The organism is Corallococcus sicarius, from assembly GCF_003611735.1.
In the GTDB taxonomy this organism is placed as follows: domain Bacteria; phylum Myxococcota; class Myxococcia; order Myxococcales; family Myxococcaceae; genus Corallococcus; species Corallococcus sicarius.
In genome coordinates, this window is the sequence record NZ_RAWG01000009.1 from 1 (window position 1) to 57,671 (window position 57,671).

Annotated in this window: 14 protein-coding genes (1 of these 14 running past the window's edge); 12 read left to right on the forward strand and 2 right to left on the reverse strand. The window is 71.0% G+C overall.

Features of this window, described 5'->3' with window-relative positions:
* The first annotated feature begins 322 nt into the window (after window positions 1–322).
* The 12 genes from D7X12_RS02595 to D7X12_RS02650 all read left to right on the forward strand — a co-directional run bounded on the left by D7X12_RS02595 (window position 323) and on the right by D7X12_RS02650 (window position 12,149).
* The gene (locus D7X12_RS02595) at window positions 323–2,029 is read left to right on the forward strand and encodes a 30S ribosomal protein S1 (protein WP_120609105.1); all 1,707 of its coding nucleotides are present in this window, start codon (window positions 323–325) and stop codon (window positions 2,027–2,029) included.
* 136 nt (window positions 2,030–2,165) lie between these two features.
* On the forward strand, window positions 2,166–3,347 hold the full coding sequence (locus D7X12_RS02600; RefSeq protein WP_120623678.1) for a thiolase family protein: 1,182 nt from the start codon (window positions 2,166–2,168) through the stop codon (window positions 3,345–3,347).
* A gap of 13 nt (window positions 3,348–3,360) precedes the next feature.
* A complete protein-coding gene (locus D7X12_RS02605) occupies window positions 3,361–4,062 on the forward strand; it encodes a CoA transferase subunit A (protein WP_120623679.1) in 702 nt (233 codons plus the stop codon).
* A 3-nt stretch (window positions 4,063–4,065) separates the two neighbouring features.
* Window positions 4,066–4,722, forward strand: coding sequence for a CoA transferase subunit B (locus D7X12_RS02610; protein ID WP_120623680.1), 657 nt, complete (start codon window positions 4,066–4,068; stop codon window positions 4,720–4,722).
* A gap of 78 nt (window positions 4,723–4,800) precedes the next feature.
* Complete coding sequence (locus D7X12_RS02615) at window positions 4,801–5,205, forward strand: TIGR02266 family protein (protein WP_120623681.1); 405 nt, start codon at window positions 4,801–4,803, stop codon at window positions 5,203–5,205.
* A 36-nt stretch (window positions 5,206–5,241) separates the two neighbouring features.
* On the forward strand, window positions 5,242–6,531 hold the full coding sequence (locus tag D7X12_RS02620; RefSeq protein WP_120623682.1) for a class I SAM-dependent RNA methyltransferase: 1,290 nt from the start codon (window positions 5,242–5,244) through the stop codon (window positions 6,529–6,531).
* A 30-nt stretch (window positions 6,532–6,561) separates the two neighbouring features.
* Window positions 6,562–7,959 (forward strand): VWA domain-containing protein, encoded by a 1,398-nt coding sequence (locus tag D7X12_RS02625; RefSeq protein WP_120623683.1) that lies wholly within the window; start codon window positions 6,562–6,564, stop codon window positions 7,957–7,959.
* Window positions 7,960–7,985: 26 nt separating this feature from the next.
* Window positions 7,986–8,501, forward strand: a complete 516-nt coding sequence (locus D7X12_RS02630) for a hypothetical protein (protein WP_120623684.1) — start codon at window positions 7,986–7,988, stop codon at window positions 8,499–8,501.
* Between the two features lie 73 nt (window positions 8,502–8,574).
* Window positions 8,575–9,960 (forward strand): tRNA (N6-isopentenyl adenosine(37)-C2)-methylthiotransferase MiaB, encoded by a 1,386-nt coding sequence (gene miaB / locus D7X12_RS02635; RefSeq protein WP_120623685.1) that lies wholly within the window; start codon window positions 8,575–8,577, stop codon window positions 9,958–9,960.
* A gap of 42 nt (window positions 9,961–10,002) precedes the next feature.
* Window positions 10,003–10,518, forward strand: a complete 516-nt coding sequence (locus D7X12_RS02640) for a gamma carbonic anhydrase family protein (RefSeq protein ID WP_120623686.1) — start codon at window positions 10,003–10,005, stop codon at window positions 10,516–10,518.
* Window positions 10,519–10,551: 33 nt separating this feature from the next.
* Window positions 10,552–11,022, forward strand: coding sequence for a cyclic nucleotide-binding domain-containing protein (locus D7X12_RS02645; protein ID WP_120609115.1), 471 nt, complete (start codon window positions 10,552–10,554; stop codon window positions 11,020–11,022).
* Window positions 11,023–11,357: 335 nt separating this feature from the next.
* Complete coding sequence (locus D7X12_RS02650) at window positions 11,358–12,149, forward strand: DedA family protein (protein WP_120623687.1); 792 nt, start codon at window positions 11,358–11,360, stop codon at window positions 12,147–12,149.
* 82 nt (window positions 12,150–12,231) lie between these two features.
* Here D7X12_RS02650 and D7X12_RS02655 read toward each other — a convergent pair whose 3' ends face one another.
* Window positions 12,232–44,376 (reverse strand): non-ribosomal peptide synthase/polyketide synthase, encoded by a 32,145-nt coding sequence (locus tag D7X12_RS02655; RefSeq protein WP_120623688.1) that lies wholly within the window; start codon window positions 44,374–44,376, stop codon window positions 12,232–12,234.
* Between the two features lie 222 nt (window positions 44,377–44,598).
* Window positions 44,599–57,671, reverse strand: part of the annotated coding region (locus tag D7X12_RS02660) for a non-ribosomal peptide synthetase (RefSeq protein ID WP_147443495.1) (this coding region is incomplete at its 5' end). The annotated region continues 17,713 nt past the right edge of the window; 13,073 of its 30,786 annotated nt are in view.

A 57,671-nucleotide genomic window follows, 5' to 3' on the forward strand; every position in this document is an offset into this window, starting at 1 on the left:
GGTGGGAGGGGTGCGGAGGGCGGCGGGCGTTCATAAAAGTAGAGCCCCTCCGGCTGCCGGGAAGCGTGTTCGGTGGTAGGAAGGGCGTCCAGGCAGGCACGGCGTACCGGGTTGACAGATCCGGTCCGCACCTTCCACGGATCATCACATGAGGCGGGGCACGGCTTGACTCCCGGAATATCCGGTGTCTAGGGTGCGCGGCCTCAACAAAGCCTCAGGTCCCTATTGGAGGGACACCCGCAGCTTCCGGTTGCTCCCCGCAGGCGGCTGCGAACACCTCTCAACAGGGGGCAGTTGTACCGTTTCCAAGGACTTCCACTTCATGCAGCAGAACGTGAACCAGCAGATCGACGGCGGTGACGAAGACTTCGCGGCGATGTTCGAGGCCTCGCTCAAGGAGCGTGGCGGCGACGGAATCCTGAAGGAAGGCGAAATCGTCAAGGGCACGGTCGTGCAGGTGACGAAGGATTTCGCGATCGTCGACATCGGCTACAAGTCCGAGGGTCAGGTCCCGATCTCCGAGTTCACCAATCCCCGCGGTGAGGTCACGGTCAAGGCCGGCGACCCCGTCGAGGTCCTCCTGGAGAGCCGCGAGAACGACACCGGCATGGTCGTCCTCTCCAAGGAGAAGGCCGACAAGATGCGCATCTGGGACGAAATCTCCGCCGCCTGCGAGCGCGACGAGATCGTCAAGGGCACCATCGTCGGACGCGTGAAGGGCGGCCTCTCCGTCGACATCGGCGTGAAGGCGTTCCTCCCCGGCAGCCAGGTGGACATCCGCCCGGTGCGCAACCTTGATCAGTACATCTCGAAGGAGTTCGAGTTCAAGGTCATCAAGTTCAACAAGAAGCGCGGCAACATCGTGCTGTCTCGTCGCGTCCTGCTCGAGAAGCAGCGCGAGGAGATGAAGAAGGAGACCCTCAAGAACCTCAAGGAGGGTGCGGTCCTCAAGGGCGTGGTCAAGAACCTCACCGACTACGGCGCCTTCATCGACCTCGGCGGCATCGACGGCCTGCTGCACATCACCGACATGTCCTGGGGCCGCATCGGTCACCCCAGCGAGATGTTCAACGTCGGTGACGAAGTGCGCGTGGTCGTCCTCAAGTTCGACCCGACGCAGGAGCGCGTCAGCCTGGGCCTCAAGCAGATCCAGGAGGACCCGTGGCACCGCGCCGACGAGAAGTACCCGGTCGGCACCCGCGTGGGCGGCAAGGTCGTGTCCATCACGGACTACGGCGCGTTCATCGAGATCGAGCAGGGCGTGGAAGGCCTCGTCCACGTCAGCGAGATGTCCTGGACCAAGCGGCTCAAGCACCCGTCCAAGATCCTGGAGGTCGGCCAGGTCGTTGAGGCCGTCGTCCTCGACATCGATCCCAAGGCCAAGCGCATCGCGCTGGGCATGAAGCAGATCGAGCAGAACCCCTGGACGCTGCTCGAGGACAAGTACCCGATCGGCTCCGTCATCAAGGGCCAGATCCGCAACGTCACCGACTTCGGCGTGTTCGTCGGCGTCGAGGAGGGCGTGGACGGCCTGGTGCACGTGTCCGACATCTCCTGGACCCAGCGCATCAAGCACCCGGGCGAGATGTTCAAGAAGGGCGACGAGGTCGAGGCGGTGGTGCTCAACATCGACGTCGAGAACGAGCGCTTCAGCCTGGGCATCAAGCAGCTCCAGCCGGACCCCTGGGAGACCCTGTCCGAGCGCCTGCCCGTGGGCAGCCGCGTGAAGGGCAAGGTCACGAAGGTCACCGACTTCGGCGCGTTCGTGGAGATCGAGCCGGGCATCGAGGGCCTCGTCCACGTCTCCGAGCTGAAGGAAGAGCGCGTGGAGAACCCCCGCGACGTGGTGACGGAAGGCCAGGATGTCGAAGTGAAGATCATCGACATCAACACCCCGGACCGGAAGGTCGCGCTGTCCATCAAGGCGCTCATCGGCGAGGGCGAGGACTACCGCGAGTACCTGCGCAAGCAGGCCGAAGGCTCCAAGGCCCGCCTGGGCGACGTGATGGCGTCCAAGCTGAAGAAGTAATCAGCCCAACGTCTTGACGTGAATAGCGGCCGGGTTCCCCAGCGGGAGCCCGGCCGTTTCCATTTGATTCGGCCGAAACGCCCCGTGATAAGGGCGTCCGGCGCTGTTAGCGAAGTCCCTTCCAGGAGGCAGTTCCATGGCTCGTGAAGTCGTCATCGTGGGCGCGGCCCGTACCCCCATCGGCTCCTTCCAGGGCGCCCTCTCCAAGCTCACCGCCCCCCAGCTGGGCGCCATCGCCATCAAGGCGGCGCTGGAGCGCGCGGGCGTGAAGCCGGAGGCCGTGCAGGAGGTCATCATGGGCAACGTCCTCCAGGCCGGCGTGGGCCAGGCCCCGGCGCGTCAGGCGGCCATCTTCGCGGGCATCCCGCACAGCGTCCCCGCCGTCACGCTCAACAAGGTCTGTGGCTCCGGTCTCAAGGCCGTCATCGCCGCGGCGCAGTCCATCGCCCTGGGTGACGCGGACGTCATCGTCGCGGGCGGCATGGAGTCCATGAGCAACGCGCCCTACATCAGCCACACGATGCGCGGTGGGGCTCGCATGGGGAACGTGGAGTTCAAGGACGCGATGATCCACGACGGCCTCTGGGACGTGTACGACAACGTCCACATGGGCATCTGTGCCGAGGCCTGTTCCACCTCCCACGACATCAGCCGCTCGCAGCAGGACGAGTTCGCGCTGGAGTCCACGCGCCGCGCCATCCAGTCCCAGAAGGACGGCCACTTCGCCGCGGAGATCGTCCCGGTCCAGATTCCGGGCAAGAAGCCGGACGAGTTCGTCACGGTCTCCGAGGACGAGGGCCCCAAGAACGCCAAGCCGGAGAAGATCCCCACCCTGAAGCCCGTCTTCAAGAAGGACGGCACGGTGACGGCCGCCAACGCGTCCTCCATCAACGACGGCGCCGCGGCGCTGGTGCTGATGAGCGAGGAGCGGGCGAAGGCGGAGGGCCGCACCATCCTGGGCCGCATCAAGGGCTACGCGCAGGCGGCCCGCAAGCCGGTGGAGTTCACCATCGCGCCGGCGGACGCCATCAACACGCTGCTCCAGAAGCAGAACATCACCGCCAAGGACGTGGACCTCTGGGAGATCAACGAGGCCTTCTCCGTGGTGGCCATCGCGAACAACCGCATCCTCGGGCTGGATCCCGCCAAGGTGAACGTACGCGGCGGCGCGGTGGTGCTCGGCCACCCCATTGGCGCCTCCGGTGCGCGCGTGCTCGTCACGCTGCTGCACACGCTGAAGGACCAGGACAAGAAGCGGGGCGTGGCGTCGCTGTGCATCGGCGGCGGCGAAGGCATCGCGCTGATGGTCGAGCGCTGAAAGGCGTGACGGAATGAACAAGGTCTACGCGAGCGCGGATGAGGCGGTCGCCGACATCCCGGACAACATCACGTTGATGAGTGGTGGGTTCGGGCTGTGCGGCAACCCCGAGAACCTCATTGAAGCCCTTCACAAGAAGAACGTGAAGGGCCTCACCATCATCTCCAACAACTGTGGCACCACGGAGCTGGGCCTGGGCGTCCTGCTGCAGAACAAGCAGGTCAAGAAGATGGTGGCCAGCTACGTGGGGGAGAACAAGGAGTTCGAGCGGCAGTTCCTCTCCGGTGAGCTGGAGGTGGAGCTGAACCCGCAGGGCACGCTCGCGGAGCGCATCCGCGCCGGGGGCTGCGGCATTGGCGGGTTCTTCACGCCGACGGGCGCGGGCACCCAGGTGGCGGAGGGCAAGGAGTCGCGCATGATCGACGGGCGACTGCATGTCCTGGAGACGCCGCTCAAGGCGGACTTCGCCATCATCCACGCGTACAAGGCGGACACCTGGGGCAACCTGGTGTTCCACAAGACGGCGCGGAACTTCTCCCCGATGATGTGCATGGCGGCGAAGGTCACCATCGTGGAGGCGGAGCACATCGTGCAGCCGGGGGAGCTGGATCCGGACCTCGTGCACATCCCGAGCATCTTCGTGCACCGCATCGTGCAGGCGAAGAACCTCCACAAGTGGATCGAGCGGCGGACCGTCCGCAAGAAGGCGTCCTGAGCCATGCCCCTGTCACGTGAACAGATCGCGCAGCGCATCGCCCAGGAACTGAAGGACGGCTTCTACGTCAACCTGGGCATCGGCATCCCCACGCTCGTGCCCAACTACATCCCGCCCGGGGTGGAGGTGGTGCTCCAGTCGGAGAACGGCCTGCTCGGCATCGGGCCGTACCCGGAGGAGGGGAGCGAGGACCCGGACCTCATCAACGCGGGCAAGGAGACGGTGACGGTGGTGAAGGGCTCCGCCTTCTTCGACTCCGCGCTCTCGTTCGGGATGATCCGCGGAGGCCACATCGACCTGGCCGTGCTGGGCGCCATGGAGGTCAGCGAAGAGGGTGACCTGGCCAACTGGATGATCCCCGGCAAGATGGTCAAGGGAATGGGCGGCGCCATGGACCTGGCGGTGGGTGCGAAGCGCATCTACGTGGCCATGGAGCACGCCAACAAGGACGGGCAGCCCAAGATCTTGAAGAAGTGCTCGCTGCCGCTGACGGGCCTCAAGTGCGTGCACCACATCGTCACCGACCATGCCTTCATCGACGTCACGCCGGCGGGGCTGGTCCTCCGGGAGCTGGCGCCCGGGCTGACGGTGGAGCGGGTGCAGCAGCTCACGGGGCCGAAGCTGATGGTCGCGCCCGACCTTCGTGAGATGAAGTTCTGAGCCTCCCGGGCTAGGGTGCCTTCCGTTCCCCAGGGACGGAAGGCACCTTGCCCCCTTCGGGAAAGCGGAGCGCATCTCATGGCCGACCCCCAGGAAAAGCACGTCCCCGCGGCGAGAGCCCATCGCATCGACCATGAGCTGCCCGTGGCGTACCGCACGGTGGCGGGCTTCGTGACGGACTGGGCGGTGAACCTGTCGCGCGGCGGGCTGTACATCAACACCCAGCAGCCCCTGCCGGTGGGCACCGTGGTGCGCCTGCTGGTGTCGCTGCCGGGGGCCAGCTTCCCCGTGGACCTGGTGGGGAAGGTGACCCGCACCAACGCGCAGGGAACGCCGGGCCCCGGGGCTCCTGGAGAGGTTCCGGGGATGGCGGTGGAGTTCGTGGACGTTGATGACGACAAGCGGTCGCGCATCGAAGCGTTCGTGGAGCGCCTGCGGGAAGCCCTGCCGGCGGACGAGCGTGGCAGCGCGACCCGGAAGTAGGGCGGCCGTCCCAGGCGTCCCCTTGAGAGCGCCTGCATGCTGACGCTGCCAGAGACCCCCATCGACCTGACGATTGAACGGCTGGGCCAGCTCGGCGAGGGCGTGGCCTCGTGGGAGGGCCGTACCGTCTTCGTGCCCGGCGCCTTCCCCGGCGACACCGTGCGCGTCCTCCTGGAGTCCCACGGGCGGGTGCTGCGCGGACAGCTGCGGCAGGTGCTCGCCGACGGAGCGGAGCGCGTCACCTCGCGCTGCGTCTACTCCGAGGCCTGTGGCGGCTGTGACTGGCTGGAGCTGGGCGTGTCCGCGCAGCGCTCCGCGAAGCAGGAGATCGTCCTCTCCACGCTGGAGCACCTGGGCCACCTGCCGCGCGCGGGCTTCACGGTGCGGCCGCTGATGGTGGCGCCCCGGGACTGGGGCTACCGGCGCCGCGCGGTGCTGCACGGGGCAGGCAAGGGGGCGCTCGGCTACTTCGGCCGGCGCACGCATGAGCGCGTCCCGGTGGACGTCTGCCCCGCACTCACGCCCGTGCTGACGGCGCTGCCGGGGAAGCTGGCCCCGCTGCTCAAGCCGCTGGCGAAGGACACCGAGGAGGTCATGCTCCTCGCCGAAGGGGACAAGGCCGCGTTCGCGGTGAACCTCTCCGGCCCGGTGACGGCGCGGCACCTGGAGGCCGCGGAGGCCGCCGTGCGGGCGCTGCGGCTGGAGGGCGCGGTGCTGGTGCCGAAGGAGGGCTCGGCGCGGCTCGTGGGCAAACCGGTGCTGCGCTCGCTGTCGCCGCTGCGGCCGGAGGTGCCGGTGTACCTGCGGCCGGATGCCTTCGCCCAGGCGCACGCGGAGGCCAACGTGGGGCTCGTGTCCTCCGCCATCCAGGAGCTGGGCGCGCGGGAGACGGACTCGGTGCTGGAGCTGTACTCGGGCAACGGCAACTTCACCTTCCCGCTGGCGGGGACGGCCGCGTCGGTGCTGGGGGTGGAGTCCTCGCCGGTGGGCGTGGAGTTGGCCCAGCGCAGCGCCCGCGAGGGTGGGGTGGGCAACGTGCGCTTCATCCAGGGTGATGCGCGCAAGGTGTGCGACGGCCTGGTGGCGGAGGGGCGGACGTTTGATTTGTGCCTCGCGGATCCGCCGCGCGCGGGGGCTCCGGGGCTGGCGAAGTGGATGCGCGCGTTGAACGTGCGCCGCGTAGTGTACGTGGCGTGTGATCCGGCCTCGCTGGCGCGGGACGGGGCGGCGCTGGTGGAGGCCGGTTACAAGCCCGTGGCGCTCCAGGTGGTGGACATGTTCCCGCAGACGCACCACGTGGAAGCCGTCATGTCGTTCGAACGGTAGCGCACGGAAAGGACACAAGCGGCCTTCACCATGGACGCCCGCATCGTCGAGTTCGCCGAGGTCCTCCGCCAGAACGGCGTGCGCGTCAGCACGTCCGAGGTCCAGGACGCGCTGCGCGCCACCGCCGAGGTGGGGCTCGAGGACCGCAACCTGTTCCGCGCCGTGCTGCGCACCACGCTCATCAAGCGCGAGCTGGACGTGGACACCTTCCGCCGCGCGTTCGACTTCTACTTCTCCGGCGCGGCGCGCACGTTCGAGGCGCTCGACGAATCACTGGCGAAGCAGCTGGAGGACGAGGGCTATCTGGAGGGCGACCTGCTGAAGATGGTCATCTACCAGATGAACCTGCTCGCCCCGGAGATGTCCCCGCTGGCCCAGGCCATCCTCGCGGGCGACCGCGCGCGGCTGGCGCAGATCTTCCGGCAGGCGTCGCTGCAACTGGACCTGGGACAGCTGGAGAGCCCGCTGCAGACGGGGTTCTTCACGCGGCGGCTGCTCGCGGGCGCGGGCATGGAGCGGGCGCGCTCGGACCTCAAGTCCATGGAGGACGAGCTGCGCGCGCGGGGCCTGAGCGCGGAGGGCATCGAGATCGTCTCGCGCCACGTGGCCGCGGCGATGCGCAAGATTGAGGACGCCGCGCGCCAGGAGGTGCGGCGCCAGTCCGAGGCCCGCATCCGCCGCCGCACGGACTCCGTCACGGACAAGCCGCTCCACCTGCTGAGCCAGGCGGAGGTGGACCAGATGGAGGCCGCCGTGCGCACGCTGGCGGAGAAGCTCAAGAGCCGGCTCATCCGCAAGCAGCGCTCGCACCGCCGGGGTTCGCTCAACGTGCGCCGCACGCTGCGCCGGAACATGCCCTGGGACGGCATCCCCATGGTGCCGCAGTTCCGCCGCCGCAGGCCCGAGCGCCCGGAGCTCGTCGTGCTCTGCGACGTCTCCGACTCCGTGCGCAACGCTTCGCGGATGATGCTGCTGTTCATGCACACGCTGCAGTCGCTGTTCGTGCGCGTGCGCTCGTTCGTCTTCGTGTCCGACATCGGGGAGGTGACGCACTTCTTCAAGGACCTGGACGTGAGCGAGGCCATCGACGCGGCGACCGCCGGACGCACCGTGTCCATGAGCGCGAACTCCAACTACGGCCGCGCGCTGGCGGACTTCACCCGGGACCATCTGGGCAGCATCACCCGCCGCACCACCGTGATGATCATTGGCGACGGTCGCAACAACTACAACGCGAGCAACGCATGGGCCCTCAAGGACCTGCGCCGCAAGGCGAAGCGCGTGTTGTGGATCTGCCCCGAGGACCGCGGCAACTGGGGCATCGGCGACAGCGAGATGCTCACCTACGAGAAGCACTGTCACCAGGCCGTGGTCGTCACGTCCGTGTCGGACCTGAGCCGCATCGCGGATCAGCTCGTCCCCGCCTGAACCCCCTTTCCCCCGAGGCTTCCCCCATGGCTCCGTCCCTCTTCGACGACTACCTGGACGTCCGCAACGTGGAGACCGGTACGGACTTCGACGCCGCCGACGACCGCACGCTGCGCATGGCCTCCCGGCCGGTGGACAAGGCGATGCTCGACGCCCTGGTCCGCTACCAGGAGACCTTCCTCACCCACGTGGAGGCGGACGTCCGCCCGGAGGCCATGGCCCGCGCCCAGACGGAGGCGCTCGCCGCCAGCGGGCTGGATTTGAAGGCGGTGGAGTGGGGGCTGTCCGTGCTCCGGGCCTTCGGTGGCCGGCGGTGGACGCTCCAGCGGCTCCAGACGAAGCTCACGGAGCTGGAGGGCTCCACGGCGCCGGAGGTGGACGCGCTGCGCAAGCGCGTCCAGGATGAGCTGCTGAAGCAGGAGCGTCACACGGAGGCGCTCAGCCGGCGGTACGGCGCGGAGACGGTGGCACTGCTCCGTGAGCACGAAGCGAAGCTGGTCGCCCTGCACACCCGGCTCACCAAGGTGCTCAGCCGGGGATGAACCAGCCCGTCCGCCCGGTTGCATTCCGCAGCCCGGCATCGCATAAGGGCCCGTTTTCCCTCAAGGCCAACCCATGAAGCGCTACTTCATCCACACCTTCGGTTGTCAGATGAACGTCAACGACTCGCTCCGCATGAGCGAAGCGTTGTCGACGATGTCCTACGTCCCGACGCCGGAGCCGGAGAACGCGGACCTCATCATCCTCAACACCTGCTCCATCCGGGAGAAGGCCGAGGACAAGATGCTGTCCGCGCTGGGGCGCTACCGCGCGGTGAAGGCCAGTCGCGGCGCCATCCTGGGCGTGGGCGGGTGCGTGGCCCAGCAGGAGAAGGACAAGCTGCTGAAGAAGGTGCCCTACCTGGACTTCGTCTTCGGCCCGGACAACATCGCGAAGCTGCCGGAGGTCATCCGCCGCGTGCAGGAAGAGCGCGAGCGGGTGGTGGAGACCGCCTTCGTGGACTCCGAGGAGTACGTCTTCCCGCGCGCCGACGCGGAGACGTCCCGGGGCAAGGTGACGGAGTTCGTCACCGTGATGAAGGGCTGCGACAACGTCTGCTCCTTCTGCGTCGTGCCGCACACCCGCGGCCGCGAGGTGAGCCGCGCCTTCCCGGAGGTGCTGCTGGAGGTGGCGGACCTGGCGCGCGTGGGCCTGCGCGAAGTGACGCTCATCGGGCAGAACGTCAACTCGTACCAGGGCGGCATCAGCTTCGCGCAGCTCTTGCTGCGCACCGCGGAGGTGCCGGGCATCGAGCGCGTGCGCTTCACCACCAGCCATCCGCATGACCTGTCGGACGAGCTGATTGAAGCGTTCCGCACGCAGCCCAAGATCGCCCCGCACTTCCACCTGCCGGTGCAGTGCGGCAGCGACCGCATCCTGAAGATGATGCGCCGCGACTACACGGTGGTGCAGTACCTGGAGCGGCTGGAGAAGCTGCGCGCCGCCCGGCCCGGCATCGCCATCACCACCGACATCATCGTGGGCTTCCCCGGGGAGACCGAGGAGGAGTTCGAGATGACGCTCCAGCTCACGGAGCAGGTCCGGTACGACAACCAGTTCTCCTTCGTCTACAGCCCGCGCCCCAAGACGGGCGCCGCGCTGCGCGAGAAGGACTGGGGCCCGGTGCCGCACGAGGTGAAGGTGGCCCGGCTGGAGCGCCTGCAGAAGGTGCAGCGGCGCATCAGCGGCGAGTACACGCAGGCGCAGGTGGGCCTGGACGTGGAGGTCATGGTCGAGGGCCGCTCGCGCTACGACGCCACCAAGCGCTTCGGGCGCACGCCGGAGAACCGCACCGTCAACTTCGACGGTGACGCTCCCGCGGGCTCCTTCGTGAAGGTCCACATCGAGCGCGCCACGCCCAACCAGCTCCAGGGCAAGCAGGTGGCGGTGCTGATGGAGCCCACCGTGGCGCCGCCTCCGGTGGAGCTCACGGTGCCGCTGCACGTGCCGGCGGAGGCCTGACGCTTCGCCGGTAGTCCCCTTGCGTCTCCCGGAGGTTCCGCCATGGCGTTGAGGCCGTTTCGCGGGGTGTCCCCCCGCGTCCACCCGAGCTGCTTCATCGAGGACTCCGCCCAGGTGGTGGGCGACGTGGAGCTGGGCGAGGACGCCTCCGTCTGGTTCAACTCCGTGCTGCGCGGGGACGTGAACTCCATCCGCATTGGCAAGCGCACCAACATCCAGGACCTCACCATGGTGCATGTCACCAGCCAGGGGGACTCGACGACGGTGGGCGACGACTGCACGGTGGGCCACCGGGTCATCCTCCACGGGTGCCTCGTGGGAAACCGCGTCCTCGTGGGCATGGGCGCCATCCTGATGGACGGGGTGGAGGTGGGCGACGACTGCATCATCGGCGCCGGCACGCTCCTGACGCCGGGCACCAAGATTCCCCCGGGCTCGCTCGTGGTGGGCTCGCCGGGCAAGGTGAAGCGCCCCATCACCGAGGGCGAGCGGGAGTTCCTGGTCCAGTCCGCCCTCCACTACGTGCACACCGCGTCCGAACACCGCGCCAGCCGCTGACGACAGCGGGTTGTGCGTGTTAGGAACACCCTCATGGCTCTCTCGCCCGAGACGACCCTCAAGGCCTGTCCGCTCTTCAAGGGCTTCACCGACACCGGCATCCAGATCTTCGCCGCGGCGGCCGTGTCGCGTGCCTTTCCCAAGGGCACGGCGCTGTTCTCCGAGGGCAAGGCCGGCGACTCGCTGCTGATTGTCGGCGAGGGCACCGTGCGGCTGAGTGCACGCAATCCCGGGGGCGAGGACGTGTCCCTGGGCGAGGTCACGGTCGGGGAGCCCCTGGGTGAGCTGGCGCTCGTGCAGAAGGGGGAGCGGCTGTGCACCGCGACTGCTTCCACGGACGTGCTCGCGCTGGAGATCCGCGCCGCGGACTTCCAGAAGCTGCTCGCCCAGAAGCCTCAGGCCTGCATCAAGCTGCTGATGGGCATCGTCAGCCACTTCGGCGCCAAGGCGCGGGACAACCGGGACATGCTGCGCACCCTCGTCGCGCGGTCCACGGGCGCCTGAGGCCGGCTTGAAGCTCCCGGCAGATGTTCGGTGAGAGGCCTCGTCCTCGCGTCCGGAGCCCAGGAGGGCAGGAGGCACTGCCACCCGTACGGGATGTGGTTACTGTCTTCGCCGGAAGTAGGCCTTACGGACGGACACTCTGGCGCACACCGTGGGTGGGAGTGGGCGGAAGCCGCGAGGCCGCGGGCTTTCGTGGTGGGGCTGGAGCGCTTGGAGTGGGATGCTTGGCGGCCGGAGTTTTCAGGACCTGCACCCGGTTGATGGCTGGGTGCTGAACGGGCTGGGCCGGGTGGATACCAGGCGGCCCCTCGGCAAGTGATTGGACGGAACGACGCGTGGAAGAACTGCTTACAAGCCTGCTCGGTGACTCCCAGGGCCTCATCGCCTACTCGACGGTGTTCGCCATCCTGGTGGCGTGTGGCCTGGGTGTCCCGCTGCCCGAGGACATCTCGCTCATCCTCGGTGGGTTCCTGGCGCACAAGGGCGCCGCCAGCCTGCCGGTGATGATGGCCGTGGGCTTCTTCGGCATCCTGGTGGGCGACAGCCTCATCTACCTGGCGGGCCGCCGGCTGGGGTCGCGACTGGGGCGCAACCCCAACGCGAAGACGGGAGGCTTCTTCGCGAAGATCGTCACGCCGGAGAAGCGCGCGAAGGTGGAGTCGCTCTTTCTCTCGCACGGCCAGAAGATCGTGATGATCGCCCGCTTCATGCCGGGCGTGCGCGCGGTGACGTACTTCACCGCGGGCTCCGTCCACATGGCGTACTGGCGCTTCATCCTGTGGGACGGGATCGCCGCGCTCCTGTCCGCGCCGGTGTTCGTGTGGCTCGGGTTCCACTTCGGCGGCGAGCTGGACATGCTCATCGGCAAGCTGAAGGAGGGCCAGTACGTCGTCATGGGCTCCCTGGCGGTGCTGGGCGTGGGCTACTTCCTGTACCGTCGGCGCCGCAACGCCCGTCTTGCCGCCGCCGCCGCGAGTGCCGGTGCCACGCCCGTGGCCCTGCCTCCGGTGCCGGAGACGCTGGACAACAGCGTGGCGCAGGCGCGCGCGGCCAGCAGCAACAGCTTCTTCGACGTGCCCGCGGAGAAGGCGCCGGCCTCCGAGCCCGCCCCGAACGTGCACAAGTAGCTTCGCGCTTCGCTCACCGGTGACGGTGACAACGAACCCCGCCCCCTCTGCTGGAGGGAGCGGGGTTCTTCGTTGCGGGCCTTCAATCCCGGCGGAGGGCCTTCTTCAGCAGGTCCGCCACGCGCTGCACGTGGGGCTCGCGCAGCAGCGTGTAGTGGTTGCCCGGCAGGCGGTGCGACTCCAGCCGTTCGCCCACCCGCGTGCTCCAGCCACCGTCATCCGTGACCGTCGTGGGCTGCTCCTCCGCGTGGACGCGCAGCACCCGCTGATCCAGCGCGGGTGTGTGGTAGCGGCGGGCGGCTTCGAGGTTGGCCTCGAACACACGGAAGAGGCCCACCGCGGTCCCGGCGTCCGTCCCGGGCGGCAGGGCGCCTGCCCGGGCCGCGGTCTCCAGCACCTGGGTGAGGGCCGCTTCGGGCTCCAGGGCCGCGAGCGCCCCGAGGTCCAGCTCCAGGTCAGCCAGGGAGATGCCCATCAGGTCCTGGGCGAACAGGCTCACGGTCAGCGTGCGATCCAGGCGCGGCTCCGACGCCGGCACGGGCTCCGGCACGAAGGAGTCCAGCAGCGCGAGCAGCGCCACCTCCTCGCCCGCCTCGCGGAGCTGGCGGGTCATCTCGTAGGCGATGACGCCGCCCAGCGACCAGCCGCCCAGGTGGTAGGGGCCGACAGGCTGCACCTCACGCAGGGCGCGCACGTAGTCCGCGGCCATGGTTTCGAGGGTGCGCAGGGGTTCACTCGTGCCGTCCAGCCCCCGGGCCTGGAGGCCGTAGAAGGGCTGCTCCGGTCCCAACCGCCGCGCGAGCGCCGCGTAGGTCAGCACCGTGCCGCCCACCGGGTGGACGCAGAAGAACGGCGGGGCGGTGCCCGGCGTGCCTCCGGCCTCGAAGGGGACCAGCGGTGAGTTCGTGGCCGCGTCCCCATGCTGCTCCAGCAACGCCGCGAACCGCTCCACGCTGGGGGCCTGGAAGAGGGCGGACAGCGGCAGCCGGCGGCCCGTCTCGCGGTTCACCGCCTCCATCAGGCGCACGGCGAGCAGCGAGTGGCCGCCCAGCTCGAAGAAGCTGTCGCGCGGGTCCACGGTCTCCACCTCCAGGGCTTCAGCCCAGAGGCGCGCGAGCCGGGCCTCGGTCGCGTTCCGGGGCGCCTCGATGCCCTGGGCCCGCGTGGGGGCCTCGTCGCCGGGGGCGGGCAGCGCCTTGCGGTCCAGCTTGGCGTTCGCGGTGAGCGGGAGCGCGTTCAGCACCACCACGGCCGAGGGCACCATGTACTCGGGCAGCCGCTGCTGCACGAACGCGCGCACCGCCGGGCCGTCCAGCGTGGCGGCGCCGCCCGTGACGTAGGCCACCAGGCGCTTGTCGCCCGGCGTGTCCTGGCGCACCAGCGCCACGGCTTCGCGCACCTCGGGATGCGCTCGCAGCGCGGCTTCCACTTCGCCCAGTTCGATGCGGTAGCCGCGCACCTTCACCTGCGCGTCCATGCGGCCCAGGAACTCCAGCACCCCGTCCGGCTTCCACCGCGCCACGTCTCCGGTGCGGTAGAGGCGTTCTCCGGGCGTCGTGGCGAAGGGGTTCGGGACGAAGCGCTCGGCCGTCAGGTTCGGGCGCGACAGGTAGCCGCGCGCGAGGCCGTCACCGCCGATGAACAGCTCGCCCGGGATGCCCGGCGGGACGGGCTGCCCTTGCGCGTCGAGCACGTACACCTGGGTCTCCGCGATGGGTCGGCCCAGGGGGATCGTCTCCGGCACAGGCGTTCCGGGAGGCATCCGATGGGTCGTCGCGAAGACGGTGGTCTCCGTCGGGCCGTAGCAGGCCGTGACGGGGATGCCCAACTCCTGCACCACGCGGCGCACCTGCGGCGCCGGGACGACGTCGCCGCCCGTGAGCACCTGCCGCACACCCCACAGGGCTTCAGGCTTCAGGTCCGCCACCTGGGCGAAGAGGCCCGCCGTCAGCCACAGCGTGGTGACGCCATGCCGCTGGATCGTGCTCGCCAGCAGCTCCAGATCCGAGGGTGCGCTGGCCGGGAAGACGACGAGCCGGCCGCCGAAGAGCAGCGGCCCCCAGACCTCCAACGTGGAAGCATCGAAGGAGATGGGCGCGATGAGCAGGAACGTCTCATCCGGGCCCAGCTTCGCGTACGGCGCGTGGTGCAACAGGCGCAGCACGCCCCGGTGTTCCACCGCCACGCCCTTGGGGCGCCCGGTGCTGCCGGACGTGAAGTCCACGTAGGCCAGGTGTCGCGCGTGGGTCCCCGCGTGCACGGGCGTCGTGGGCTGATCCTCCAGATGCAGCTCCTCCACGAAGAGGCAGGGCAGAGCGTCATCCACAGCCAGCTTCGCGCGCACGTCGCGCGTCGTCAGCAGCAGCTTCGGCGGTGCGTCCTCCAGCATCGCGGCCAGTCGCTGCGCCGGGTACGCGGCATCCAACGGCAGGTACGCGCCGCCTGCCTTGAGGATGCTCAGCAGCGAGACGATGAGCTCCACCGAGCGCTCCAGGCACACGGCCACCAGGACGTCCGGCCCCACGCCGTGCTGGCGCAGCAGGTGCGCTCCCTGGTTCGTGCGCGCATCCAGCTCCGCGTACGTCAGCCGCGTCTCCCCGAACTCCAGTGCCACGGCGTCGGGCCGTTGCGCGGCCTGCGCCATGAAGAGGTCTTGAATGCTCGCGTCACGCGGGTACTCGCCGCCGGTCGCGTTCCACTCCACCAGCACCTGCTGACGCTCGTCCTCCGTGAGGAGGGAGTGTTGAGCCAGCGGCGCTCCGGGTTCGGAGACCAGCGCTCCGACCAGCGCCTCCAGGTGGCGGACCATCCGGGCGGCGGTGGCAGGCTCGAAGAGGGCCGTGCGGTAGTGCAGCGTGCCCTCGAAGCCCTCCGGGTTGCGGAACAGCGACAGCTCCACGTCGAAGCGGGCATTGCCCGAGTCCGCTTCCAGCGGTCGCAGCGAGAGCCCGGGCAGCGCCAGCTCCGGCAGCGGCGCGTTCTGCAGCGCGAAGAGGGCCTGGAAGAACGGCGTGCGTCCCAAGTCTCGCGCCGGCTTCAGCTCCTCCACCAGCTTCTCGAACGGGACATCCTGGTGCTCCTGCGCGCCCAACGTCGTGGTGCGCACCTGGGCCAGCAACTCCCGGAACGTGCGCGCCTCCTCGAAGCGCGCGCGCAGCACCAGCGTGTTGACGAAGAAGCCGATGAGACCCTCCGTCTCCGCGTGCCGCCGGTTCGCGATGGGCGAACCCACCAGCACGTCGTCCTGACCGGAGTACCGGTGCAGCAACGTCTGGAAGGCCGCCAGCCACACCATGAACGGCGTGGCGCCCTCCCGCTTCGCCAGGGCCTCCACCTGCTCACTCAGGGCCCGGGGGATGCGCACCGGCACCGTCGCGCCTTCCTGCGTGAGGACCGGGGGACGGGGCTTGTCGGTGGGCAACTCCAGGACCCCGGAGGCTCCGGCCAGCGAGTCCTTCCACCAGGACAGCTGCGCCTCCAGCGTCTCGCCCTGGAGCCAGTCGCGCTGCCACACCGCGTAGTCCGCGTACTGCACGGGTAGCTCTGGCAGGACGGGAGCCTGATCCAGGCGGAACGCCTCGTAGAGGGCGGTGACCTCACGAACCAGCACACCCAGGGACCAACCATCGGACACGATGTGGTGCAGGTGCAGCACCACCTGATGCTCCTCCGCGCCGAGCTTCAGCAGCAGGGCGCGCATCAGCGGCCCCTCACTCAAGCTGAACGGCCGGCGTGCTTCCTCACTGCGCAGCCGCAGGGCCTCCACTTCTCGCGACCCCTCGTCCGGGAGGTGCGTCAGGTCCACCGTCTTGAACGGCACGCGGAAGTCCGGATGGATGACCTGGACGGGCCGGCCGTCTTCCGTGCGGAAGGTCGTGCGCAGCGCTTCGTGCCGCGCCATCAGCGCATCGAGGCTTCTGTGCAGGGCCTGCACGTTCAGCGCGCCCACGAACCTCAAGGCCAGGGGGACGTTGTAGACGCTGCTGCCCGGCTCCAACTGGTCGATGAACCACAGTCGCTGCTGCGCGAACGACAGCGGCGGGGCGATCGTGCGGTCCGCCCGGGTGAGTGGCGCGGCGTGCGCCTTCGGGACGCCGTGGCCCAGGCGTGCGGCGAGGGCGGCCACCGTGGGGGCGGTGAACAGGTCGCCCAGCGGAACCTCCATGCCCAGGGTGGTCCGGATGCGCGCCACCACCTGCGTGGCCAGCAGTGAGTGTCCTCCCAGCTCGAAGAAGTTGTCGTCGATGCCGACCCCTTCCACATGCAGCACCTCCGCCCAGATGGCGGCGAGGCGGGCCTCCAGCGCGTCGCGCGGAGCTTGTGCTCGCCGCGCCGAGGCACTCGGGACCTCGGGGGCGGGCAGGGCCCTGCGGTCCACCTTGCCGTTGGCGTTGAGCGGCAGCGCGGGCAGCCGCACCCAGGCGGAGGGCACCATGTAGTCCGGAAGCTGCTTCGCGGCGAAGGCCTTCACCGCGTCCAGCTCCAGTCCGTCCCCGGTGGGCACGACGTAGCCCACGAGGCGCTTGTCACCGGGCACGTCCTCCCGCGCCAGCACCACTGCCTCCTGAACCCCGGGGGCCTGCCGCAGCACGGCTTCGACTTCGCCCAACTCGATGCGGAAGCCTCGCAGCTTCACCTGGAAGTCCGCTCGGCCCAGGTACTCCACCGTGCCGTCACGCAGCCAGCGCGCCAGGTCTCCCGTGCGGTACATGCGCGCGCCGGGCGTGGTGCTGAACGGATCCGGGATGAACCGCTCGGCGGTCAGGTTCGGGCGGCGCCAGTAGCCCCGGCCCACCTGGACTCCCGCGAGGAACAGCTCACCGGGCACGCCCACCGGCACGGGCTGGCCATGCCGGTCGAGCACGTGCAGCCGCGTGTTCGCCACCGGGCGACCGATGGGCACGCGGCGCAGGTCTTCCGTGCGCGGGCAGTGCCAGAACGTCACGTCCACCGCGGCCTCGGTGGGGCCGTAGAGGTTGTGCACCTCCGCGACGGGGAGGCGTGCGTGGGCGCGGCGCACCAGGTCCGCGGGCAGGGCTTCACCGCTGCACATCACGCGGCGCAGGTGCGTCAGGCCCTCCAGGCCCGGCTCCTCCACGAAGACGCGCAGCATGGACGGCACGAAGTGCGCGGTGGTGATGCGCTGTTCGACCATGAGCCGCGCCAGGTAGGCCGGCTCCTGATGGCCTCCGGGACGCGCCACCACCAGCCGCGCTCCCGTCATCAGCGGCCAGAAGAACTCCCAGACGGACACGTCGAAGCTGAACGGCGTCTTCTGCAACACCGTGTCGTCCGACGTGAGGCCGTACTCCTGCCGCATCCAGCGCAGGCGGTTGACGACGCCCGTGTGCGCGTTCATCGCGCCCTTGGGGCGCCCGGTGCTGCCGGACGTGAAGATGACGTAAGCCAGCGCATCGGCGGTGGCGCGCGGTGCCGGAGCCGTCGTGGGATGGCGGGCGATCCGCTCCCAGCCGGTGTCCACGCTCACGACGTGAGGCCGTGCAGGGGCCTCGCCGTCCAGGGGCAGCTTCGCGACGAGGTGCTCCTGCACCAGCAGCACGGGGGCCGCAGTGTCCTCCAACATCCACTGGAGGCGCTCGCGCGGGTAGGCCGGATCCAACGGCACGTAGGCCGCGCCCGCCTTGAGCACGCCCAGCAGCGCGACGACCAGTTCCAGGGAGCGTTCCAGGCACACGCCCACCAGCGACTCGGGTCCCACGGCCAGCGTGTGCAGGTGGTGCGCGAGCTGGTTGGCCCGTGCGTCGAGCTGCGCGTAGGTGAGGCTCTGGCCTTCGAACGTGACGGCGATGGCGTCCGGGCTCCTCGCGACCTGCTGCTCGAAGAGGTCGTGGATGCGCTCTCCGCGTGGGTACTCCACACGCGTGTCGTTCCACTCCACCAGGACCTGCTGACGCTCCTCCTCCGTGAGGAGTGAGCGTTGGGCCAGCGGCGCTCCGGGTTCGGAGATCAGCGCTCCGACCAGCAGCTCCAGGTGGCGGACCATCCGGGCGGCGGTGGCGGGCTCGAAGAGAGCGGTGCGGTAGCGCAGCGAGCCCTCGAAGCCCTCCGGGTTGCGGAACAGCGACAGCTCCACGTCGAAGCGGGCATTGCCCGAGTCCGCTTCCAGCGGTCGCAGCGAGAGCCCGGGCAGTGCCAGCTCTGGCAGCGGCGCGTTCTGCAGCGCGAAGAGGGCCTGGAAGAACGGCGTGCGTCCCAAATCTCGCGCCGGCTTCAGCTCCTCCACCAGCTTCTCGAACGGGACGTCCTGGTGATCCTGCGCGCCCAACGTCGTGGTGCGCACCTGGGCCAGCAGCTCCTGGAACGTGCGCGCCTCACCGAAGCGCGCCCGCAGCACCAGCGTGTTGACGAAGAAGCCGATGAGACCCTCCGTCTCCGCGTGACGCCGGTTCGCGATGGGCGAACCCACCAGCACGTCGTCCTGGCCGGAGTACCGGTGCAGCAACGTCTGGAAGGCCGCCAGCCACACCATGAACGGCGTGGCGCCCTCCCGCTTCGCCAGGGCCTCCACCTGCTCACTCAGGGCCCGGGGGATGCGCACCGGCACCGTCGCGCCTTCCTGCGTGAGGACCGGGGGACGGGGCTTGTCGGTGGGCAACTCCAGGACCCCGGAGGCTCCGGCCAGCGAGGCCTTCCACCAGGACAGCTGCGCCTCCAGCGTCTCGCCCTGGAGCCAGTCGCGCTGCCACACCGCGTAGTCCGCGTACTGCACGGGCAGCTCCGGCAGGGCAGGGGGACGGCCGTGATGGAGCGCCTCGTAGAGGGCGGTGACCTCGCGGACCAGCACGCCCAGGGACCAACCGTCGGACACGATGTGATGCAGGTGCAGCACCAGCTGGTGCTCTTCCGCGCCGAGCTTCAGCAGCAGGGCGCGCATCAGCGGCCCCTCACTCAAGCTGAACGGGCGGCGTGCTTCCTCACTGCGCAGCCGCACGGCTTCCGTCTGCCGCGACTCCCCGTCCGGGAGGTGCGTCAGGTCCACCGTTTCAAACGGAACCTGGCGCTTCGCGTGGATGACCTGGACGGGCCGGCCGTCTTCCGTGCGGAAGGTCGTGCGCAGCGCTTCGTGCCGCGCCATCAGCGCATCGAGGCTTCCTCTCAGCGCCCCTACGTCCAGCGCGCCCACGAACTTCAGGGCCAGGGGGACGTTGTAGAGGCTGCTGTCCGGCTCCAACTGGTCGATGAACCACAGCCGCTGCTGCGCGAACGACAGCGGCGGGGCGCTCGTGCGGTCCGCCCGGGTGAGCGGCGCGGCGTGCGCCTTCGGGACGATGCGGCCCAGGCGTGCGGCGAGGGCGGCCACCGTGGGGGCGGTGAACAGGTCGCCCAGCGGAAGCTCCACGCCCAGGGTGGTCCGGATGCGCGCCACCACCTGCGTGGCCAGCAGCGAGTGGCCTCCCAGGTCGAAGAAGTTGTCGTCGATGCCGACACCTTCCACATGCAGCACCTCCGCCCAGATGGCGACGAGGCGGGCCTCCAGCGCGTCGCGCGGCGCCTGTGCACGGCGCTCCGAGGCACTCGGGGCCTCCGGGGCGGGCAGGGCCTTGCGATCCAGCTTGCCGTGGGTGTTGAGCGGCAGCGCGGGCAGTCGCACCCAGGCGGAGGGCACCATGTATTCAGGAAGCTGCTTCGCGACAAAGGCCTTCACCGCGTCCAGCTCCAGCCCGTCCCCGGTGGGCACGACGTAGCCCACGAGGCGCTTGTCGCCGGGCACGTCCTCCCGCGCCAGCACCACCGCCTCCTGAATCCCGGGGGCCTGCCGCAGCACGGCTTCGACTTCGCCTGGCTCGATGCGGAAGCCTCGCAGCTTCACCTGGAAGTCGGCGCGCCCGAGGAACTCCAGCGTGCCGTCCTCCGTCCACCGCGCCCGGTCGCCCGTGCGGTACAGGCGCGCACCGGGCTCACGGGAGAAGGGGTGAGGAATGAAGCGCTCCGCGGTGAGGTCCGGCCGCTGGAGGTAGCCCCAGGCAAGACCGTCACCGCCCACGAACAGCTCTCCCGGCACTCCGGGTGGCAGCGGCTGGAGGGCCGCGTCCAGCACCCACGCCGTGGAGTTCCGCAGCGGACGGCCGATGGGCACCGCGCGGTCCACCCCGTCCCCCGTGCGCAGCGCGTGCGTCGCGGAGAAGGTGGTGTTCTCCGTGGGGCCGTAGCCGTTGATGAGGACAGCGCCTTCCGGGATGCGCGCGAGGTGCTCACGCACCTCCGTCACGGGCAGCACGTCGCCCCCCGCGAGCACGCGTCGCACGCGGGCCAGGTCCTGTCCCTGCTGGGCCACCATCTGCTCGAAGAGGGCGGCGGTGAGCCACAGCGTGTTGATGCCCTCGCGGCCCAGCACGTCGCCCAGCTCCGCCAGGGACAACGTCCCCGGAGGAGCGAGCACCAGCGTCGCGCCGTTGAGCAACGCGCCCCAGATCTCCAGGGTGGAGGCATCGAAGGCGACGGGCGCGAGTTGGAGGAACACGTCCCCAGGCCCGGCTTCGAGGAAGCCATTGTCGCGTGCGAGGCGCACGATGCCCCGGTGCGGCACGCTGACGCCCTTCGGACGTCCGGTGCTCCCCGAGGTGAACATCACGTAGGCCAGCGCCTCCGCGGGCACCGTCACCTCCAGGGCGCTGGCGGGCTGCTTCGCGATCCGCTCCGCCTCTTCGTCCAGCAACACGAGCAGCCCCGCCACCACCGGCAGGCTGTCCGCCAACGCATCCTGCGTGACGAGCACGCTGACGCCGGCCTCCTGGAGGATCCAGGTGATGCGCTCGGCGGGCTCCCGGGCCTCGATGGCGACATAGGCGGCGCCGGCCTTGAGGATGCCCAGCAATGCGGTGATGAGCTCCGGTGAACGCTCCACGCACAGCCCCACCCGGTCGCCCGGCCTGACACCGGCCCCGCGCAGATGATGCGCGAGCCGGTTCGACGCCGCGTCCACCTCCGCGTAGGTGAGCGTCCGGGGGCCAGCCTTCAACGCGACAGCCTCCGGCGTGCGCGCGGCCTGCTCGGTGAAGAGGGCCGGCACCGAGGCGTCGCGCGGGTACTCGCGAGTCGTGCCGCTCCAGTCGACCAGGAGCTGGCGGTGCTCCATGGGCGTGAGCAGGGACAGGCGCGACAGGCGCGTCCCCGGTGCCCGGACGGCCTCCGCCACCAGCAGCTCCAGCCGCTGGACCATGCGGGCCATGGTCTGCTGGGTGAAGAGGGCGGTGTTGTAGACCAGCGCGCCGGAATACCCCTCCGGGCCTCGGGTCAGCAGCAACTGCAGATCGAAGTGGATGGAAGTGGGGGAGTCCTCCAGCGGGCGCAGCGACAACCCCGGCAGCCGCAGCTCCGGCATCGGGGCGTTCTGGAGGGTGAACGTCACCTGGAAGAGAGGCGTGCGGCCTGCATCCCGTTCGGGCTGCAACACCTCCACCAGCTTCTCGAACGGGACGTCCTGGTGCTCCTGCGCGCCCAGCGTCGTGGTGCGCACCTGGGCCAGCAGCTCCTGGAACGTGCGCGCCTCACCGAAGCGCGCCCGCAGCACCAGCGTGTTGACGAAGAAGCCGATGAGGCCCTCCGTCTCCGCGTGACGCCGGTTCGCGATGGGCGAACCCACCAGCACGTCGTCCTGCCCCGAGTACTTGTGCAGCAACGTCTGGAAGGCCGCCAACCACACCATGAACGGCGTGGCGCCCTCCCGCTTCGCCAGGGCCTCCACCTGCTCGCTCAGTCCTCGCGGCACATGCACCGGCACGGTCGCGGCGAGCTGGGTGGGGACGGCGCTCCGGGGCTTGTCCGTGGGCAGCTCCAGGACGCCAGTGGCTCCGGCCAACGAGTCCTTCCACCAGGAGAGCTGCGCCTCCAGCACGTCCCCCTGGAGCCAGCCGCGCTGCCACACGGCGTAGTCCGCGTACTGCACGGGCAGCTCCGGCAGGGAGGGGAGCTGGCCCAGGCGGAACGCCTCGTAGAGGGCGGTGACCTCACGGACCAGCACGCCCATGGACCAGCCGTCAGACACGATGTGGTGCAGGTGCAGCACCAGCTGGTGCTCCTCCGCGCCGAGCTTCAGCAACAGGGCGCGCATCAGCGGCCCCTCACTCAAGCTGAACGGGCGGCGTGCCTCTTCCAGCCGCAGCCGCAGGGCCTCCGACTCCGCGTCCTGCCTGCCCGTCAGGTCCACCGTGTCGAACGGCACCCGGAAGTCCGAGTGGACGACCTGGACGGGCTGGCCCTCTTCCGAGTGGAAGGTGGTGCGCAGCGCTTCGTGCCGCGCCATCAGCGCATCGAGGCTTCCACGCAGGGCGTCCACGTCCAGCGCACCGCTGAGAAGCAAGCCGATGGGGATGTTGTAGAGGCTGCTGCCCGGCTCCAACTGGTCGATGAACCACAGCCGCTGCTGCGCGAACGACAGCGGCGGGGCGCTCGTGCGGTCCGCACGGATGATGGGTGAGGCGCTCGCCTTCGGGACGATGCGGCCCACCCGTGCGGCGAGGGCAGCCACCGTGGGGGCGGTGAACAGGTCGCCCAGCGGAAGCTCCACGCCCAGGGTGGTGCGGATGCGCGCCACGGCCTGTGTGGCCAGCAGCGAGTGGCCTCCCAGCTCGAAGAAGTTGTCGTGGCGTCCCACCCGGGGGACGCGCAACAACTCCGCCCAGACCGAGGCCAGGGCCACCTCCGTGGGTGTCACGGGGGCTTCGTAGACGCTCGTCGCGGGCTGCGCGACTTCCAGCGCCAGCAGCGCCTTGCGATCCACCTTGCCATTGGGCGTCAGCGGCAGCGCTTCACGCGGCACCAATGCCGACGGAAGCATGTACTCCGGCAGTCGCTGTGCCAGGAAGCCGCGCAGCGCGCCCACGTCCAGCTCCGGGCTCGCGACGAACCAGGCGGTGAGTCGCTTGTCGCCGGGCGTCTCCTCACGCACCAGCGCCACGGCCTCCCGCACGTCCGGGTGGGCCAGCAGCGCGGCTTCCACTTCCGCCAACTCGATGCGGTAGCCGCGCACCTTCACCTGGGCGTCCATGCGGCCCAGGAACTCCAGCACCCCGTCCGGCTTCCACCGCGCCACGTCTCCGGTGCGGTAGAGGCGCTCACCCGGTGTGGTGGCGAAGGGATTCGGGACGAAGCGCTCGGCCGTCAGGTTCGGGCGCGACAGGTAGCCGCGCGCGAGGCCGTCTCCACCGATGAACAGCTCACCAGAGACGCCCGCGGGCACCGGCTGGCCGTGCTTGTCCAGCACGTAGAGCTGGGTGGCGTTGATGGGCCGGCCAATGGGGATGGAGGTGCCCACCTGGGCCACGTCCGTCATGCGGTACGTGGAGGCGAAGAGGGTGGTCTCCGTCGGTCCGTAGCAGGCCGTGACGGGGATGCCCAACTCCTGCACCACGCGGCGCACCTGCGGCGCCGGCACGACGTCGCCGCCGGTGAGGACCTGCCGCACGCCCTTGAGGGCTTCGGGCTTCAGGTCCACCACCTGGGCGAAGAGGCCTGCCGTCAGATGCAGCGTGGTGACGCCGTGCCGCTGGATCGTGCTCGCCAGCAGCTCCAGGTCCGAAGGCGAGCTGGCCGGGAAGACGACGAGACGCCCGCCGAAGAGCAGCGGCCCCCAGACCTCCAGAGTCGAAGCGTCGAAGGAGATGGGCGCGATGAGCAGGAACGTCTCATCCGGGCCCAGCTTCGCGTACGGCGCGTGGTGCAACAGGCGCAGCACGCCCCGGTGTTCCACGGCGACGCCCTTGGGGCGCCCGGTGCTTCCGGACGTGAAGTCCACGTAGGCCAGGTGTCGCGCGTGCGTCCCCGACTGCACGGGCGTCGTGGGCTGATCCTCCAGATGCAGCTCCTCCACGAAGAGGCAGGGCAGGGCGTCGTCCACAGCCAGCTTCGCGCGCACGTCGCGCGTCGTCAGCAGCAGCTTCGGCGGTGCGTCCTCCAGCATCGCGGCCAGTCGCTGCGCCGGGTACGCGGCATCCAACGGCAAGTACGCGCCGCCTGCCTTGAGGATGCTCAGCAGCGAGACGATGAGCTCCACCGAGCGCTCCAGGCACACGGCCACCAGGACGTCCGGGCCCACGCCGTGCCCTCGCAGCAGGTGCGCCCCCTGGTTCGTGCGCGCATCCAGTTGGGCGTACGTCAGCCGCGTCTCGCCGAACTCCAGTGCCACGGCATCGGGCCGTTGCGCGGCCTGCGCCATGAAGAGGTCTTGAATGCTCGCGTCGCGCGGGTACTCGCCGCCCGTCGCGTTCCATTCCACCAGCACCTGCTTCCGCTCCGCCTCCGTGAGCAGCGGAATCTGTTCCAGCGGCGCTCCGGGTTCGGAGACCAGCGCTCCGAGCAGCGCCTCCAGGTGGCGGACCATCCGGGCGGCAGTGGCGGGCTCGAAGAGGGTCGTGCGGTAGAGCAGCGCGCCCTCGAAGCCCTCCGGGTTGCGGAACAGCGACAGCTCCACATCGAAGCGGCTGGTTCCCGAAGCCACCTCCAGCGGCCGTATCGCCACGCCGGGAAGTGACAGCGCCGGGAGCGGCGCGTTCTGCAGCGCGAAGAGGGCCTGGAAGAACGGCGTGCGTCCCAGGTCCCGAGCGGGCTGCAACGCCTCCACCAGCTTCTCGAACGGGACGTCCTGGTGATCCTGCGCGCCCAGCGTCGTGGTGCGCACCTGGGCCAGCAACTCCCGGAACGTGCGCGCCTCACCGAAGCGCGCCCGCAGCACCAGCGTGTTGACGAAGAAGCCGATGAGGCCCTCCGTCTCCGCGTGACGCCGGTTCGCGATGGGCGAGCCCACCAGCACGTCGTCCTGTCCGGAGTACTTGTGCAGCAGCGTCTGGAAGGCCGCCAGCCACACCATGAACGGCGTGACGTGCTCCCGCTTCGCCAGGGCCTCGACCTGCTCACTCAGGGCCCGGGGAATGCGCACCGGCACCGTCGCGCCCTCCTGCGTGAGGACCGGGGGACGGGGCTTGTCGGTGGGCAACTCCAGGACGCCGGAGGCTCCGGCCAACGAGTCCTTCCACCAGGAGAGCTGCGCCTCCAGCACGTCCCCCTGGAGCCAGCCGCGCTGCCAGACCGCATAGTCCGAGTACTGCATGGGTAGCTCCGGCAGGGCGGAGGGATGGCCCTGGAGCAACGCCCCGTAGAGGGCGGTGATCTCACGGACCAGGACCCCCATGGACCAACCGTCGGACACGATGTGGTGCGTGTTCAGCACCACCTGGTGCTCTTCCGCGCCGAGCTTCAGCAGCAGGGCGCGCATCAGCGGCCCCTCACTCAAGCTGAACGGACGGCGGGCCTCCTCCAGCCGCAGCCGCAGGGCCTCCGACTCCGCGTCCTGCCTGCCCGTCAGGTCCACCGTGTCGAACGGCACCCGGAAGTCCGAGTGGACGACCTGGACGGGCTGGCCCTCTTCCGAGTGGAAGGTGGTGCGCAGCGCTTCGTGCCGCGCCATCAGCGCATCGAGGCTTCCACGCAGGGCGTCCACGTCCAGCGTGCCGCTGAACGTCAAGCCGATGGGGATGTTGTAGAGGCTGCTGCCCGGCTCCAACTGGTCGATGAACCACAGCCGCTGCTGCGCGAACGACAGCGGCAGGGCGTTCGTGTGGCTGGCCCGGGTGAGGGGAGCAACGCTCGCCTTCGGGACGATGCGGCCCAGCCGTGCGGCGAGGGCGGCCACCGTGGGGGCGGTGAACAGGTCGCCCAGTGGAAGCTCCACGCCCAGGGTGGTGCGGATGCGCGCCACGGCCTGCGTGGCCAGCAGCGAGTGGCCTCCCAGCTCGAAGAAGCTGTCATGACGTCCCACCCGGGGGACGCGCAACAACTCCGCCCAGATACCCGCCAGCAAGACTTCCGTGGGCGTGATGGGGGCTTCGTAGGTGCTCGATGCTTGCTGCGCGACTTCCATCGCCAGCAGCGCCTTGCGATCCACCTTGCCATTGGGCGTCAGCGGCAGCGCTTCACGCGGCACCAATGCCGACGGAAGCATGTACTCCGGCAGTCGCTGTGCCAGGAAGCCGCGCAGCGCGCCCACGTCCAGCTCCGGGTTCGCGACGAACCAGGCGATGAGCCGCTTGTCGCCGGGCGTCTCCTCACGCACCAGCGCCACGGCCTCCCGCACGTCCGGGTGGGCCAACAGCGCGGCTTCCACTTCCGCCAACTCGATGCGGTAGCCGCGCACCTTCACCTGCGCGTCCATGCGGCCCAGGAACTCCAGCACCCCGTCCGGCTTCCACCGCGCCACGTCTCCGGTGCGGTAGAGGCGCTCTCCGGGCGTCGTGGCGAAGGGATTCGGGACGAAGCGTTCGGCCGTCAGGTTCGGGCGCGACAGGTAGCCGCGCGCGAGGCCGTCTCCGCCGATGAACAGCTCGCCAGAGACGCCCGCGGGCACCGGCTGGCCGTGCTTGTCCAGCACGTAGAGCTGCGTGGCGTTGATGGGCCGACCGATGGGGATGGAGGTGCCCACCTGGGCCACTTCCGCCATGCGGTGCGTGGAGGCGAAGACGGTGGTCTCCGTCGGGCCGTAGCAAGCCGTGACGGGGATGCCCAACTCCTGCACCACGCGGCGCACCTGCGGCGCCGGCACGACGTCGCCACCCGTGAGGACCTGCCGCACGCCCTTGAGGGCTTCGGGCTTCAGGTCCACCACCTGGGCGAAGAGGCCCGCCGTCAGGTGCAGCGTGGTGACGCCGTGCCGCTGGAGGGTGCTCGCCAGCAGCTCCAGGTCCGAAGGCGAGCTGGCCGGGAAGACGACGAGCCGGCCGCCGAAGAGCAGCGGGCCCCAGACCTCCAACGTGGAAGCGTCGAAGGAGATGGGCGCGATGAGCAGGAACGTCTCATCCGGCCCCAGCTTCGCGTACGGCGCGTGGTGCAAGAGGCGCAGCACGCCCTGGTGTTCCACCGCCACGCCCTTGGGGCGGCCGGTGCTTCCGGAGGTGAAGTCCACGTAGGCCAGGTGTCGCGCGTGTGTCCCCGCATGCACGGGCGTCGTGGGCTGATCCTCCAGCCCCAGCTCCTCCACGAAGAGAGACAGCAGGGCCTCTTCCACGGGAAGGGCCGAGCGGATCGCGCGCGTGGTGAGCAGCAGCTTCGGCGGCGCGTCCTCCAGCATCGCGGCCAGTCGCTGCGCCGGGTACGCGGCATCCAGCGGCAGGTACGCGCCGCCGGCCTTGAGGATGGCGAGCAGGGAGACAACCAACTCGATGGAGCGATCCAGGCACACGGCCACCAGGACGTCCGGGCCCACGCCGTGCCCTCGCAGCAGGTGCGCCCCCTGGTTCGTGCGCGCATCCAGCTCCGCGTACGTCAGCCGCGTGTCCCCGAACTCCAGCGCCACCGCGTCGGGCCGTTGCGCGGCCTGCGCCATGAAGAGGTCTTGAATGCTCGCGTCGCGCGGGTACTCGCCGTCCGTCGCGTTCCACGCCACCAGCACCTGCTTCCGCTCCGCCTCGCCCATCAAGGGCAGGTGCGCGAGCGGCGCTCCGGGTTCGGAGACCAGCGCTCCGAGCAGCACCTCCAGGTGGCGCATCATGCGAGCCACCGTGGCGGACTCGAAGAGGGACGTGCGGTAGAGCAGCACGCCCTCGAAGCCCCCCGGGTTGCGGAACAGCGACAGCTCCAGATCGAAGCGGGTGCTTGCCGAGTCCGTATCCAGCACCCTCATGGTCACGCCGGACAGGGTCAGCGCCGGCAGTGGCGCGTTCTGGAGCGCGAAGAGGACCTGGAAGAACGGCGTGCGGCTCAGGTCTCGTGCCGGATGCAGCTCCTCCACCAGCTTCTCGAACGGGACGTCCTGGTGATCCTGCGCGCCCAGCGTCGTGGTGCGCACCTGGGCCAGCAGCTCCCGGAACGTGCGCACCTCGTCGAAGCGGGTGCGCAGCACCAGCGTGTTGACGAAGAAGCCGATGAGGCCCTCCGTCTCCGCGTGATGACGGTTCGCGACGGGCGAGCCCACCAGCACGTCGTCCTGTCCGGAGTACCGGTGCAGCAACGTCTGGAGGGCCGCCAACCACACCATGAACGGTGTGACGTTCTCCCGCCTCGCGAAGGCCTCCACCTGCTCACTCAGGGCCAGGGGGATGCGCACCTGCATCGTCGCGCCCTCCGAGGTGAGGACGGTGGGACGGGGCTTGTCCGTGGGCAGCTCCAGGACCCCGGAGGCTCCCGCCAGCGTGTCCTTCCACCAGGACAGCTGTGACTCCAGCCGCTGTCCCTGGAGCCAGTCGCGCTGCCACAACGCGAAGTCCGCGTACTGCACGCGCAGCGCTGGCAGGGCAGGGGTCCGGCCGTGGTGGAAGGCCAGATAGAAGGCGTTGATTTCACGCACCAGCACGCCCAGGGACCAGCCGTCGGACACGATGTGGTGCGTGTTCAGCATCAACTGGTGCTCTTCCGCGCCAAGCTTCAGCAACAGGGCGCGCATCAGCGGCCCCTCACTCAAGCTGAACGGACGGCGGGCTTCTTGCGTCCGCAACCGCAGGGCTTCCGCCTGCCGCGACTCCGCATCCCGCACGTCCGTCAGGTCCACCGTGTCGAACGGCACGCGGAGGTCCGCGTGGATGACCTGGATGGGCTTCCCGTCCTTCGCGTGGAACGTGGTGCGCAGCGCTTCATGCCGCGCCATCAACGCATCCAGGCTTGCGCGCAGGGCCCCTACGTCCAGCGCGCCGCTGAACGTCAAGCCGACGGGGATGTTGTAGAGGCTGCTGCCCGGCTCCAACTGGTCGATGAACCACAGTCGCTGCTGCGCGAAGGAAAGCGGCAGGGCGTCCGGGCGCTTCGCTCGGACCAGTGCGTTCGGTGCCGCCGCGGCTCCATTGACGCCCCCGAGCGAGTCGATCAGCACAGCGAGCGCCGCGATCGTGGGCTTCTCGAACAAGGCGCGGAGGGGCAGCTCCACTCCGAACTGGTTCCGCAGGCGGGCCATCACCCCCATGGCCAGCAGGGACTGGCCGCCCAGATCGAAGAAGTTGTCATGACGTCCCACCCGGGGGACGCGCAACAGCTCCGCCCAGACCGAGGCCAGGGCCACCTCCGTGGGCGTCACGGGGGCTTCGTAGACGCTCGTCGCGGGCTGCGCGACTTCCATCGCCAGCAGCGCCTTGCGGTCCACCTTGCCATTGGGCGTCAGCGGCAGCGCTTCACGCGGCACCAGCGCCGACGGCAGCATGTACTCCGGCAGTCGCTGCGCCAGGAAGCCGCGCAGCGCGCCCACGTCCAGCTCCGGGCTCGCGACGAACCAGGCGGTGAGCCGCTTGTCGCCGGGCGTCTCCTCGCGCACCAGCGCCACGGCTTCCCGCACGTCCGGGTGGGCCAACAGCGCGGCTTCCACTTCGGCCAGTTCGATGCGGTAGCCGCGCACCTTCACTTGCGCGTCCGCTCGGCCCACGAACTCCAGCACCCCGTCCGGCTTCCACCGCGCCACGTCCCCGGTGCGGTAGAGGCGCTCTCCGGGCGTCGTGGCGAAGGGGTTCGGGACGAAGCGCTCGGCCGTCAGGTTCGGGCGCGACAGGTAGCCGCGCGCCAGGCCATCACCGCCGATGAACAGCTCGCCAGAGACGCCCGCGGGCACCGGCTGGCCGTGCCTGTCCAGCACGTAGAGCTGCGTGGCGTTGATGGGCCGGCCGAGGGGGATGGAGGTGCCCACCTGGGCCACGTCCGTCATGCGGTGCGCAGAGGCGAAGACGGTGGTCTCCGTGGGGCCGTAGCAGGCCGTGACGGGGATGCCCAACTCCTGCACCACACGGCGCACCTGCGGCGCAGGGATGACGTCGCCGCCCGTGAGGACCTGCCGCACGCCCTTGAGGACTTCGGGCTTCAGATCCACCACCTGGACGAAGAATCCCACCGTCAGCCACAGCGTGGTGACGCCGTGCCGCTGGATCGTGCTCGCCAGCAACTCCAGGTCCGAGGGTGGGCTGGCCGGGAAGACGACGAGGCGCCCACCGAAGAGCAACGGGGCCCAGACCTCGAACGTGGAAGCGTCGAAGGAGATGGGCGCCATGAGCAGGAACGTCTCATCCGGGCCCAGCTTCGCGTACGGCGCGTGGTGCAAGAGGCGCAGCACGCCCCGGTGCTCCACCGCCACGCCCTTGGGGCGGCCCGTGCTTCCGGACGTGAAGTCCACGTAGGCCAGGTGGCGCGCGTGCGTCCCCGCGTGCACGGGCGTCGTCGGCTGTTCCTCCAGACGCAGCTCCTCCACGAAGAGGCAGGGCAGGGCGTCGTCCACGGCCAGCTTCGCGCGCACCTCTCGCGTCGTCAGCAGCAGCTTCGGCGGCGCATCCTCCAGCATCGCGGCCAGTCGCTGCGCCGGGTACGCGGCATCCAGCGGCAGGTACGCGCCGCCTGCCTTGAGGATGCTCAGCAGCGAGACGATGAGCTCCACCGAGCGATCCAGGCACACGGCCACCAGGACGTCCGGCCCCACGCCGTGCTGGCGCAGCAGGTGCGCCCCCTGGTTCGTGCGCGCATCCAGCTCCGCGTACGTCAGCCGCGTGTCCCCGAACTCCAGCGCCACCGCGTCGGGCCGTTGCGCGGCCTGCGCCATGAAGAGGTCTTGAATGCTCGCGTCTCGCGGGTACTTGCCGTCCGTCGCGTTCCACGCCACCAGCACCTGCTTCTGCTCCGCCTCGCCCATCAAGGGCAGGTGCGCGAGCGGCGCCTCCGGATTCGCGGTGACCTGACGCGCGAGCTCCAGGAGGTGCTCCGCCATCCGGGCCACGGTCGCCTCGTCGAAGAGGGCGGTGGCGTACTCGAAGCGGCAGGTGATGCCCGCGCGGTTCTCCCAGATCTCCAGGGCCAGGTCGAACTTGGACGTGCCCGTGGCGACCTCCACCGGGGTCAGCTCCAGCGACGGCAGCTGGGCCTTGGCCTCCGGCGTGTTGAGCACGTTGAGGACGACCTGGTACAGCGGCGTGCGGCTCAGGTCGCGCGGAAGGCTCAGCGTGTCCAGGATGCGCTCGAACGGCGCGTCCTGGCGCGCGTAGGCCTCCAGTGCCTGGGTGCGCACCCGGCCCAGCAGCTCACCGAAGGACGGCGTCCCCTCCAACCGCGTGCGGAAGGCCAACGTGTTGACGAAGCAGCCAATCAGGCCCTCCACCTCGGGACGCGTGCGGCCCGCGATGGGCGTTCCCACCACGAAGTCCTCCTGGCCCGCGTAGCGCGACAGCAGCGTCTGGAAGAGCGCCATCATCACCATGAACGACGTGGCGCCCTGCTTGCGGCCGAGCGCCAGCAGCGGCTCCGCCACGTCCGCCGGGAGCTGGAAGCGATACAGCGCGCCCTCGAAGGACTGCATCGCCGGACGCTGCCTGTCCGTGGGCAGCTCCAGCGTGGGCGCCCCGCGCAGTTGCTGCTTCCACCACGCGACCTGCTCCTCCATCACGGCGCCTTCCAGCCACTGGCGCTGCCACACCGCGTAGTCGGCGTACTGCACCGGCAGCGGCGGCAGGGGGGACGGCTGGCCCGCGTTGAAGCTCGCGTAGAGCACCGTCAGTTCGCGCGCGAGCACCATCGTGCACCAGGCGTCGGACACCGCGTGGTGCAGCACCAGCGCCAGCACGTGCACCTGGGGCTCCACGCGCACGAGCCACGCGCGGAGGACGACCTTCTCCAGGTCGAAGGGGAGGGTGATGAACCCCTGGCACAGCCGCACCATCTCCGCTTCGCGGGCCTCGGGCGTCGCTCCGGTCGCCTCCACCAACGGCAGGGGCAGGCCCCGCGCCGGGTGGACGAGCTGCACCGCGCGGTCGTTGCGCAGGGCGTACGTCGTGCGCAGCACCTCGTGCCGGGCCACCAGCGTGTCCAGCGCCGCCTGGAGCGCCGCGGTGTCCAGCTCGCCCGTGAGGCGGAAGGTGGACCCGTTGTTGTACGCGCTGCTCGAAGGATCCAACTGCTGGAGGTACCAGAGCCGCTGCTGCGCGAACGACAGCGGCGGCGGCGGGTTCCGGGCGGCCTTCGGGATGGGCGGCGGCCCGCTGGGAACAGCCGGGCTCACCCCGGGACGCGCGGGCGCTTCCGTGCGCGGACGCGCCACGGGCAGGCGCAGCGTCACCGGCTCCACCCGACCCTCCGCGCGCAGCCGCACATGACGGCCCGTGCGCAACAGCCGCGCGGAACCCTCCAGCGGATGCGGGACCCAGCGCTGACGCTCCTCCTCCTCGGCCTTCCACAGGCCACCGGGGAGCCCGGCCCCGGACAGGGCCAGCTCTCCCACCACGCCCTCGGGGACGGGCTGGCCCGCCGTGTCCAACACCCAGGCCTGGAGGCTCTCCGGGACGCGCTCGTCCGGCGAGCGGGGCAGGAGTGCTCCGTCACCGCTGCCTCCGGACAGGAGCACCTCCACCCCCGCGGCACGGTGCAGCGCCGAGGCCAGCTCCGCCGAGGCGTCCTCCAGCACCAGCGCGCCCACCGCGCCCAGCGACCCACGGGCCCCGGGCAGGTCGGCCAGTGAACGCGCGAGCCGGGCCGACGTGTGCATCAGCACCGCGCCGGACTGACGCGCCAGCGCGAGGAGCCCCTCCACCCCCTGTTCGCCCTCCACCAACACCTGCTCCTGGCGGGCGGCGCCCTCCGCGTCCAGCCGTTCGCGCACCGTGGCCAGCCGGCGCAGGCCCTCCAGCACCACCGGCGTTTCGAGGCCGAAGTCGAGCAGCGCCGCCACTTCGTCCACGTCCGCCTCGCGCACCTCGCGCAGACGGGCCAGCCCGCTCTCCACCGTGCCGATGAGGCCCGTCGTCTTCGCGTGGTGCTCGAAGGTGTGCTCCAGCAGCGCGTTGATGTCGTCCGGGGACAGCTTGCTGATCTCACCCTGGTAGCCCTGCGCCAGCAGCAGGGACGTGGAGATGTCCGCCGAGCTGCGGAAGTAGTCGAGCAGCGGCTGGCGCACCGTGCGCAGCACCTCCTGCTCCTCGTCGCCCAGGTACGTGTGCAGCATGCAGGTGATGTGGCCACGGCCCGGGTGGCCGTTGCGGCGCCACGCGTCGCGGTAGAGGGCCACCTTCGACTTCAGCTCCTCCAGCGAGTGCGACATCAGGCCCGTCAGCACGCCCGCGCCCAGCTCGCCCGCCAGCCGGAAGGTCTCCGGGTTCACCGTCGCGGTGAGCCACACCGGCAGCTCCTTCTGCACCGGCTTGGGCCGCAGCGACAGCTCCACCGTCGTGCCCCCGCCCGCGGGCCGCGTCACCTTCTCGCCGCGCCACAGCGCGCGCAGCGTCTTCAGGTTCTGCAGGAGGATGTCTCGCCGGTTCTCGTAGTTGGCCGGCGCGAAGGTGAAGTCGTGGACGTGCCAGCCCGTGGCCACCGACAGGCCCACGCGGCCCTGCGACACGTTGTCCACCACGGACCACTGCTCCGCGATGAGCAGCGGATCATGCAGCGGCAGCACCACGCTGCCGGAGCGCAGGCGCAGGTTCTTCGTGACGGCGGCGAGCGCGGCGGAGATCACCGCCGGCTGCGGGTAGAGGCCACCGAAGGAGTGGAAGTGCCGCTCCGGCGTCCACACGGCGGAGAAGCCGTTCGCGTCCGCGAACTTCGCGCCCTCCAACAACAGCTCGTACTTGGGCCCGGTGATCGAGTCCTCGTCGTTGGCGAAGTAGATGAGGCTCAGCTCCATCGCCTTCGCGCGGGGACCGCCGCCCCCCAGGCTCACCAGCCGCGCCGTCACCTGCTCCGGTGGGAACACCACGCGCAGGCCTCGGGACAGCGCCCAGAGCGCCTCCAGGTCCGGCCGGTCCGGCGCGGACTCGCCCGCGGCCAGCCACGCGCTCCCCTCGGAGGGGGACAGCCGTGCATCCAGACCGACGAAGAACTCCGCCAGCTCCTGGTGGGCCAACGCCCACGCGGGCTGTCCCGACCCCCGGGGCAGCAGCCACGCCAGCGTGTCCGCGTTCGCGGCCTCCGCAAGCGTGCTCGCGGGCTCCTCGGACGCAAGGACGTCTTCCACGTACAGCACGCGCGACGCGTCCACGCGCACGGAGGTGACGAGGTCGCGCGAGGTGACGAGCACCGGCACACGGGCGCCTTCGGGCGCGTAGCCCGGCAGGACGCCCAGCTCGGAGGGCCCCAGCGCCAGGCCCGCGCCGCCGGCTTCCAGCACTCCCCAGAGCACGGCCAGCTTCTCCGGCGAGGGGCGCAGGCTCACCGCCACGGGCGCCCCGGCCCCCACTCCGAGCGACTTCAGCCGCGAGGCCAGGGTGCCTGCCCGGGCGCCCAGCTGGGCCCAGGTCCAGTGCGCGTCACCACGCGACACGGCGACGGTGTCCGCCTGCCGCGCGCGCCGGTGCGCGAGGAGCGCGGGCACGGACGGGGAGCCGGACAGGGCGCGGGGGTGCGGCCATGCGCGCCGCTCGGCCTCCGTGGCCAGCGGCAGGTGGGAGACCTGGGTGTCGGGGTTGGCGAGCGCGGCCGACAGCAGCACCTGGAAGTGCTCCATCAGGCGCTTAGCGGTGCCCGGGTCGAACAGCTCCGTCGCGTACTCCAGCGCGCCGTGGAGGCGGCCGGCGGACTCGAAGAGCACCAGCGTCAGGTCCGACAGCGTGGCGCCCCACTGCACGGGCGTGCCGGGGACGTCCACCAGCGAGCCGCGCAGGCCGGTGAGCTCCAGCGTCGTCGCGCCCGCGCTGGCTCCGGAGTGGAAGACGAACACGGAGTCGGCCATGCGGCCCCTGCCAATGTCCTTGCCCGGGATGAGCGCTTCCACCAGGTACTCGAACGGCACGTCCGGCCGCGCCTGGGCGTCGTTCACCTCTTCGCTAATCTGGGCGAGCAGTTCGCGGAAGGTCGGGGCGCCCACGAAGCGGGTGCGGAACGCGGCCGAGTGCGCCACGTAGCCGATGAGCGGGAACAGCTCCGACCGGGTGCGGTTCGCGATGGGCGTGCCGACGATGAGGTCCGACTGACCGCTGTAGCGGTGCAGCAGCGTCTGCCACGCCGCGAGCACGGTCATGTACCCGGTGAAGCCCTCGCGCCGGGCGAAGGCGGACAGCTCCAGGGCGAGCGTCTCCGGGAACTCCACATCCAGCCGCGCGGAGGTGAGCGGGCTGGTCGCCGGCCTTGGCCGATCGGTGGGCAGGTCGATCTGCCGGGGCATGGCGGCGAGCCGCTGACGCCACCACTGCTCCTGTTCGGGCAGGCGCGCCTCCGCGATGCTCTGACGCTGCCACGCACCGAAGTCCGCGTACTGGAGGGGCAGCGGGGGCAGGGGAGACGGGCGCCCCTGGAGGAAGGCGTCGTAGAGCTGGCCCAGCTCCTGGACGAAGAGCGCGATGGAGATCGTGTCGCAGACGATGTGGTGGATGCCGGCCACCAGCAGGTGGTGCCGGGCCTCCAGGCGCACGAGCGTCGCGCGCATCACGGGGCCGTGGACCAGGTCGAACGGCTTCGCCGCGTCCTCGCGGGCGAAGCGCAGGGCTTCGGCTTCGCGCGTCTCCGGTGGGCCGTGGAGCTCCATCCGCGTGAGCGGGACGCGAAGATGGGCGTGGAAGCGCTGCACGGGGCGGCCATCCACCACGTCGTACGTGGTGCGCAGGGCTTCGTGGCGCTGGACGATCTCCTGGATGCCGCGCTCCAGCACGTCCGCGTCCACGACACCTTCGAGCCGCAGCACGAACGGGATGGTGTACGCGGACAGGCCGGGCAGGTGCTGCTCCAGGCGCCAGACGCGCTCCTGTACGAAGGACAGGGGCAGCGCCTCCGTGCGGGGCCGGGGCACCAGCGGCAGCTCGGTGGAGACGGGGGCCTGGGGAGCCAGGAGCAGCATCGGCTCCAGGCGCTGGGCGATGCCCGCGATGGTGGGGGCCTCGAAGAGCGCGGCCAGCGGCAACTGCACGCCGAACGTGTCCCGCAGCTGGTTGAGGAGCTGGGCGGCCGTCAGCGAGTTGCCTCCAATTTCGAGGAAGTTGTCGTCGCGGCCCACGAAGTCCATGCCCAGGCGCTCGCGCCACAGCGCGGCCACGCGCTCTTCCAACTCGCCGCGCGGTGCGTCCTCACGGCCCGGGGGAACGGGGGCGGGGACCACGGCGGCGGAGGCCGTGTGCGCGGTGAGGCCCGGCATCAGGGGACGCACGCCGGCCGTGGGCAGCGAGGACGGCGCCGGCGCCGCACCCGTGCCCGTGCTCGTCGCGGAGACCGGCCGCGCGTCGTCCACCCTGGCACCCGCTGGGACAGGAGCCGTCCCGGGCACCGGCGCGGCCACGTCCGGAGCCGGCGCCTGGACGGCACGCTGTACCGCAGGGGCCATGAAGTGGTTCGGCAGGGCGCGGGCGCGCGGCTCCACCCACGCGGCCTTCTCCTGGAACACGTACGTCGGCAGGCGCAAGCGCAGGCGCTGCTCGTGCGCGTAGAGCGCGGTCCAGTCCACCCGGACGCCCGCGGTCCACAGCTCGCCCACGGCCTGGAGCCAGGACTGCTGCTCCGTCGTCGTCCCACCCCGGCGCAGCGACGCCAACGCCCGGACGCGGTCGCCGCCCGTGGACAGGTTCGAGCGGATCAGCGGCGTCAGGTCCTGCCCGGGCCCCACCTCCAGCAGCACCGCGCAGCCCTCTTCCTGGAGCGCGCCCACCGCGTCGCTGAAGCGCACCGGCTGGCGCATCTGCTCCGCCCAGTACTCCGGCGCCGCAAGCTGCCCCGGCCGCGCCAGCGTGCCGGTGAGGCCGGACACGTACCGCACCGTCGGCTCCGAACGCCGCAGGGAGGCCACCACCCGCGCCAGCTCCGGCATCAGCGGCTCCACGTCCGCCGAGTGGAACGCGTGCGGCGCGGGCATGCGCACCGCCCCCGCCTTGCGCTGGCGCAGCTCCGCCTCCAGCGCCTCCACCGCGTCCACGGGACCGGACACCACGCACCGGTCCGGTGCGTTGATCGCCGCGACAGACAGCCGCTCCGACAGCAGCGGCAGCACCTGCGCCTGGGGCAGCGCCACCGCGAGCATCGCCCCCGGAGGCAGGTGGTGCATCCGCTCGCCGCGCGCGACCGCGAGGCGCATGGCGTCCTCCACGGACAGCACGCCCGCGACACACGCCGCCGCGTATTCACCAAAGCTGTGCCCCAGCACCGCGTGCGGCGTCACCCCCAGGTCCCGCCACAGCCCGGCCAGCGACACCTGCACGCTGAACAGCGCGGGCAGCGCCACCCGCGTGTCCGCCAGGTCCGCCGCGGCCTCCGCCTCCGCGCCAGCCTGGGGCGCCAGCAGCCTGGACACCCGCTCGCGCAGCGGCGCCTCCAGCAACGCGAGGCACGCGTCCAGGTGCGCGCGAAACCCCGGCACTGCCCCAGCCAGCTCGCGGCCCATGGCGACCTGCTGCGCGCCCTGACCGGAGAACACGAACGCCACGCGCGGCTCGCGCGGCGGACCCTTCACCGCCGCCACCGGCTTGCTCAACTGCCGCGCCAGATCCTCCACGTCCTTCGCCACCAGCGCCTTGCGGAACTCGAACACCTTGCGGCCCAGGGCGTGCGTGAAGGCCAGGTCCGCCAGGGACGGGGCCTCCATTCCGGAGCGCAGGTGCACCTCCAACCGCCGCGCCGCCGCCTCCAGCGCTTCGGGCGTGCGCGCGGACAGCAGGATCAGCTGGTGGGAGCGCGACGTGGGACCGCTCCGCCGCAGGGGCGCTTCCCCGAGGACGGCGTGGGCGTTGGTGCCACCGATGCCGAAGGAGCTGACCGCGGCGAAGCGGGGCTTCTGGCTCCGGGGCCACGGCCGCAGGGTGGTGTTGACGAAGAACGGGCCCGCCGCGAAGTCGATCTGCGGGTTGGGCTGCTCGAAGTGGAGGCTGGGCGGGATCTCTCCGTGGTGCAGCGCGAGCGCGGCCTTCATCAGGCCCGCCAGCCCCGCGGCCGTGTCCAGGTGGCCGATGTTCGTCTTCAGCGACGCCAGCGCGATGGTGCCCTGGTGCTCCGGCCCCAGGCCGTACGCGCGCGTGAGGGCCGCCACTTCAATCGGGTCCCCCAGCGGCGTCGCGGTGCCGTGGGTCTCCACGTAGCCGATGGACTCCGGCGACACGCCCGAGTTGGCCAGGGCCTGCGTCACCACGGCGGCCTGTCCCCGCACGCTGGGCGCGGTGAAGCCGGACTTGTGCAGGCCGTCGTTGTTGAGCGCCGAACCCCGGATGACGGCATAGATGGCGTCGCCATCCCGCACCGCGTCCTCCAGGCGCTTGAGCACCACCGCGCCCACGCCGTTGCCGGACAGCGTGCCCTTCGCCTTCGCGTCGAACGCGCGGCAGTGGCCGTCCGGGGAGAAGATGAGCCCTTCCTGATGCACGTAGCCCGTGCGCTGCGGCACGGCGAGCCGCGTGGCTCCCGCGAGCGCCACGTCGGATTCGCCGCCCCGGAGGCTCTTGCAGGCCAGGTGCACCGCGACCAGGCCCGTGGAGCACGCGGTGTAGATGAGCGTGCTCTCACCCGTCAGGCCCAGCTTGAAGGACGTCTTCGTCGCCAGGCTCTCGTGCGTGGCGGTGCCCTGAAGCTCCAGGAAGGACGCCGCGTCCAGCGGCATCGCCTGGCGCACGGCCTCCGCGTAGCCGGACGCACTGGCCCCCGCGTACAGCGCGATGGCGCCGGGGAAGCGCTCCGGATCCAGGCCCGCGTCCTCCAGCGCGGTCCACGCCGTCTGGAGGAAGAGGCGCTGCTGCGGATCCGTGAACTGGGCCTCCCGCAGGGACATGTTGAAGAAGGCATGGTCGAACTGCTCCACGTCCTCCAGGACGCCAGCGGCCGGGACGAACGCCGGGTGGTGCCACAGCTCCAGCCCCTCCGGCAGGCCGGGCATGTGCTCCAGCTCCTCCGCGGCGAAGTGGGTGATCGACTCCACGCCCCCGCGCAGGTTCTGCCAGAAGTCCGCCACCGTCTTCGCACCCGGGAAGCGGCCCGCCATGCCGATGATGGCGATGGCCCCCGAGGAGGCATGGGCCTTCGGCGCCAGCTCACGGGGCGCGGGGGCGACGGTGGCCGCCGGGCCCTGCGACTCGCGCTCCAGCCGCTGGGCGAGCGACTCCACGGTGGGGTGTTCGAAGAGCCACACCACGGGCACGTCGCGGCCCAGCTCCTCGCTCAGGCGCGCGGCGATGCGCACCACGGACAGCGACGTGCCGCCCAGGTCGTCGAAGAGGTGGTCGTGCACGCCCACCCGGTCGGTGGACAGCTCACGGGCCCACACGGGGGCGATCCGCTGCTCCAGCGGATGGAGGGGCTCCACGAAGCGGTCCTGCCGCCCGGTGGACGCGGCGTCCGGCGCGGGCAGGGCCTTCCTGTCCACCTTGCCGCTGGGGTTCAGGGGCAGGGTGGGCAGCATCACGAACACCGACGGCACCATGTACTCCGGCAGCCGCTGCCGCAGCGCCTCGCGCATCCGCGCCGGCTCCAGCGTCTGCCCCGCACGCGGCATCGCGTAGACGACCAGCCGCTTGTCCCCGGGCACGTCCTCGCGCACCACCGCCGCGGCCTCCTGGACCTCGGGCTGGTCGCGCAGCGCGGCCTCCACCTCCGCCAGCTCGATGCGGAAGCCGCGCACCTTCACCTGGGCGTCCAGGCGGCCCAGGAACTCCAGCACCCCGGTGGGAAGCCAGCGGACCAGGTCTCCCGTGCGGTACAGCCGCGCGCCGGGCAGCGCGCCATGCGCGTCCGGCACGAAGCGCTCCGCCGTCAGGTCCGGACGCGACACGTAGCCCCGGGCCACGCCGTCACCGCCCAGGTACAGCTCGCCCGGCACGCCCACCGGCACCGGCTCCCGCCGCGCGTCCAGCACGTACACCGTCGTGTTGGCGAGCGGCGCGCCGATGGGCACCGATGCGCCGGCCTGCTCGGGCCGCTCCACCGTGAAGGTGGTGGCGACCACCGAGCACTCGGTGGGGCCGTAGCCGTTGGTGAAGGGCCTTCCCAGCGTCTCCACCGCCCGGCGCACATGCGGCACGGAGACGATGTCGCCGCCCGCGTGCAGCTCCCGCAGCCGCCCGAGGATGTCCGGCCGGTGCTCCATCAACTGGGAGAAGAGGCCGGAGGGCAGGTGGGCGAAGGTGACGCCGTGGCGCTCCACCACCCGGGCGAGCGTGTCCATGTCTCCGGCGGGCACCTTGCCGGGGAAGATGACGAGCCGGCTGCCGTGAAGCAGCGGGGTCCACAGCTCCAGCACGGAGCCGTCGAAGGACACGGGCGCGAAGAGCAACCACGTGTCGCGCGAGCCATAGCCGGAGTACGGCTCCGCGTGGACGAGTCGCAGCAGGCCGCGCTGCTCGACGCCCACGCCCTTGGGCCGACCGCTGCTGCCGGAGGTGAAGATGACGTACGCGATGTTGCGCGGTCCCACGTCGACGGTCGGCGGGGTGGAGGGCTGATCCTCCAGCGTCAGTTCCTCCACGAAGAGGCACGGCAGGGACGCATCGGGGACGTGCAACCGTCCGCGCAGCTCGCGCGTGGTGAGCAGCAGGCGCGGCCGGGAGTCCTCCAGCATGAAGCCCAGCCGCTGCGCGGGGTAGGACGCATCCAGCGGCACGTAGGCGCCGCCCGCCTTGACGATGGCGAGCACCGTGACGACGAAGCCCACGGAGCGCTCCAGGCACAGCGCCACCGGGACGTCCGGCCCCACGCCATGGGCCCGGAGCACATGCGCGAGCTGGTTGGCCCGCGCGTCGAGCTGCGCATACGTCAGCCGTTCCTCCCCGTCCTCCACGGCGATGGACTCCGGCGTGCGCGCGGCCTGGAGCGCGAACCGCGCCGCGACGGTGCTGTCGGCGGGGTAGGGGCGCAGGGTGTCGTTCCACGCGACGAGCACCTGCTCACGCTCGTCGGACGTGAGCCAGGGCAGCCGGAAGACGGGGGCGTCCGGCGTCTGGACCGCGGCGTCCAGCAGCACGCGCAGGTGCCCGGCCAGCCGGGTCGCGGTGCCCGCGTCGAACAGGTCGGTGGCGTACTCCAGGAAGCCCTCGAAGCCGTGAGCGGATTCGGCCAGCGACAGCGTCAGGTCGAACATGGCCGTGCCGGTGTGCACGTCCAGCAGGCGCGACTGGAGGCCCGGCAGCGCGGGCGGATCCACCTGCGCGCCCTGGAGGTTGAACATCACCTGGAACAGCGGCGTGTGTCCGCGATCGCGCGGAGGCTTGAGGGCCTCGACGACCTTCTCGAAGGGCACGTCCTGGTGCGCGTACGCGCCCAGGGCCGTCTGCCGCACCCGTCCCAGCAGCTCCCGGAAGGTGGGCTCACCGGACAGCCGGGTGCGCATCACCAGCGCGTTGACGAAGAAGCCCACCAGGCCCTGGAGCTCCGCGCGGCTCCGGCCCGCGGTGGCCGTGCCCACGCTGACGTCGTCCTGCCCCGCGCGGCGCGCGAGCACCGTCTGGAAGGCCGCGAGCAGCACCATGAAGGGCGTCACGCCCTCCTGCACCGCCAGCGCCCGCACCGACGCCGCGAGTCCCGCCTCCAGCACCACGGGCACCCGCGCGCCCGCCGTTCCCCGAGCCGCGGGGCGCGGCCGATCCGTGGCCAGCTCCAACAGCCGGGGCGCGCCGCCGAGCTGCTGGCGCCAGTAGTCCAGCTGGGACTCCAGCCGGGCCCCGTCCATCCATTCGCGCTGCCAGTCGGCGTAGTCCGCGTAGCTCAGCGGCGGCGCGGGCAGGGGCGACGGCCGGCCTTCGAGCCGTGCCGTGTAGAGCGCGGGCAGCTCCCGCACCAGCACGGCCATGGAGGTGGCGTCGGACACGGTGTGGTGCATGACCAGCACCAGGACGTGCGTGCGTGCATCCAGCGTGAGGAGCGTGGCGCGCACCAGCGGGCCTCGCGCCAGCTCGAACGGGCGGCGGGCTTCTTCGTGGGCGAGGCGGGAGGCCTCGGCCTCCCGTTCGTGGGCCGGCAGGGACTCCAGCGACACGCGCGCGAGCGTCAGCGTCAGGTCCGGGGCGATGACCTGTGACGGCCTTCCCTGCACCTGCCGGAAGGAGGTCCGCAGGGCTTCATGGCGGGCCGCGAGCGCCGTGAGGCTGCCCTCCAGCGCGGCCACGTCCAGCGCGCCCTCCAGCCGCACCGCCGCGGGGAGGTTGTAGGTGGCATCGCCCGGAGCGTAACGGTCCAGGAACCACAGGCCGGCCTGGGCGAAGGACACCTCCCGCGCGCCTTCCACGTCCCGACGGCGCGGAGCGCTGGGGCCCGGGGCCGCTTCTCCCCGGAGGGCCAGCAGCCGCTGCGCCAGGGACGTGATGCTGGGGCCCTGGAGGAGCCACTCCATGGGAACGCTCAGCCCCGTGCCCGAGGACACCGCGTGCGCCAGCTCCACCGCGCCCAGGGAGTCCAACCCGAAGCGCGTCACCGGCGCCGAGACGTCGAGCTCCTCACGGCGCATGCGCACGTGTCGGGCCACCAGGTCGCGCAGCCACACCACCAGGTCCTGCTCGGAGCGCGGCGCCGCCGCGTCGCTTCCGGACGGCACCGCAGGGGATGCCAGGGCCGGGACCGTCGCGTCCCGCCCTGGGGGAGGAGACGCCTCGGAGCTGGCGAAGCCGGACGGCGGCTCGGACGGTGCCTCCCGCCACGTCCTCACCTCCTGCAACGTTCCGGTGAGGAAGCCCGCCCGGCACGCGTACCGCTGCACCTTGCCGCTGGACGTCTTGGGCAGGCTGCCCGGCTCGATGAGCACCACCGCGTGCGCCTGCACCTCGTGCAGCTCCGCCAGCCGCTGCCGGATGGACCCGAGGGCGGCGTCCACCGCCTCGAACTGCTGGCGCAGGCTCTCCAGCCGGCGCACGTCGATCTCCTGCACGACGACCGCGCGCTCCTCACCGCCCACGTCCACCGCGAACACCGCGCTGCCCCCCGGCCGCAGCGCCGGGTGGGCCGCCTCCACCGTCAGCTCCAGGTCCTGGGGGTAGTGGTTGCGGCCTCGCAGGATGATGAGGTCCTTGCGCCGCCCGGTGACGTACAGCTCACCCTCGGGCCGCAGGAAGCCCAGATCGCCCGTGCGCAGGTAGGGCAACGAGTCCTCATGCGCGATGCGCGCCTGGAACGTCTCGCGCGTCACGTCCTCGCGGCCCCAGTAACCCTTCGCCACGCTCGGGCCGGACACCCACACCTCGCCCACCTCACCGGGCGCGCGCCGCTCCAGCGTGTCCGGATCCACGATGGCGATCCGCTGCTCCAGCAGCGTCCGGCCGCAGCCCACCAGCGTCCGTGCCCCCGGTGTGCCCGCGCCTGCTTCCTCCGCGCGGTGGCGCTCCAGCGCGCTCCCGGAGATCGTCACCGACACCGGCGGCGCCGACTTCTGGCCTCCGGAGACGATGAGCGTCCCTTCCGCCAGCCCGTAGCAGGGATAGAACGCCTCGCGCCGGAAGCCGCTCGGCCCGAAGGCCTCCATGAAGCGATCCAGCGTCTCCGGACGGATGGGCTCCGCGCCGCAGAAGGCGACCTCCCAGCGGCTCAAGTCCAACGCCCGTCGCTGCTCGGGCGTGCTCTTCCTCACGCACAGGTCGAACGCGAAGTTGGGGCCGCCGCTGATGGTGCCCCCGAAGCGGCTCACCGCCTCCAGCCACGCCATGGGCCGCTTGAGGAAGGCCATGGGCGACATCAGCGTCACCGGGAAGCCCCCGTGCAGCGGCTCCAGGATGCCGCCGATGAGGCCCATGTCGTGGTACGGCGGCAGCCAGATGACGCCCACGCTGTCCGCCCGCGCCTGGAACGCGTGGTGGATGAGCCCCAGGTTGTGAAACAGGTTCGCGTGCGTGAGCATCACGCCCTTGGGCGTGCCCGTGCTCCCGGAGGTGTACTGGAGGAACGCCAGCGACTCCGCGCCCACGTCCGACGGCGTGCGCCAGTCCCGCTCGCCGCCCTCCGCCAGGGCGTCCGTCGCCATCCAGTGCAGCGCGCGGAAGTCCGGCGCCTGCTCGAAGACGAAGTCCGACAGCTCCAGGATGCCCGACGTCGTGAGCACCACCGACGCCTGCGCGTCCTGGATGATGGCGCGCAGGCGGGGCAGGGTGCGCTCCAGGCGCATCGGATCCGGCGGATACGCCGGCACCGCCACCGCTCCCGCGTAGAGGCAGCCGAAGAAGCCCGCTACGTAGTCCAGGCCCGGCGGGTACAGCAGCAGCACCCGTTCGCCCACCGCGCCCCGCGCCTGCAGCGCCGCCGCGATGCGCCGCGCTCGCGCGTCCAGTTCGAACGCGCTGAGCACCGTCTCCTCGCCGGCCTCCTCGCCCAGGAAGGTGTACAGCGGCGCATGGGCCGAGGGCCCCACCGCGAGATTCAACAAGACGCCAGGAAGGGTTCGCGAGAAGTCAGGCACGGGGGGAGCCATCCAAAGTGTCGGGAACGGAGACACTTCTTAGCAGCCCTTCCGCGTGAGCCTCAGTGACTCATGAGACCCGGCTCCGCCGATGAATCATTTCAGCCAGCTCAGGAAGTTCCATTGCTTCGACACACGCTCGCATCCTGAACCCACACCCGTGCGGAGTGAGACAGGCCGGAGTATCACGCAGGGTGAAGACTCCGGCCCACCCACCTTCCGTCAACGCTTGTCCGGATAGCGGAGGGCCTTCTTCAACAGGTCCGCCACGGTCCGCACGGTGGGCTCCCGCAACAGCGTGTAGTGGTTGCCAGGCAGGCGGTGCGATTCCAACCGCTCACCCACGAGCGCGGACCAGCCGCCGTCACCCGGGCCGGTGTCCGCCAGTTCCTCCGCCTGCACGCGCAGCACCCGCTGCTCCATCGCGGGCGGATGGTAGCGCCGGGCCGCTTCGAGGTTGGCCTCGAAGACGCGGAAGAGGGCGACCGGGTTCGCGCTGTCCACGCCGGGCGGGAGCGCTCCGGCACGGACCGCGGACTCCAGCACCCGGGTGAGCGCCGCTTCGGGCTCCAGGGTCGCCAGCTCCGCCGTGTCCAGCGCCAGGTCGGCCAGGGACACGCCCATCAGGTCCTGGGCGAACAGGCCCACGGCCAGCGTGCGATCCAGGGCCTGCTCGGAAGCCGTCACCGTCTGCGGGACGTACGAGTCGATGAGCGCTAGCAGCGCCACCTCCTCGCCCGCCGCGCGCAGCTGGTGCGCCATCTCGTAGGCGATGACGCCGCCCAGCGACCAGCCGCCCAGGTGGTAGGGCCCGGCGGGCTGCACCGTGCGCAGCTCCCGCACGTAGTGGGTGGCCATCTCCTCCACGGTGCCCAGCGGGTTGCTCGTGCCGTCCAGGCCGCGGGCCTGGAGGCCGTAGAAGGGCTGATCCGGGCCCAGCTGACGCGCCAGCTCCGCGTAGGCCAGCACGTTGCCGCCCACCGGGTGGACGCAGAAGAAGGGCGGGGCGGTGCCCGTGCCTTGCTTCGCGAAGGGCACCAGCGACGAGAAGGGCCGGGTGTCCTCCGCCTCGTCCATCAGCCGCGCGAACTGCTCCACGCTGGGGGCCTGGAAGAGCGCCGACAGCGGGAGCCGGCGGCCCGTCTCGCGGTTCACCGCCGCGATCAGGCGCACCGCGAGGAGCGAGTGGCCTCCCAGCTCGAAGAGGCTGGTGCGCACGTCCACGGCGGCCAGCCCCAGGGTCTGGGCCCAGAGCCGCGCGAGCAAGGCCTCCGTCGCGTCGCGCGGACCCACCCGCGGGCCCGACGCCGTGACGTCCGCGTGGGGCACGGGCAGCGCCTTGCGGTCCACCTTGCCGTTGGGCGTCAGCGGCAGGGCCGGCAGCGCGACGAAGGCGGACGGCACCATGTAGTCCGGAAGGGTGCGCAGCAGGTGGCCGCGCAAGGGAGCAGTGTCCACGGCGGGGGCCACGTAGGCCACGAGGCGGGGCAGGCCGGGCACGTCCTCGCGCACCAGCGCCACCGCGTCCCGGAGGCCCGGGTGCGTGCGCAGGGCGGCTTCGATTTCACCCAGCTCGATGCGGTAGCCGCGCAGCTTCACCTGGAAGTCCAGGCGGCCCATGAAGTCCAGCGTCCCGTCCTGCCGCCAGCGGACCCGGTCGCCCGAGCGGTACAGGCGCGCACCGGGCTCCGTGCTGAACGGGTGGGGGATGAAGCGCTCCGCGGTGAGGTCCGCCCGGGCGCGGTAGCCGCGCGCGAGCCCCTCGCCCGAGATGAACAGCTCTCCGGGCACACCCACGGACACCGGGTTCAGGTTCGCATCGAGCACGAACACGCCCATGTTGACGAGCGGCCGCCCGATGACGGGCACCGGCTGCGTCGCGTCCTGGATGCAGCACCACGTGGCGTACACCGTGCCCTCGGTGGGGCCGTACAGGTTGAAGGCGCGCGTGCGCTTCGTCGCGGCCAGGGTGCGCCAGGTGGCTTCATCCACCGCCTCACCGCAGATGAGGAGCGTCTCCGGCACGTGGGCGCGCGCCAGCAGGCCTGCCTCCAGCAGCGACTTGAGCTGCGACGGCGTGCAGTCCAGCACGTCGATGCGGTGCTGCTCCATCCACGCCAGCATCCGCTCCGGATCCTGGCGCACGTCCTCCTTGATGAGGCACAGGGCGTGGCCCTCCAGCAGCAGCAACAACTGCCCCACGGAGATGTCGAAGTTGAGCGGCGCGTTGAGGCTCGCCCGCAGGACGCGCGGCACCGCGGACAGGGGCACGTCGGCCATGGCGCGGTGCAGGTGGACGATGGAGCGGTGCTGCACCATCACGCCCTTGGGCATGCCCGTGGAGCCGGACGTGTAGAGGATGTACGCCACGTGTTCGGGCCGCACGTCCACGCGCGGGTTGCCCGGAGACAGCGCATCGATGCGCCGTGCCTCCGTGTCGATGCGCACCAGGTGCCGCACCGCCGGCTGCCACGCGCTGTCCAGGGCCTGGGTGGTGAGGAGCACGGTGGCCCCGCTGTTCTCCAGGATGAAGTCCTTGCGCGCGTCGGGCGCGGCCGGGTCCAGCGGCACGTAGGCCCCGCCCGCCTTGAGGATGCCCAACAGCGCGACGATGGCCTCCGGCGAGCGCTCCAGGCTGAACGCCACCGGCACCTCGGGGCCCACCCCCAACGTGCGCAGGTAGTGGGCCAGCTGGTTGGCGCGCACGTTGAGCTGGTGGAACGACACCGTGGTGTCCCCCATCACCAGGGCCGGGGCCTTGGGCGTGCGGGTCACCTGCTGCTCGAAGCGCGTGTGGAAGGGCAGGTCGGCCGGGAAGTCGGTCGTCTCACCGCTCCACTCCTCCAGCACCCACTGGCGCTCGTCCGCCGACAGCAGGGTCAGTGTCTCCACGGCGGCGTCCGGCTGGGCGACGGCGCCTTCCAGCAGCTGGACCAGGTGCTCCGTCAGCCTCCGGGCGGTGGCCGCCTCGAAGAGGTCCGTGCTGTAGAAGAGGGAACCCTCGAAGCCCCGGGCCGAGCGACCCAGGCTCAGGTCCAGGTCGAACTTCGTCGAGTTCGCCTCCACCTTCACCGGGCGCAGCGTGAGCTCCGGCAGGTGCGCTCCCGAGTCCGGCGTGTTCTGGAGCACGAACTGGGCCTGGATGAGCGGCGTGCGCGACAGGTCTCGCGCGGGCTGGAGCGCCTCCACCAGTCGCTCGAACGGGATGTCCTGGTGCTCGTACGCGCCCAGCGTGTTGGCGCGCACCTGCGTGAGCACCTGACGGAACGAGGGCCGGGCCTCGAAGCGGGCGCGCAGCACCAGCGTGTTGACGAAGAAGCCGATGAGGCCCTCCGTCTCCGCGTGACGCCGCCCCGCGATGGACGTGCCCACCAGCAGGTCGTCCTGACCGGAGTAGCGGTACAGCAGCGTCTGGAAGGCCGACAGCAGCACCATGAAGGGCGTGGCGCCTTCCTTCTGCGCCAGGGCCTCCACCGCCTCGCTCAAGGCCGGGGGGATGCGCACCGGGAGCATGGCGCCCCGCGCGGAGCGGCGCGGGGGACGGGGCTTGTCGGTGGGCAGGGACAGCGCTTGCGGCGCGCCGGCCAGCTGCCGCTTCCACCACCCCAGCTGCGTCTCCAGCGCCTCGCCCTGGAGCCAGGCGCGCTGCCACACCGCGTAGTCCGCGTACTGCACCGGCAGCGGAGGCAGCGGAGACGGCAGCCCCTGACGGAAGGCCTCGTAGAGGGCGATGACCTCCCGCACCAGCACGCCGATGGACCAACCATCGCTGATGGCGTGGTGGAGGCACAGGAGCAGCACGTGCTCGTTCGCGTCCACCTTCACCAGCGTGATCCGCACCAGCGGTCCCGAGGCCAGGTCGAAGGGACGCAGGGCGTCCTCGCTCGCGAGCCGGAGCACTTCGGCCCCGCGCGCGTCCTGGGGCAGCGACGTGAGGTCCACCACGAACAGGCTCTGCGCCGGGGCGGGGTGGATGCGCTGGAGGGGCTCGCCGTCGTGGGTCTCGAACGTGGTGCGCAGCGACTCATGCCGCTGGACCAGGGCGTCGAAGGCCCGCTGGAGCTGTGGCACCTCCACGGTGCCCGACAGGCGCAGCGCGGTGGGCATGTTGTACAGCGCGCTGCCCGGGTCCAGCTGATCGATGAACCACAACCGCTGCTGCGCGAAGGACAGCGGATGCGGTCCGGGCGCCGCGGCCGGAACGAGCGGGGGCAGCACGGTGGCGGTCGGGGCGTCCGGCAGCCTCAGGGCCAGGGTCGCCACGGTGGGCGACTCGAAGAGGGCCCGGACCGGCAGCTCCACGCCGAAGCGGGCACGCACCCGGGCCACCACCTGCGTGGCCAGCAGCGAGTGGCCGCCCAGCTCGAAGAAGTTGTCGTGCCGTCCCACGGCGGGGATGCGCAACAGCTCGCTCCAGAGCGAGGCCAGGGCCACCTCGGTGGGCGTCCCGGGCGCGTCCGTGATGCGGAGGGACTGCCGCGACGCTTCCGGCGCGGGCAGGGCCTTGCGGTCCACCTTGCCGTTGGGCGTCAGCGGCAGGGCGGGCAGGGCCATGAAGGCGGCCGGGACCATGTACTCGGGCAGGTGCTTGCGCAGGTGTTCGCGCAGGGGCGCGGTGTCCACCTCCGGCACAACCCAGGCCACGAGGCGCGCATCGCCGGGCACGTCCTCGCGCACCAGCGCCACCGCGTCCCGGATGCCCGGGTGCGTGCGCAGGGTGGCTTCGACTTCGCCCAGCTCGATGCGGTAGCCGCGCAGCTTCACCTGGAAGTCCAGGCGGCCCAGGAGGTCCAGCGTCCCATCCTCGCGCCACCGGGCCTTGTCGCCCGTGCGGTACATGCGCGCACCGGGCTCCGTGCTGAACGGATCCGGAACGAAGCGCTCCGCGGTGAGGTCCGGGCGGCCCAGGTAGCCGCGCGTGATGCCCGCGCCGGAGAAGCACAGCTCGCCCGGCAGGCCGAAGGGCACCAGGCGCTGGTGCTCGTCGAGCACGTAGGCGCGCAGGTTGTCCAGCGGCCGGCCGATGACGGGCCGGGGCAGGGCGGTGCCCTGGATGTCGAACGTCGTGACGGTCACCGTGGTCTCGGTGGGGCCGTAGCCGTTGAAGGCGCGCGTGCGGTCCGTCGTGGCGAGCAGTCGCCACGTCGCCTCGTCCAGGGCTTCGCCGCCGAGCATGAGCTGCGACGGCACCCAGGCGCGCTCCATCATCCCCGCGTCGAGCAGGAGCTTGAGCTGCGCGGGAGTCCCCACCAGCACGTCGATGCGGTGCTGCTCCAGCCACGCGAGCATCCGTGCCGGCTCCAGGCGCGTGTCCTCGGGGATGACGCAGAGGCAGTGACCGTCGAGCAGCCGGGTGAACGGCTCGATGACGGCGTCGAAGTACAGCGGCACGCTCAAGCTGACGCGCAGCCGGCGCGACGCCGTGTAGACGTTGCGCACCAGCGTGTGGTGCAGGTGGACGACGGAGCGGTGCTGCACCATCACGCCCTTGGGCATGCCCGTGGAGCCGGACGTGTAGATGACGTACGCGAGATTGCCTGGGCCCGCCGAGGGAGGCAGGGGCTCCTCGGAGAGCGTCGCCAGGTGCGCCGCTTCGGCGTCCAGCTGCACCACGTGGGTGACGTCGGGCCGCCACGCTTCAGTCAGGGCCCGGGTGGTGAGCAGCACGGACGCGCGGCTGTTCTCCAGGATGTAGGCCTTGCGCGCGGCGGGGGCCGCCGGGTCGAACGGCACGAACGCGCCGCCCGCCTTGAGCACCGCGAGGAACGCGATGAGGGCCTCCGCGGAGCGCTCCAGGCACAGGCCCACCGTGACCTCCGGCCCCACGCCCAGCGAGCGCAGGTGCCGGGCGAGCTGATTGGCCCGAGCGTCGAGCTGACGGAAGGACAGCGTTGTCTCCTCGAACACCACGGCGTCCGCGTCCGGCGTGCGGGCCACCTGCGCTTCGAAGAGGCCGTGCACCGTGGACCCCAGGTCGAAGTCCACGACGTCGCCGTGTCCCAGTTTCACGAGCCGCGCCTGCGCCTCGGGTGTGTCGAGGGACAGGTCGGCCAGCGGGGCATCGGGCCGCGCGACCACGGTCTCCAGCAACACCCGCAGGTGCGTGGCGAGCCGCTCGGCGGTGGCGGCCTCGAACAGGTCCGTCGCGTATTCGAGCCGGCCCACGAAGCCGTCCTCGGCGCGGCGCAGGTCCAGGCTCAGCTCGAACAGGGTGGTCGCCCGGCTGCCGAACTCGGCGGGCCGCACGGTGAGACTAGGCAGGGTCGCGGCGGACAGCGGCGCGTTCTGGAGCGCGAACAGCGCCTGGAAGAGCGGTGTGCGGGCCAGGTCGCGCGTCGTCTGGAGCTCTTCCACCAGCCGTTCGAACGGCAGGTCCTGGTGTTCGTACGCGCCCAGCGTCGTGGTGCGCACCTGCGCGAGGAGCTGCCGGAACGAGGGACGCGCGCTGAAGCTGCCGCGCAGCACCAGCGTGTTGACGAAGAAGCCGATGAGGCCCTCCGTCTCCGCGTGGCCACGGTTCGCGATGGGCGAGCCCACCAGCACGTCGTCCTGACCGGAGTGGCGCTGCAGCACCGTCTGGAAGGCCGCTAGCAGCACCATGAAGGGCGTGGCGCCTTCACGCTGCGCCAGCGCTTCCACCTGTTCGGAGAGGGCGCGCGGCAGCTGCATGGACACCGACGCGCCGCGCCGCGAGACCACCGCCGGACGGGGCTTGTCGGTGGGCAGATCCAGCACGTGGGATGCACCCGCGAGCTGCTGCTTCCACCAGCCGAGTTGCTCCTCCAGCACCTCCCCCTGGAGCCAGTTGCGCTGCCACACGGCGTAGTCCGCGTACTGCACGGGCAGCTCCGGCAGGGCAGGCGTCTGCCCCTGGCGGAAGGCCTCGTAGAGGGCGGTGACTTCGCTCACCATCACGCCCAACGACCAGCCGTCGGACACGATGTGGTGCACGTGCACCACGAGGATGTGCTCCTGCGCGTCCAGCTTCAGCAGCAGGGCGCGAATCACCGGGCCCTGCTCCAGGTTGAAGGGACGGCGGGATTCCGCGAAGCCGCGCCGCGTTGCTTCCGCCTGCCGCTCCGCCGCATCCGCGATGCCCGTGAGGTCCACGGACTCGAAGGGCACGGTGGCCTCGGCGTGGATGTGCTGCACGGGCTGGCCCGCCTCCACGCGGAAGGTGGTGCGCAGCGACTCATGCCGCGCCATCAGCGCGTCCAGGCTCTTGCGCAACGCGCCTTCATCCAGTGCGCCGGTGAGGCGCAGCGGCAGCGGCATGTTGTACAGGCCGGTGCCCGGCTCCAACTGGTCGATGAACCACAGGCGCTGCTGCGCGAACGACAACGGCGGCGCGGTGGTGCGCTCGGTGCGGACCAGCGGCGGGGCCTGCGTGCGGCTGGCGCTGCCCAGCTTCTCGGCCAGGGTCGCCACGGTGGGCGCGCTGAAGAGATCTCCCAGCGGCAATTCCACGCCCAGCGTGGAGCGGATGCGCGACACCACCTGGGTGGCCAGCAGCGAGTGGCCACCCAGCTCGAAGAAGTCGTCGTGGATGCCGACGGCTTCCAGGTGCAGCACCTCCGCCCAGATGGCGGCGAGCGCTGTCTCCATCGCGTTGCGCGGCGCGGCCACCTCCGCATCGGAGACGCGCGGCGCCTCCGGGACGGGCAGGGCCTTGCGGTCCACCTTGCCGTTGGCCGACAGCGGCAGGGCCGGCAGCGCGACGAACGCGGACGGCACCATGTAGTCGGGCAGCAGCTTCTGGGTGAACTCCTTGAGCGCGCCGGGCTCGAAACCCTCGCTCGTGGAGACGACGTAGGCGACAAGGCGCTTGTCACCGGGCACGTCCTCGCGCGCCAGGACCACGGCTTCCCGCACCTGCGACGACTGGCGCAGCACGGCTTCGACCTCGCCGGTTTCGATGCGGAAGCCGCGGATCTTCACCTGGAAGTCCGTGCGACCCATGAACTCCAATGTCCCGTCCGCCTGCCAGCGCACGCGGTCGCCCGTGCTGTAGAGGCGGGCACCGGGCTCGGTGGCGAAGGGGTGGGGGATGAAGCGCTCCGCCGTCAGGTCCGGGCGCTGGAGGTAGCCCCAGGCCAGGCCATCGCCGCCGACGTGCAGCGTACCGGGCACTCCTGGCGGGACGGGCTGGAAGGCTGCATCCAGCACCCACGCCGTGGACTGCGCCAGCGGCCGGCCAATGGGCACCGAACGGCCCACGCTGTCGCCAGTGCGCAGCGTGTGCGTGGCGGAGAACGTGGTGTTCTCCGTGGGGCCGTAGCCGTTGACGAGCACCGCACCCGAAGCCATCCGCGCCAGGTGCTCACGCACGCGCTCCGCCGGCAGCACGTCGCCGCCCGCCAGCACCTGCCGCACTCCCGCCAGCGCTTCGCCCTGATGGATGACCATCTGCTCGAAGAGCGCGGCCGTCAGCCACAGCGTGGTGATGCCTTCGGCGGTGAGCAGCGCCCCCGTCTCCTCGAAGGACAGGGCCTTCGCCGGCGCCAGCACCAGCTTCGCGCCGTTGAGCAGCGCGCCCCAGACCTCCAGCGTGGACGCGTCGAACGCCACCGGCGCCAGTTGCAGGAAGACCTCCTCCGGACCGAAGTGGATGAAGTCGTTGCCCCGCACCAGCCGCACGATGCCGCGCTGGGGCACGCTGACGCCCTTGGGACGTCCCGTGCTGCCCGACGTGAACATCACGTACGCCAGCGCCTCGGCCGGCACCTCCAGCCCCAGCGCCGTCTCCGGCTGCTTCGCGAGCACCGCCGCGTCCGCGTCCAGGAGCACCTGGAGGTCCGCCACCGCCGGCAACTCATCCGCCAGCGACTCCTGCGTCACCAGCACGCTGACGCCCGCCTCCTGGAGCATCCACGCGATGCGGTCCGCCGGGTACTTCGCCTCCACCGGCACGTACGCCGCGCCGGCCTTGAGGATGCCGAGCATGCCGACGATGAGCTCGAACGAGCGCTCCAGGCACAGGCCCACCCGGTCCCCGGGCCTCACGCCCGAGCGGCGCAGGTGGTGCGCCAGCTGGTTGGAGGCGCGGTCCAGGGACGCGTAGCTCAGCGTCTTCTCCCCGGACTTCAGCGCGACCGCCTCCGGAGTGCGTGCGGCCTGGGCCGTGAAGAGCCCCGCCACGGACGCGTCGCGCGGGTACTCGCGGGACGTGTGGTTCCACTCGACGAGGACCTGCCGACGCTCCTCGGGCGTGAGCAGCGGGAGCCGGGCCAAGGGGACATCGGGCGAAGCCACGGCGACGTCCAGCAGGACCTGGAAGCGATGGACCATGCGGGCCATCGTCTCGGGCGAGAACAGCGCGGTGTTGTAGAGCAGCGTTCCGCCGAAGCCGTCGGGGTTGCGGCGCAGCAGCAACTGCAGGTCGAAGAGGCTGAACCGCAGATCGCCGCCCATCATCGGCCGGAGCGTCAACTCCGGGAGCACCAGCTCCGGCATCGGCGCGTTCTGCAGGGTGAACGTCACCTGGAAGAATGGCGTGCGGCTCAGGTCGCGCTCAGGCTTCAGGTCCTCCACCAGCTTCTCGAATGGAAGATCCTGGTGCTCGTAGGCGCCCAGGGTGGTGGTGCGCACCCTCGCCAGCAGCTCGCGGAAGGTGAGCGAGGGCTCCACCTGCGTGCGGATGACGACGGTGTTGGCGAAGTAGCCGATGAGGGCTTCGGATTCGGCGTGACGGCGGCCCGCGATGGGCGAACCGATGAGCACGTCCTCCTGACCTGAATACCGGTGCATCAGCAGCTTGAAGGCCGCCAGCAGCAGCATGTACGGCGTCGCGGACGCCTGCTTCGCCAGGGTCTCCAACGCTTCGCTCAGCGCGAGCGGCAGGGACACGGGCTGGTCGGCGCCCTGGAAGGACTGCTTCGCCGGACGCGGGTGGTCCGTGGGCAGGTCCAGGTACGGCGTGGCGTCATCGAGCTGATCGCGCCAGTAGCCAAGCTGCCGCTCCAGCACCGCTCCCTGGAGCCAGCCGCGCTGCCAGAGCGAGTGGTCCGCGTACTGCACCGCCAGCTCCGGCAGGGGCGAGGGCAGGCCCTGGGAGAAGGCCGCATAGAGCGCGCCCATCTCCCGCACCAGGACGCCCGTGGACCAACCGTCGGAGATGATGTGGTGCTGGGTCAGCACCAGCCCGTGCTCCGCCGGGCCCAGCTTCAACACGAGCACCCGGACCAGCGGCCCCTGCTCCAGGCTGAACGGGACGCGGGCCTCGTCGGCGGCGATCCGCTGGGCTTCCGCCTGACGCGCCCCGGGCGCTTCGATGGACGTGAGGTCCACGAAGCGCACGGGCATCGGGAAGGGCGGGTGGATGATCTGCGACGGTGTCCCTTCGTGCGGACGGAAGGTGGTGCGCAGCGCTTCGTGACGGCGCACCAGCTCGTCGAACGCCGCAATGAGCACGATGGTGTCCAGCGAGCCTTCGAGCTTCAGCGCGACCGGGATGCTGTACGCGGTGCCCACCGTGCCGAGCTGCTCGATGAACCACAGCCGCTGCTGGGCGAACGAGAGGGGAATCACCTCCGGACGCTCCGCCCGGACCAGCGGAGGCAGGGACGCGCCCGTGCCGTCCGGACCCTGGAACGAATCAATCAGCGCGGCCAGCGCGGCCACGGTGGGCCGTTCGAAGAACGCGCGCAGCGGCAGCTCCACCCTGAAGTGGACGCGCACGCGGGTGACCAGCTGGGTGGCCAGCAGCGAGTGGCCGCCCAGTTCGAAGAAGTTGTCGTGCCGGCCCACGGTGGGGATGCGCAGCACTTCACTCCACAGCGCGGCCAGGGCGATCTCCGTCGGCGTCTCCGGAGCTTCGGAGACGCGTGCTGCGAGCTGCGACGCTTCCGGCGCGGGCAGGGCCTTGCGGTCCACCTTGCCGTTGGGTGTCAGCGGCAGGGCCGGCAGGGCCATGAAGGCGGCCGGCACCATGTACTCGGGCAGGTGCTTGCGCAGGTGTTCGCGCAGGGGTGCGGTATCCACCTCGGGGGCGACCCAGGCCACGAGCCGCGCATCGCCCGGCACGTCCTCGCGCACCAGCGCCACCGCGTCCCGGATGCCCGGGTGCGAGCGCAGGGTGGCTTCGATTTCGCCCAGCTCGATGCGGTAGCCGCGCAGCTTCACCTGGAAGTCCAGGCGGCCCATGAAGTCCAGCGTGCCGTCCTCGCGCCACCGGGCCTTGTCGCCCGTGCGGTACAGCCGTGCGCCGGGCTCCGTGCTGAACGGATCCGGAACGAAGCGCTCCGCCGTCAGCTCCGGGCGGCCCAGGTAGCCGCGCGTGATGCCCGCGCCGGAGAAGCACAGCTCGCCAGGCAAGCCGAAGGGCACCAGGCGCTGGTGCTCATCCAGGACGTAGGCGCGCAGGTTGTCCAGCGGCCGACCGATGACGGCCCGGGGCAGGGCAGTGCCCTGGATGTCGAACGTCGTGACGGCCACCGTGGCCTCGGTGGGGCCGTAGCCGTTGAAGGAACGCGTGCGGGTCGTCCCCGCCAGGAGGCGCCAGAGGGCTTCGTCAATGGACTCGCCGCCCAACAGGAACTGGGACGGCACCCAGGCGCGCTCCAGCAGTCCCGCGTCCAGCAGGAGCTTGAGCTGCGACGGGGTGCTGGTCTGCACGTCGATGCGCCGTGCTTCCATCCACGTGAGCATCCGCTCCGGATCGCGGCGCGTGTCCTCGGGGATGATGCAGAGGCAGTGACCGTCGAGCAGCTTGATGAACGCCTCGATGGATGCATCGAAGTACAGCGCCGCGTTCAGGCTGACGCGCAGCGGACGCTGCTGCCGGTAGACATTCCGGGACAGCGTGTGGTGCAGGTGGACGACGGAGCGGTGCTGCACCATCACGCCCTTGGGCGTGCCCGTGGAGCCGGACGTGTAGATGACGTACGCGAGGTTGTCCGGGCCCGCCGAGGGAGGCAGGGGCTCCTCGGAGAGCGCCGCCAGGTGCACCGCTTCGGTGTCCAGCATCACCACGTGGGCGATGTCGGGCTGCCACGCGTCGGCCAGGGCCCGGGTGGTGAGCAGCACGAAGGCGCCGCAGTCGCGCAGGAGGAAGTCCTTGCGAGCGGCGGGAGCCGCCGGGTCGAACGGCACGAACGCGCCGCCCGCCTTGAGCACCGCGAGGAACGCGACGAGGGCGTCCGCGGAGCGCTCCAGGCACAGCGCCACCGGGACCTCCGGCCCCACGCCCAACGCGCGCAGGTGCCGGGCGAGCTGATTGGCCCGGGCGTCGAACTGACGGAAGGACAGCGTCGTCCCGTCGAACTCCAGGGCCTCCGCGTCCGGCGTGCGAGCCACCTGCGCTTCGATGCACCCGTGCAGCGTGGACTCCACGTTGAAGTCCACGACGTCCCCGCGCCCGATGCTCAGGAGCCGGGCGTGCTCTTCCGTCGAGCTGAGGGGCAGGTCGGCCAACGGCACATCGGGCCGCGCGACCACGGTCTCCAGCAGCACCCGCAGGTGCGTGGCGAGCCGCTCGATGGTGGCGGCCTCGAACAGGTCCGTCGCGTATTCGAGCTGGCCCGTGAAGCCGTCCGCGTCCCGGTTCAGGTTCAGGATCAGCTCGAACAGGGACAGTTTCCGTTCGCCGAAGCGCGCCCCCGTGACGGACAGGCCGGGCAGCGCCAGCTCCGGGACGGGCGCGTTCTGGAGCACGAACATCGCCTGGAAGAGCGGGGTGCGGGACAGATCGCGCGTGGTTTGCAGCGACTCCACCAGCCGCTCGAACGGGAGGTCCTGATGCTCGTACGCGCCCAGCGTCGTGGTGCGCACCTGCGAGACGAGCTGCCGGAAGGAAGGCCGCGCACCGAAGCTGCCGCGCAGCACCAGCGTGTTGACGAAGAAGCCAATGAGGCCCTCCGTCTCCGCGCGGCTCCGGTTCGCGATGGGCGAGCCCACCAGCACGTCGTCCTGACCGGAGTAGCGGTGCAGCACCGTCTGGAACGCCGCCAGCAGCACCATGAAGGGCGTGGCACCTTGCTTCTGCGCCAGGGCCTCCACCTGTTCGGACAGCGCGAGAGGCAGCCGCACGGACAGCACGGCGCCGCGCTGCGAGACCACCGCCGGACGGGGCTTGTCGGTGGGCAGGTCCAGCACGTGGGGTGCACCCGCGAGCTGCTGCTTCCACCAGCCGAGCTGCTCCTCCAGTACCTCCCCCTGGAGCCAGCCGCGCTGCCAGACGGCGTAGTCCGCATACTGCACCGGCAGCTCCGGCAGGGCAGGGGGCCGGCCGTGGCGGAAGGCCTCGTAGAGCGCCGTCATCTCACGCACCAGCACGCCCAACGACCAGCCGTCGGACA

Bases quoted from the DNA above. Each gene is read 5' to 3' on its own strand.
- D7X12_RS02595 (WP_120609105.1), top strand. From the start codon at position 323: ATGCAGCAGAACGTGAACCAGCAGATCGACGGCGGTGACGAAGACTTC.
- D7X12_RS02600 (WP_120623678.1), top strand. From the start codon at position 2,166: ATGGCTCGTGAAGTCGTCATCGTGGGCGCGGCCCGTACCCCCATCGGC.
- D7X12_RS02605 (WP_120623679.1), top strand. From the start codon at position 3,361: ATGAACAAGGTCTACGCGAGCGCGGATGAGGCGGTCGCCGACATCCCG.
- D7X12_RS02610 (WP_120623680.1), top strand. From the start codon at position 4,066: ATGCCCCTGTCACGTGAACAGATCGCGCAGCGCATCGCCCAGGAACTG.
- D7X12_RS02615 (WP_120623681.1), top strand. From the start codon at position 4,801: ATGGCCGACCCCCAGGAAAAGCACGTCCCCGCGGCGAGAGCCCATCGC.
- D7X12_RS02620 (WP_120623682.1), top strand. From the start codon at position 5,242: ATGCTGACGCTGCCAGAGACCCCCATCGACCTGACGATTGAACGGCTG.
- D7X12_RS02625 (WP_120623683.1), top strand. From the start codon at position 6,562: ATGGACGCCCGCATCGTCGAGTTCGCCGAGGTCCTCCGCCAGAACGGC.
- D7X12_RS02630 (WP_120623684.1), top strand. From the start codon at position 7,986: ATGGCTCCGTCCCTCTTCGACGACTACCTGGACGTCCGCAACGTGGAG.
- miaB (WP_120623685.1), top strand. From the start codon at position 8,575: ATGAAGCGCTACTTCATCCACACCTTCGGTTGTCAGATGAACGTCAAC.
- D7X12_RS02640 (WP_120623686.1), top strand. From the start codon at position 10,003: ATGGCGTTGAGGCCGTTTCGCGGGGTGTCCCCCCGCGTCCACCCGAGC.
- D7X12_RS02645 (WP_120609115.1), top strand. From the start codon at position 10,552: ATGGCTCTCTCGCCCGAGACGACCCTCAAGGCCTGTCCGCTCTTCAAG.